Annotated in this window: 43 protein-coding genes and 3 pseudogenes (1 of these 46 running past the window's edge); 24 read left to right on the top strand and 22 right to left on the bottom strand. The window is 67.9% G+C overall.

The features are described 5' to 3' along the window. Positions 1–520 precede the first annotated feature (520 nt). The gene (locus tag AB0L60_RS17745; RefSeq protein WP_364614554.1) at positions 521–1,681 is read right to left on the bottom strand and encodes a DoxX family protein; all 1,161 of its coding nucleotides are present in this window, start codon (positions 1,679–1,681) and stop codon (positions 521–523) included. Positions 1,682–1,999: 318 nt separating this feature from the next. Here AB0L60_RS17745 and AB0L60_RS17740 point away from each other — a divergent pair, with 318 nt between their 5' ends. From AB0L60_RS17740 to AB0L60_RS17730, 3 genes are all read left to right on the top strand, one after another. After that, positions 2,000–2,695 carry a response regulator transcription factor gene (locus AB0L60_RS17740; RefSeq protein WP_364614551.1) on the top strand — a complete coding sequence of 232 codons (696 nt, stop codon included), beginning with the start codon at positions 2,000–2,002 and terminating at the stop codon, positions 2,693–2,695. A gap of 10 nt (positions 2,696–2,705) precedes the next feature. Continuing rightward, entirely contained in the window at positions 2,706–3,770 is a 1,065-nt protein-coding gene (locus tag AB0L60_RS17735) for a HAMP domain-containing sensor histidine kinase (protein WP_364614548.1), read from the top strand. A 252-nt stretch (positions 3,771–4,022) separates the two neighbouring features. After that, complete coding sequence (locus tag AB0L60_RS17730; protein WP_364614545.1) at positions 4,023–4,874, top strand: LLM class flavin-dependent oxidoreductase; 852 nt, start codon at positions 4,023–4,025, stop codon at positions 4,872–4,874. Positions 4,875–4,969: 95 nt separating this feature from the next. On the opposite strand, the gene AB0L60_RS17725 is transcribed toward AB0L60_RS17730, so the two are convergent. Further along, positions 4,970–5,191, bottom strand: coding sequence for a hypothetical protein (locus AB0L60_RS17725; RefSeq protein ID WP_364614542.1), 222 nt, complete (start codon positions 5,189–5,191; stop codon positions 4,970–4,972). A gap of 334 nt (positions 5,192–5,525) precedes the next feature. Between AB0L60_RS17725 and AB0L60_RS17720 the strand changes: the two genes are divergently transcribed. From AB0L60_RS17720 to AB0L60_RS17710, 3 genes are read left to right on the top strand one after another with little or no spacing between them, the layout of a single operon-like run. Next, on the top strand, positions 5,526–5,855 hold the full coding sequence (locus AB0L60_RS17720; protein WP_354836178.1) for a PadR family transcriptional regulator: 330 nt from the start codon (positions 5,526–5,528) through the stop codon (positions 5,853–5,855). Positions 5,856–5,857: 2 nt separating this feature from the next. Next, positions 5,858–6,220 (top strand): DUF1048 domain-containing protein, encoded by a 363-nt coding sequence (locus AB0L60_RS17715; protein WP_364614538.1) that lies wholly within the window; start codon positions 5,858–5,860, stop codon positions 6,218–6,220. A 29-nt stretch (positions 6,221–6,249) separates the two neighbouring features. Further along, positions 6,250–6,825: a dihydrofolate reductase family protein gene (locus tag AB0L60_RS17710; protein ID WP_364614535.1), complete on the top strand. Its 576-nt coding sequence runs from the start codon at positions 6,250–6,252 to the stop codon at positions 6,823–6,825. 18 nt (positions 6,826–6,843) lie between these two features. Here the strand turns inward: AB0L60_RS17710 and AB0L60_RS17705 are convergent, their stop codons facing one another. After that, on the bottom strand, positions 6,844–7,074 hold the full coding sequence (locus AB0L60_RS17705) for a hypothetical protein (protein WP_364614532.1): 231 nt from the start codon (positions 7,072–7,074) through the stop codon (positions 6,844–6,846). Between the two features lie 241 nt (positions 7,075–7,315). On the opposite strand from AB0L60_RS17705, the gene AB0L60_RS17700 reads away from it, so the two are divergent. After that, positions 7,316–7,522: a hypothetical protein gene (locus tag AB0L60_RS17700; RefSeq protein WP_364614599.1), complete on the top strand. Its 207-nt coding sequence runs from the start codon at positions 7,316–7,318 to the stop codon at positions 7,520–7,522. Next, positions 7,432–7,890 (top strand): annotated as a pseudogene (locus AB0L60_RS17695) (DUF2254 family protein); the annotation flags it as partial. The gene AB0L60_RS17700 and the pseudogene AB0L60_RS17695, both read left to right, overlap by 91 nt. Positions 7,891–8,006: 116 nt before the next feature. On the opposite strand, the gene AB0L60_RS17690 reads toward AB0L60_RS17695, so the two are convergent. The 3 genes from AB0L60_RS17690 to AB0L60_RS17680 all read right to left on the bottom strand — a co-directional run bounded on the left by AB0L60_RS17690 (position 8,007) and on the right by AB0L60_RS17680 (position 11,678). Beyond that, entirely contained in the window at positions 8,007–9,911 is a 1,905-nt protein-coding gene (locus AB0L60_RS17690) for a potassium transporter Kup (protein ID WP_364614596.1), read from the bottom strand. A gap of 661 nt (positions 9,912–10,572) precedes the next feature. Continuing rightward, positions 10,573–11,391 (bottom strand): SDR family NAD(P)-dependent oxidoreductase, encoded by an 819-nt coding sequence (locus tag AB0L60_RS17685; protein ID WP_364614529.1) that lies wholly within the window; start codon positions 11,389–11,391, stop codon positions 10,573–10,575. A 152-nt stretch (positions 11,392–11,543) separates the two neighbouring features. Continuing rightward, positions 11,544–11,678: a hypothetical protein gene (locus AB0L60_RS17680; protein ID WP_364614526.1), complete on the bottom strand. Its 135-nt coding sequence runs from the start codon at positions 11,676–11,678 to the stop codon at positions 11,544–11,546. Between the two features lie 338 nt (positions 11,679–12,016). On the opposite strand from AB0L60_RS17680, the gene AB0L60_RS17675 reads away from it, so the two are divergent. Beyond that, the gene (locus AB0L60_RS17675) at positions 12,017–12,139 is read left to right on the top strand and encodes a hypothetical protein (protein ID WP_364614593.1); all 123 of its coding nucleotides are present in this window, start codon (positions 12,017–12,019) and stop codon (positions 12,137–12,139) included. 78 nt (positions 12,140–12,217) lie between these two features. Here the strand turns inward: AB0L60_RS17675 and AB0L60_RS17670 are convergent, their stop codons facing one another. The 4 genes from AB0L60_RS17670 to AB0L60_RS17655 form a co-directional block, all read right to left on the bottom strand. Beyond that, the gene (locus AB0L60_RS17670; protein ID WP_364614523.1) at positions 12,218–13,411 is read right to left on the bottom strand and encodes an MFS transporter; all 1,194 of its coding nucleotides are present in this window, start codon (positions 13,409–13,411) and stop codon (positions 12,218–12,220) included. 162 nt (positions 13,412–13,573) lie between these two features. Continuing rightward, positions 13,574–14,992 (bottom strand): NAD(P)/FAD-dependent oxidoreductase, encoded by a 1,419-nt coding sequence (locus tag AB0L60_RS17665; RefSeq protein WP_364614520.1) that lies wholly within the window; start codon positions 14,990–14,992, stop codon positions 13,574–13,576. Continuing rightward, positions 14,989–16,809, bottom strand: a complete 1,821-nt coding sequence (locus AB0L60_RS17660; RefSeq protein WP_364614517.1) for a DUF3556 domain-containing protein — start codon at positions 16,807–16,809, stop codon at positions 14,989–14,991. The genes AB0L60_RS17665 and AB0L60_RS17660 overlap by 4 nt, the downstream gene beginning before the upstream one ends. Before the next feature lie 30 nt (positions 16,810–16,839). Next, on the bottom strand, positions 16,840–18,297 hold the full coding sequence (locus AB0L60_RS17655; RefSeq protein ID WP_364614514.1) for an AMP-binding protein: 1,458 nt from the start codon (positions 18,295–18,297) through the stop codon (positions 16,840–16,842). A gap of 28 nt (positions 18,298–18,325) precedes the next feature. Here AB0L60_RS17655 and AB0L60_RS17650 point away from each other — a divergent pair, with 28 nt between their 5' ends. From AB0L60_RS17650 to AB0L60_RS17640, 3 genes are all read left to right on the top strand, one after another. After that, positions 18,326–19,738 (top strand): helix-turn-helix domain-containing protein, encoded by a 1,413-nt coding sequence (locus tag AB0L60_RS17650; RefSeq protein WP_364614511.1) that lies wholly within the window; start codon positions 18,326–18,328, stop codon positions 19,736–19,738. A 131-nt stretch (positions 19,739–19,869) separates the two neighbouring features. Continuing rightward, on the top strand, positions 19,870–21,579 hold the full coding sequence (locus tag AB0L60_RS17645) for an alpha/beta fold hydrolase (protein ID WP_364614508.1): 1,710 nt from the start codon (positions 19,870–19,872) through the stop codon (positions 21,577–21,579). A 10-nt stretch (positions 21,580–21,589) separates the two neighbouring features. Beyond that, on the top strand, positions 21,590–22,042 hold the full coding sequence (locus AB0L60_RS17640) for a MaoC family dehydratase (protein ID WP_364614505.1): 453 nt from the start codon (positions 21,590–21,592) through the stop codon (positions 22,040–22,042). 193 nt (positions 22,043–22,235) lie between these two features. Here AB0L60_RS17640 and AB0L60_RS17635 read toward each other — a convergent pair whose 3' ends face one another. Together AB0L60_RS17635 and AB0L60_RS17630 are read right to left on the bottom strand one after the other, a co-directional pair. Continuing rightward, positions 22,236–22,775, bottom strand: coding sequence for a DUF4822 domain-containing protein (locus tag AB0L60_RS17635; protein WP_364614502.1), 540 nt, complete (start codon positions 22,773–22,775; stop codon positions 22,236–22,238). A gap of 202 nt (positions 22,776–22,977) precedes the next feature. Then, positions 22,978–23,796: an SDR family oxidoreductase gene (locus AB0L60_RS17630; RefSeq protein WP_364614499.1), complete on the bottom strand. Its 819-nt coding sequence runs from the start codon at positions 23,794–23,796 to the stop codon at positions 22,978–22,980. A gap of 182 nt (positions 23,797–23,978) precedes the next feature. On the opposite strand from AB0L60_RS17630, the gene AB0L60_RS17625 reads away from it, so the two are divergent. The 3 genes from AB0L60_RS17625 to AB0L60_RS17615 all read left to right on the top strand — a co-directional run bounded on the left by AB0L60_RS17625 (position 23,979) and on the right by AB0L60_RS17615 (position 28,493). Further along, entirely contained in the window at positions 23,979–25,382 is a 1,404-nt protein-coding gene (locus tag AB0L60_RS17625; protein WP_364614496.1) for a lipase family protein, read from the top strand. Between the two features lie 115 nt (positions 25,383–25,497). Continuing rightward, entirely contained in the window at positions 25,498–26,592 is a 1,095-nt protein-coding gene (locus tag AB0L60_RS17620) for a hypothetical protein (protein ID WP_364614493.1), read from the top strand. A 248-nt stretch (positions 26,593–26,840) separates the two neighbouring features. Beyond that, positions 26,841–28,493, top strand: a complete 1,653-nt coding sequence (locus tag AB0L60_RS17615) for a cutinase family protein (RefSeq protein WP_364614490.1) — start codon at positions 26,841–26,843, stop codon at positions 28,491–28,493. A 237-nt stretch (positions 28,494–28,730) separates the two neighbouring features. Here the strand turns inward: AB0L60_RS17615 and AB0L60_RS17610 are convergent, their stop codons facing one another. Beyond that, entirely contained in the window at positions 28,731–29,684 is a 954-nt protein-coding gene (locus AB0L60_RS17610; protein WP_364614590.1) for an undecaprenyl-diphosphate phosphatase, read from the bottom strand. A 188-nt stretch (positions 29,685–29,872) separates the two neighbouring features. Between AB0L60_RS17610 and AB0L60_RS17605 the strand changes: the two genes are divergently transcribed. Together AB0L60_RS17605 and AB0L60_RS17600 are read left to right on the top strand one after the other, a co-directional pair. Beyond that, on the top strand, positions 29,873–30,748 hold the full coding sequence (locus AB0L60_RS17605; RefSeq protein ID WP_364614487.1) for an alpha/beta hydrolase: 876 nt from the start codon (positions 29,873–29,875) through the stop codon (positions 30,746–30,748). 53 nt (positions 30,749–30,801) lie between these two features. Beyond that, positions 30,802–31,065, top strand: coding sequence for a hypothetical protein (locus AB0L60_RS17600; RefSeq protein ID WP_364614484.1), 264 nt, complete (start codon positions 30,802–30,804; stop codon positions 31,063–31,065). A gap of 55 nt (positions 31,066–31,120) precedes the next feature. Here the strand turns inward: AB0L60_RS17600 and AB0L60_RS17595 are convergent, their stop codons facing one another. The 3 genes and pseudogenes from AB0L60_RS17595 to AB0L60_RS17585 all read right to left on the bottom strand — a co-directional run bounded on the left by AB0L60_RS17595 (position 31,121) and on the right by AB0L60_RS17585 (position 33,146). Beyond that, entirely contained in the window at positions 31,121–31,669 is a 549-nt protein-coding gene (locus AB0L60_RS17595; RefSeq protein ID WP_364614587.1) for a helix-turn-helix domain-containing protein, read from the bottom strand. After that, a pseudogene (locus AB0L60_RS17590) lies at positions 31,661–31,831 on the bottom strand (helix-turn-helix domain-containing protein); the annotation flags it as partial. The pseudogene AB0L60_RS17590 and the gene AB0L60_RS17595, both read right to left, overlap by 9 nt. A gap of 232 nt (positions 31,832–32,063) precedes the next feature. Next, complete coding sequence (locus tag AB0L60_RS17585; protein ID WP_364614481.1) at positions 32,064–33,146, bottom strand: substrate-binding domain-containing protein; 1,083 nt, start codon at positions 33,144–33,146, stop codon at positions 32,064–32,066. A gap of 132 nt (positions 33,147–33,278) precedes the next feature. Between AB0L60_RS17585 and AB0L60_RS17580 the strand changes: the two genes are divergently transcribed. After that, entirely contained in the window at positions 33,279–33,932 is a 654-nt protein-coding gene (locus tag AB0L60_RS17580) for a TetR family transcriptional regulator (protein ID WP_364614478.1), read from the top strand. On the opposite strand, the gene AB0L60_RS17575 is transcribed toward AB0L60_RS17580, so the two are convergent. Next, on the bottom strand, positions 33,881–34,828 hold the full coding sequence (locus tag AB0L60_RS17575; RefSeq protein WP_364614475.1) for a hypothetical protein: 948 nt from the start codon (positions 34,826–34,828) through the stop codon (positions 33,881–33,883). The genes AB0L60_RS17580 and AB0L60_RS17575 overlap by 52 nt on opposite strands. A 14-nt stretch (positions 34,829–34,842) precedes the next feature. Between AB0L60_RS17575 and AB0L60_RS17570 the strand changes: the two genes are divergently transcribed. Together AB0L60_RS17570 and AB0L60_RS17565 are read left to right on the top strand one after the other, a co-directional pair. Then, positions 34,843–35,664: a family 20 glycosylhydrolase gene (locus tag AB0L60_RS17570; protein ID WP_364614472.1), complete on the top strand. Its 822-nt coding sequence runs from the start codon at positions 34,843–34,845 to the stop codon at positions 35,662–35,664. Then, the gene (locus AB0L60_RS17565; RefSeq protein WP_364614469.1) at positions 35,642–35,806 is read left to right on the top strand and encodes a hypothetical protein; all 165 of its coding nucleotides are present in this window, start codon (positions 35,642–35,644) and stop codon (positions 35,804–35,806) included. The genes AB0L60_RS17570 and AB0L60_RS17565 overlap by 23 nt, the downstream gene beginning before the upstream one ends. Here AB0L60_RS17565 and AB0L60_RS17560 read toward each other — a convergent pair whose 3' ends face one another. Beyond that, on the bottom strand, positions 35,807–36,718 hold the full coding sequence (locus tag AB0L60_RS17560) for an NlpC/P60 family protein (protein WP_364614466.1): 912 nt from the start codon (positions 36,716–36,718) through the stop codon (positions 35,807–35,809). A 299-nt stretch (positions 36,719–37,017) separates the two neighbouring features. Between AB0L60_RS17560 and AB0L60_RS17555 the strand changes: the two genes are divergently transcribed. Further along, positions 37,018–37,764: a ParA family protein gene (locus AB0L60_RS17555; protein ID WP_364614463.1), complete on the top strand. Its 747-nt coding sequence runs from the start codon at positions 37,018–37,020 to the stop codon at positions 37,762–37,764. Then, entirely contained in the window at positions 37,764–38,816 is a 1,053-nt protein-coding gene (locus AB0L60_RS17550; protein ID WP_364614460.1) for a hypothetical protein, read from the top strand. Before AB0L60_RS17555 ends, AB0L60_RS17550 begins: the two co-directional genes overlap by 1 nt. Positions 38,817–39,041: 225 nt before the next feature. Here AB0L60_RS17550 and glpR read toward each other — a convergent pair whose 3' ends face one another. From glpR to AB0L60_RS17530, 4 genes are all read right to left on the bottom strand, one after another. Next, positions 39,042–40,139, bottom strand: coding sequence for a gephyrin-like molybdotransferase receptor GlpR (gene glpR, locus AB0L60_RS17545; RefSeq protein ID WP_364614457.1), 1,098 nt, complete (start codon positions 40,137–40,139; stop codon positions 39,042–39,044). Between the two features lie 273 nt (positions 40,140–40,412). Continuing rightward, positions 40,413–41,063 carry a GNAT family protein gene (locus AB0L60_RS17540; RefSeq protein WP_364614452.1) on the bottom strand — a complete coding sequence of 217 codons (651 nt, stop codon included), beginning with the start codon at positions 41,061–41,063 and terminating at the stop codon, positions 40,413–40,415. A 9-nt stretch (positions 41,064–41,072) separates the two neighbouring features. Beyond that, positions 41,073–42,332, bottom strand: coding sequence for a gephyrin-like molybdotransferase Glp (glp, locus tag AB0L60_RS17535; RefSeq protein WP_364614449.1), 1,260 nt, complete (start codon positions 42,330–42,332; stop codon positions 41,073–41,075). A 97-nt stretch (positions 42,333–42,429) separates the two neighbouring features. Further along, the gene (locus AB0L60_RS17530) at positions 42,430–43,392 is read right to left on the bottom strand and encodes a UTP--glucose-1-phosphate uridylyltransferase (protein WP_364614446.1); all 963 of its coding nucleotides are present in this window, start codon (positions 43,390–43,392) and stop codon (positions 42,430–42,432) included. 289 nt (positions 43,393–43,681) lie between these two features. On the opposite strand from AB0L60_RS17530, the pseudogene AB0L60_RS17525 reads away from it, so the two are divergent. Further along, a pseudogene (locus tag AB0L60_RS17525) lies at positions 43,682–45,235 on the top strand (metallophosphoesterase family protein). Positions 45,236–45,258: 23 nt separating this feature from the next. Then, a protein-coding gene (locus tag AB0L60_RS17520; protein ID WP_364614443.1) for a 5-formyltetrahydrofolate cyclo-ligase crosses the window boundary here: on the top strand, positions 45,259–45,279 show its 5' end (the start). Its footprint extends 564 nt past the window's final position; the window shows 21 of its 585 coding nt (coding positions 1–21); its start codon is at positions 45,259–45,261; the stop codon falls past the right edge of the window.

The raw sequence follows: 45,279 nt of genomic DNA, 5'->3' as shown, positions 1-45,279 counted from the left end.
TCCCGACGACGAGTGAAACCCCGTGGGACACGTCCTGCGATAGCCGCTGGGCACGCGCCTGAACAATACGGACGCGCCGCAGCTCGGGACATCCGATAATGCCGCATACCGCGCTGACCGAACCGGCCAGCGCGGGGCGACGCCGGCCCCGCAACCGTGGCCCGTCCGGTTCTTCTGGCGCCGAAGAAGGATGCACCACAGGGCAATTGAAATGAAGGATCGAGAGAGTTCGTCCGCAGGACGTCCGCAGTAGCTTCGCTGACCGCCAATCCGACCCGATGCCACCAACGTCCGAATGCCTGGCCAGAGCTATGGTGCCAGCACAGCCAACACCACCCAAACCGGGCAAAACAGACAAGATCATCGTTCGCATCGAGAAGGTCAGGGGTTCGATTCCCTTTAGCTCCACTCAATAAGAAAGCCGTAGGCCACTGGCCTGTGGCTTTGTTATTGAGCAGACCGGATGACGAATTCGGCGATTCGGGTGAGTCGGGAGCAGTGAGTCGGCGGCGTCGGCGGGTTAGAGATTCGGAGTGTTCTGTATCCAGTGAAACGGTGTGTTTCGCTGTGGGAACCGGTTCGGGTCTACGCGGTCGAGTGTGAGTGTTACTTGGTGGCCGTCCAGTTCGCCAGTCAGCACTGCGTTGTCGGGGTTGGGCTGCTGGAAGGTGAGGGTGGCCTGCGTATTTCGAGGGTGGAAGGGGTGGGTCGTTGATCCGGGTTGTGGCCTGTCGCCGATCAAACGGATTCGATGGTCGGCGGCGTCTACGTCTGCGGGGACGGTTACCAGGGTGTCGTCCATTCGCTGGTAGGTGATCATGTTCGGATAGTCGAAGACCACCGTTTTCCAGCGGGTTTCGTCGGTGGTCAACGGCGGCACCGGTTGGCCGTCGCGGATGTATTGCGATACCGACCAGATGCCGTACAGCGGAGGCTTGGGCCGATCGGGCCCAACTGTGCGCCAGGCGTGCAAGCCGCCATGCACCTGCGCCGCCGCGATCCAAATGCCGAACGCGACCTGCGTCAGCGCCGCGACACGGCGCCATCTCATGGTGCGGAACGGATACGGCACGGCGGAAGGACCTGTGCCGCGGTTTAGCAGCAATACTCGTATCAACCGCCGCGCCTCGGGCGCCAGCAGCAGCAACGACATCAGCAGCAGATGTGCGGACAAGATCTTCTCCGGCACATCGAAGGTCATGTTCAGCACGAGGATCTGCAGCGTGTCGATCATGGCCAGCAACGCGCCGAGCAGCGCGGTCCGCGGAATGAACAGCAGAATCGCGGCCGTGATTTCCGCAGCGCCGAGCGCCATTTCGTACGGTCTCGACACACCTACCTGCGACCACAGCACGGCCATCGGAGTGAAGTCGCCGTACTTGGTCAATAGCGCAGTCAGCGATGGCTGCGGCATCTGCACCGCCACCGCCTTGGCGCAGCCGTAGCTCAGCATCTGGCCGGCCAGCGACAGGCGGATGACGAGGAGATACCAGCCCGCGAGCGTGCGATAGTGCGCGCGTCGCCGGTCCAGCAGCGACCATACCGCTGTCCCGGCCACCGCCACGACCAGCACGCAGAACAACAGCACCCAGAAGATTGTCTGGTCACCGACACCGCTCGGATACAGCTGCGCGGGGACACCGAACAGGCGCCGGCCCACCCAATTCAGGGCGGGCTGCACTGTCCGGACAGGCCAATACGCCGCACCGTGACCCAGCCAGAAGCCGAACCATCCGGTCAGCACGAAGACGATCGGCGGAATGAATAAGCAGACCGCGCCGAAATACAGCAGGCAGAACCGGAATGCGATGCGGGTGAGCGGTTTCCACCTCGCAGGCTCGGGTCGATCCGGCTCCGTCCCCACGTCGTCAGCGCTGTCGGACCTCGTTCGTGTTGCCGTTGTCTGGCTCATGACGCCAGCCTGGACAAGGTGGTGTTGCCGGGCCGTATGAGGTTTTCGATACGCCGGCGATATGCGCCGGATCGTAGCCTTGGGCGCATGCGTGTGTTGGTTGTCGAGGACGAGCCCTATCTGGCAGAGGCCATCCGCGATGGGCTGCGCCTGGAGGCGATCGCGGCGGACCTCGCCGGTGACGGCGACACCGCCATGGAACTGTTGCGCGTCAACGAGTACGACATCGCCGTCCTCGACCGCGACATTCCCGGGCCCTCGGGTGACGAGATCGCCGAAGGGATCGTCGCTTCGGGCAGCGGCATGCCGATCCTGATGCTCACCGCGGCCGACCGACTCGACGACAAGGCCTCCGGGTTCGAGCTCGGCGCCGACGACTACCTCACCAAGCCGTTCGAACTGCGAGAGCTCGTACTCAGGCTCAGAGCGCTCGACCGCAGGCGCGCGCACACCAGACCACCCGTAACAGAGATCGCCGGCCTGCGTCTGGACCCGTTCCGCCGTGAGGTCTACCGCGACGGCCGCTACGTCGCGCTCACCCGGAAACAGTTCGCTGTGCTCGATGTTCTTGTCGCTGCCGGAGGCGGCGTCGTCAGCGCCGAACAGCTCTTGCAGCGCGCGTGGGATGAGAACGCGGACCCCTTCACCAATGCCGTGCGCATCACCGTGTCGGCCCTGCGCAAACGGCTCGGTGAGCCATGGCTGATCGCCACGGTTGCAGGCGCCGGTTACCGCATCGATGTGGGACCGGACGTCGGCGCGGCGGGCGGCACTGGTGGATAGGGCACCCGGTGTGAGCGTTCGCCTCAAACTCACTCTCAGCTACACCGGCTTCCTCATGCTGGCCGGAGCCGTGCTGCTGGCTGCCGTGTGGCTGTACCTGCTGGACGAGGTGCCGGACGTGACCGCCTTCCCCGGGGGTGTGCTGACCCGCTTGGGGCTCGCACGGCACTTCGCGCAGGCCGCGGGCGCGGTGCTGGTCTTTCTGTTGCTGTTCGGTCTTCTGGGAGGATGGCTTCTCGCCGGCCGCATCCTCGCACCGCTGACCAGCATCACCGCCGCCACCCGCATGGCTGCGAGGGGGTCGCTCTCCCACCGGATCGAATTGCCGGGCCCGCGAGACGAGTTCCGCGAACTCGCCGACAGTTTCGACGCCATGCTCGCCCAGCTCGAAAGGCACGTCGCCGAGCAACAGCGGTTCGCCGCCAACGCCTCCCACGAACTGCGTACCCCACTGGCGATCACACAGACCCTCCTCGACGTCGCCCGCGCCGATCCGAACCGGGACACCGGTGAGCTCGATGAGCGCCTGCGCACCGTCAATTCGCGAGCGATCGCCCTGACCGAAGCACTGCTCCTGCTCAGCCGTGCCGACCAGCGATCTTTCACCCGAGAACACGTCGACTTGTCCCTCCTGGCCGAGGAAGCCGCCGAAACGCTGCTCCCACTGGCAGAAAAGAACGACGTCACCATCCAGACATCCGGGGAGATCACCCCCACCATCGGCTCGCCCGCGCTCCTGCTGCAGATGACCACGAACCTCGTGCACAACGCAATCGTCCACAACCTCCCCGAGCACGGCGCCGTGCAGGTCGACACCGCCGTCCACCCCGACTGCGTCGTACTCACCGTCGAGAACACCGGCGACATACTCGCGCCACAGGCGATCTCGACACTCACCGAACCGTTCCAGCGCGGCACCGAACGCATATCCACCGACCACGTCGGCGTCGGCTTGGGTCTCGCGCTCGTCAAGAGCATCACCCGCGCGCACAACGGAACCCTCGTCATCGTCCCGCGCCCAGGCGGCGGACTCCACGTCACAGTGCGGCTGCCCTTGGGACGCTGGTGTAACTGATTGTCGGCGTTTCGAATCCGATCCGTGTCCGGGGTCGCGACTGGCACAGCGGGTTGGCGGTGCACATGCTGGTCCGTCAGGTCCACATCGAGGAGGCCGCTTCCAACGAGAGCGGCCTCCTTTGCACTCAGCGCCGCTCATCCGCGACCAGATCGAACGACACGTCCACGCACTACGAGGGTCACCGTGCACTGACACGGCTGGCATGATCGCGGGGTGGACCTACGATTCGGTATTCAGTTGGCGCCGACGGTGACCGAGCTGCCTCAGCTGCGCGCGATGGCCAGGGTGGCGGACCGGGAAGGACTGGATCTGCTCGGCATTCAGGACCACCCGTACTCCGGCGGGCTGGCCGACACCTTCGCGGTAATCGCCACCGTGTTGGCGGAAACCGAACGGCTGCGGGTGTTTCCGGATGTGGCGAGCCTGCCGCTGCGCGGGCCCGCCATGCTCGGGAAGCAGGCTGCGACCTTGGATCTCCTCAGCGGCGGCCGATTCGAACTCGCCTTGGGCGCGGGCGCCTTCTGGCCGGCGATCGGCGCCATGGGCGGCCCGATGCGGTCGAATCCCGAAGCGCTGCAGGCGCTCGAGGAGGCCACCGCGATCATTCGGGCCATGTGGCAACCGGGAACGAAGGCGAAAGTCGAAGGCACGCACTACGCCGTGAAGGGCGTGCAGTCCGGACCCGCGCCCGCGCATCCGGTCGGGATCTGGTTCGGCAGCGTCGGCCCCAAGGCCAACGCGCTCACCGGGCGCATCGCCGACGGCTGGGCGGCGCCCATCCCGCACTACCTCCCGTACGAGAAATGGCAAGCGACACAGGACATCATCTCTGCCGCCGCCATCGACGCGGGACGTAAACCGGGCGACATCACCCGGATGGCACAGCTCGTCGGAACGATCACCGACACGCCGGGGCCGGTCACGCTCCGCGGCGAGGAACCGATTCGCACCGACGCTGCGGGCTGGGCCCGCGTTCTGGCCGATCTCGCCACGGAAACCGGCTTCGACACCTTCGTGTACTGGCCGGAGTCCGCCGACGATACCCAGCTCCACCGCTGGATCGGTGACGTCGTTCCTTCCACCCGCGCCCTGTGCGCCTGACCATCCAGGGTGCGCCGATTCGAGTAGGTTCGCATCAGCTCCACTCCCGAACGACCGCTCGTGACCGAGGCAGAGGCCGCGGGCGGTCGTCGTTTTCAATCTTTCAGAATCGCTGACTCCGCGAGCAGTAATGTGCCCGTGCACGCGGCCGCGAGCAGACGACCCTGCTCGGCCCAGTCACGCAGTCGCGCATGCCAATTCGCGATATCGGGGCGCATGAGCGCATCGATCACCCGGGCGCGGCTGTCGGCTCCGAGCGCAGGAACCACCAAGATGTCCAGCGCCTCCATCCGCGAGTCGTCGAAGGTGAAGTCCATCGGGACGCCACCACCGTCGGTGGGCGCTCGCACCCACCGACACGATGAACTCGGCAGAACGATGCAGAGGAAATCTCATCGCCCACGCCACCGCCATCACCACCAAGAATCCCCAGGTCGATGACCTGGGGATTCTTGCGTTTCATACCCCTTGCCCAGGGCCGGTCGTCGAGTACTGAACGGCCGGCGGCGGGTCGGCGACCGACTGGCCGGAATGGAATTTGCAGTAGTCCATGGGCTTACAGGCATTCGGTGAGGACTGCTTGCGGTTTCACTACTCAGTGTTACTATCTACTAGTACTCATCGACACAGAGTAGTACGAGGAGGTGATCCGTGGGCAAGCAGATGACAGAGCTGCTCAAGGGCACGTTGGAAGGCATTGTGCTGGCGATCCTGTCCGTGCGGTCGGCGTACGGGTACGAGATCACGGCGTGGCTGCGGGAGCAGGGGTTCTCCGATATCGCCGAGGGCACCATCTACGCCCTGCTGATCAGGATCGAGAAGAAGGGCCTGGTCGACGTCGAGAAGGTCGCCTCGGAGAAGGGGCCACCGCGCAAGGTGTTCACCCTCAATGCGCAGGGGCGGGACTATCTCGACGAGTTCCGCAGGAGCTGGAACTTCCTTTCCGAACGGCTCGAACAACTTCACGAAGGCGGCAAATAGTCATGGATATCTCGAAACTCACCGCAAAGGTGATCGGCGACCTCGGCGACAAGCGACGGTGGCGGCAGTACAAGGAGCGCGCACGACGACTGCCGGCGAACTACCGCACTGCGATCGACGCGTTCGAGCGGTACCTGATGGTGTACGGGCCGGGCGGCAGTGTCGCCATGTTCGAGGACCTCGCCGATCTTTTCGAGCAGAGTGCGGCGGATCGCACGCCGATTCGGGAGGTCGTCGGCGACGACCCGGTGGAATTCATCGAGACGTTCGCCCGGAACTACCAGGAGGACGCCTGGGTCAACCGCGAACGGAAGCGGCTGGTCGACGCCATCGAGCGTGCCATGGGCGACGACACCGGCAGCTGACCATCGCAGCCTGAAGGGAGAGCACCCCGATGGGGAAGATCGTTCATGTCGTCCACCAGTCCCTGGACGGCTACATCGAAGGGCCGAATGGTGAATTCTACTGGCCCACCATGGATTCCGACGTCGACACGTATTGGCGCGAACTCGCCGACACGGCGGGGACCTTCCTCTACGGGCGGGTCACCTGGGACTTCATGTCCGAGTACTGGCCCCGCGCCGAGCAATGTGCCTTCCATCCCGGCGACGCCGACTTCGCGCCAGTCTGGCTGGCCAAGCCGAAAGCCGTCGTGTCACGCACGCTCGACAGTGCGCGATGGAATACTCGTGTGTTCTCCGACTTCGGGTCCCTGGCCGATGCGGCGGCGCGTGAGCAGGGGAACTTCCTCCTGTGTGGTGGATCCGAACTCGCGTCATCGTTGACTCGCGACGGATTGATCGACGAGTACCACATTTTCGTGCACCCGGTCCTGTTCGGCGGCGGCAAGCCCGCTTTCACCGATGTGAATGTCGGTGCGGCCCTGCGATTGAGCGAATCGCGGGTGCTGGACAAACAAGTCGTTCTGCTGCGCCACGAACGGCTCGAGACATCGAATTCACCGGGATGACCAGCGCGACCTGACTGATCAACGCCACGCGGAACGCAGCGTGGTCGAATGGTCGACCGGACGGGCCCCACCGCCGACGCGGTCCACGAGTGCGGGGTCATGGCGAACGAACGAGTTGTAGTAACCCAGTCCGGTCAGACCCAGCCACGCCACCACCGCAGTACCCAAACCTGGGGCGAAGATCGCATATGCGAGGAAAACCACCGCCACGACAGCGATCAGAACGAAATCGAGCATCTTCCCGTTCACCGAGAACTCCTGGTTGGACGACGAAACGCGTACTTGCCGACCAGGCTTCCCGGCACACCCAGCAATGACGGTACGCCTGCAAGCGGTCGACGGTACCGGGATTCGTACCGAATGCTCTGCCGCCGCTAAGAAATCGACAATTTTGTGCGCGGGTCGGGGATGGAAGCGTCAAGAACTCCGGGGAGTCTTCCGGGTGGATATGCAATGGGAGCTCAGGCCATGTCGAAGCTGGAGGCAGGTTATGGGCATCATCGGCAGGGAAGTCTGCCTGTCGTCGTTCCATGTGCAGTGGTCGCCGGCGGAGGAGGTGTACATCGCGCGCTCCGACCAGCACCCCGGTCTCGCCGCTCGCGATGAGTGGTCCTCCCTCGCCGCCATCGACACCCTGATCGATGTGATCGAACGCCGAGGGCGGCACGAGGATTGGTCGGGGCGGCCCGCCGCGTGAGATACGCCGGCCCCGGCTCCTATCTCGAGTTCGATCGTCGGCGGGAGCTGTTGCGGACGAACCTGTGGTTCGTGCCAACGCTCGAAGTGCTGGCGGCGGTGGGGCTTTTCGTCCTCACCTATGCCCTCGATCGAGCGGTGTATCGGGGCGCGCTGGCGGTGCCGTCGTGGATCATCGGCGGTACGCCCGATGCCGCCCGGCAGGTGCTGACCGCGATCGCGGCCGCGATCATCACCGTCGTCGGCATGGTCTTCTCGATCACGATCGTGGCACTGACGCTGGCCTCGACCCAGTTCGGTCCGCGCATGCTGCGGAACTTCATGCGCGATCGCGGCACCCAGTTCACGCTGGGGACCTTCGTGGCGAGCTTCGTCTATGCGATCGCCGCACTGGTGCCGGTCGGCGCGGATTTCGTTCCGCACATCTCGACGAAACTCCGGACATCCTGGGGTCCAGGCAGGCCCCAGCGGACGTCGGACCCGGCCTACACCTCGATCTGCGAGCCCATGATGACCGTGCGGTCCCGGGGAAGGCCGAAGTATTCGGCGGCGTCGGCGGTGATGTGGCTGGTGGCGATGAACAGGCGTTTGCGCCAACGGGCCATGGTGGGTTCCGGGCCGGGGCGGAGTTCGATGGTGGACAGGAAATACGAAGCCTGGGCCAAGTCCAGCGGGCCTTCGGTTTCGGCGGGGTCGAGCAATGCGAGTGCGGATGGGACGTCGGGGGTTTCCATGTAGCCGTAGCGGGCGGTCACGTGGATGATGCCGTCTTCGCGGTAGTCCAGGTGGTCGATGGCGATGCGTTGATCGACCGGAACCCGCGGGACCGGTTCGGTTTTGATCGACAGGAATACGACCTGCTGGTGCCGTACATGGTTGTGCTCGACATTGGCGCGCATGGCCAATGGGGCGGTTTCCTTGCCGCGGTTGAGGAATACCGCGGTGCCGGGGACGGTGACAGTTGCCGGCACGCCGTCCTGCAACTGGTCGATGAACACTCGCAGCGCCCCTTCGCGCTGTTCACGGTCGGCGGTGACGATTTCGCGGCCGCGCTGCCAGGTGGTCATGATGGTGAACGCGGTGATGCCGATCAGCAGCGGCAGCCAGGCTCCGTGCACGAGCTTGGTGAGGTTCGCCGCGACGAACAGCAGGTCGACGATCAACAGCGGGATCGCACCGAGGGCGATGAGCCACATCGGTGTATGCCAACGTGCCCGTGCGACATAGAAGAACAGCAGGGTGGTGATGGTGATGGTGCCGGTCACCGCCATACCGAAGGCGAAGGCCAATGCGGCCGAGCTGCGGAAGGCGAACACCAGCGTCAGGACCGACACCATCAGCAGCCAGTTGATCCACGGCACGTAGATCTGCCCGATGGTCGATTCGGAGGTGTGCGCGATCCGCAGCCGTGGTAGGTAGCCGAGCTGGGCGGCCTGGGCGGCAACGGAATACGCGCCGGTGATCACCGCCTGCGAGGCGATGACAGTGGCCGCGGTGGCCAGGATGACCATCGGCAGTCGTCCCCAGCCGGGGACGAGCAGGAAGAACGGGGCGCTGGCGTTGGCGGGGTCGTCGAGGATCAGCGCCCCCTGCCCCAGGTAGCTGAGCGCGCAGGCCGGGAAGACGAGGAACAGCCAGCCGCGGGTGATGGCGCGCCGGCCGAAATGGCCCATGTCGGCGTAGAGCGCCTCGGCGCCGGTGACCGCGAGCACGACCGCGGCGAGTGCGAAGAACGCGATTCCGAAGTGGCCGAACAGGAATCCGAGCGCATAGGTGGGTGAGAGCGCCTTCAGGATTTCCGGATGCGCGGCGATGCCGGTGACGCCCAGTGCGCCGATGGTCACGAACCACACGATCATCACGGGCCCGAACATGCGGCCCACCGCCGCGGTGCCACGCCGCTGTACGAGGAACAGGCCGATGATGATCACCGCCGTGATCGGCACGACCAGCTCCGCGAGCGAGGGCTGTACCACCTTCAGACCCTCGACGGCCGACAACACCGAGATCGCCGGGGTGATCATGCTGTCGCCGAAGAACAGTGACGCACCGAAGATTCCGAGCGCCGACAGCGCGAGCGCGGTGCGCCGCCCGCCCGGCGCGACCCAGCGCCGCAGCAGCGTGATGAGCGCCATGATGCCGCCCTCGCCCTCGTTGTCGGCGCGCATCGCCAGCAGGACGTAGGTGACGGTGACGATGATCATGACCGACCAGAACACCAGCGACGCGACACCGAACACGTTGTCGCGGCTCACCGGAACCGGATGCGGGTCACCGGGATCGAACACCGTTTGCAGGGTGTAGATCGGGCTGGTGCCGATATCGCCGAACACCACACCGAGCGCACCGACGATGACCGCCAGCCGGGCCGTGTCGTGCGCGGCGGATATGCCCGGTGTCGACTGTAGGGCGGGGGTGTCACCCGTTGCCCCCGTAGGTCGCTGCTCGGTCACAGTGGTACCTCCTCCGAGCGGGCGGCCGTGCGGATGCCCGCGAATCGTGCCGGACGTTACCGGCTCGCAGGCACGACGTCCGACACGCCCTCATTCCAGCGCGGCGGTCACCACTGCAACGGCCGAAACGGGTCTCGGCCAACGCGATGTCAGGCTCGAGACGTCGCGGCAAGCCCTCCCGCCCTGCGGTGGCGCAAGCTCAGCACTACGCCGTGGGTTGCCAGCTCGTCCAGCAGCACCGAGTCATCGTGATCACCGGCCATTCGAACCCTCTCCTTGCTGCCCGGAAGAAAACTCCGGACAGGAGATGGAAGATAGGCGCGGCCGAGCCGCGGCAACAGCGCCCTTGACGGACCCTGAGCGCTGCCGACCAGCTTCTTTGCAGGATCTATACGACCTGATGACGAAGCCGCCGCGACCCTTTCGGGTGCGCGGCGGCTCCTGTCCTCGGCGCGACCAGACATGCCGGTGACGGCTGCGCCGGAGGTCGGTCAGCCCTGGCCGGGCTTGTGGCCGTGGTTCGCCTTCTTCTTGCCGCGGGCGCGCTTCTTACTGGCTCGTTTGGACATGTATTCCTCCCGGAGGATCCCCGGCTGGGTCAGGCAGTGTGGGCGAGTTGGCTACTCCACGTGGCGAGCCGGGTGCGGGCACGCGAATTGCGCACCAGCGCAGCAGCTTTCATAGGCGCCGTGCCCTCGTAGTAGCCGCCGTTCATGACCGGCGTGCTGGGTGTGGCCAGCTGGACCAGTACGGCTGCGGCGCTGTCGAGCGACGCGGTGCGGTGGCTGCGCAGGCGCGGCAGATCGATCTCGAAGTCGGCCGGATGCACGCTGACCGAGGTCAGTCCGTCCGGCCCGGTTTCGGCCAGGGAGCGGCTGAACATCGTCAGCGCCAGCTTGGACTGCGCGTAGATCGCGAATGGGGTGTAGATGCCGCGATTGCGGTCCAGATCCGAGTAGTCGATGTTGCCGGCGGCGTGCAGCCTCGACGTGACAGCGACGACCCGGCCCCGGGCCGCTTCGACCGCGGGAATCAGCGCCATGGTCAGGCGGTGCGGCGCGAGATAGTTGACCTGGAACGTCATTTCGTGCCCGTCCTCGGTGTGCGTGCGCGCATCGGGAGCCGCGATGGACGCGACATTGATCAGCGCGTCCAGGCGAGTGAACTCCGCAGCCAGGGTGCGGGCGAGCTCGTCGACCTCGGCCAGGCGGGTGAAATCGGCCTGCACCATGCGCACCTGGCCAGGCTCGGCCGTGGCCTGCAGGCGCTGCATCGTCTCGTCGGCGTGGTTCTTGTCCAGAATGTGCGCGATGACGGTATCGCCGTCGGCGATCACCCGCTGCGCCGTCGCGAAACCGAGGCGCGTATCGGCCCCGGTCACGAGGACGGTGCGGGCACTGGACAGGAATGCGGACATAGCTCTCCGATCAATGAGGGGTGGCCCGCGCCGAGGCGCGAAAGCACACGAGAGGTTCGCGATGACACTCGCGGGAAGGTGTGGAACGTCGCACTGACACTGGCGAATCCGCGACGCAGATACGCTGCGCGGCAACGGATATGACGAACCGGCTAGGCCGGACTCGGCGGCTCGTCCTCACTCTGGAAGCCGAAGAGCTCCAGAGCGGACGGCATGTGCTCGACTCGATACCGGGCAACGTCGACAGCGACGCGCAGGGCGCGACGAGGGCCGACGATTGCAGTCACACCTGGGATATCACCCCATCGAGCAACCCCGGGCAATACGTCCCCGCCCGGTTTGACGAATCTTTGACATGCCCCGACGCTGAAGGCCGGTAGCCCGGCATGGCAGATCAGGCCTGCCCGCTCGCGCCCACCCACGAGCCGTGCGGTGCCGCTGGGTCATGCGTTGATTGGTCGGGCAATCACTGGTCGATTCGTCGCTATCTGCGCGGTTGATCCGTCGCGACGGATCCGAGGAATTGGTCGCTACCTTCCACCGACCTCATACCCCGGAACCACCGCGACGGGGCGGATCGGGTGGGTGGTTGGTGAATCCCGCCGAGGATGCGGCGCAGGAGGCGATGATCGTGCTGTATCGCAAGATCGGAACTCTGCGGGCCACGGGTGCGCTGGCCTCCTGGATGTTTCGGATCGTGCGCAACGAATCCTGCGCGGCTGTCCCATGTGCTGGGCGATCGGCCTGATCCAGACGATCTCACGAGGGCGTCTGCGACGCTCCTGCACCGACGACGCCTGCCACCTGACCCGCGCCGAAGGGAGCGTCAGGCGCGGGCCGCGCGCACCGACACGGTGATCGCGGCCGCGACCATGATCGCGACTGCGGCGATGAGAGCCGTTGCCGCCCAGCCGAACCAGCTCACCGCGGCCGCGCCGAATGCGGTACCCGCACTGCCACCGACGAAGTACACCAGCATGTACGCGCTGTTGAAACGAGCTGTCGCGGCCGAATCGATGGCGAGCACGGTGCTCTGATTGGCGACCTGCGCGGCGAACAATCCGGCATCGAACAGGCCCAGACACGCCAACGTGACAACGGTATTCGACAGGCTCGTCGCGAGAATCACGGTCGCGGCGGCCGCGAGCCCGAGCCCGGCCAGGATCACCCGGCGCGCCCCGACCCGATCGGTCCAGGCCCCGGCGACCCGTGTCGCCACGATGCCGAGCAGTCCGGCGCAGGCGTAAAGCCCGATGCGCTCGGCGGAATACGAGAACGGCGGTTCCGACAGGGCCACCGCCAGTCCGGCCCACACCGCGCAGAATGCGAAGAACCACAACGCACCTCGCACGGCCGCCAGCCGCAAGACCGGGAACCGCGCGTACAGTCCCGGCAGTCCGCGCAGCAGCCCCAGGTAGCTGGTGCCTGCCTTCCCGGTTTCGGCGGGCAGCACCGCGCGCGCCGCGACCGCCACCACTGCGCAGGCCGCCGCCAGCAGAAGCAGCATGCCGCGCCACCCGATGGCATCGGCCAGCCACCCGCCCACGATGCGCCCCAACAGAATTCCCGCCGAGATCCCCGCCGTGACCACGCCCAGCACGGTCGCCCGCCGCGCCGGTTCCGCGAGTCGGCCCGCCACCGAACTCAATTGGGCCCCGACCGAGGAGCCGGCCCCGATCACGCCGATGGCGAGGCCGAGCAGCCACGGCGACCCGACCGCCGCCGCCCCGGCCAGCGCCACCCCCAGCGCCCAGAACTGCACCGCCACCACCGTCCGCGGCGCCAACCGATCCGCCAGCGGCACCAGTAGCGCGAGCCCCGCCATGTACCCCACCGGCCCGCACGCCAGCGCTCCCCCGACCTCGGCGAGCGATGCCCCGAGCGACCCGGCCACCGCCGCGATGGCCGGCTGCAGTGGATAGATACTGGCAGTCCCCAGCGCGGCCGCGACGGCCATGAACCACACCACCGGCGTTCGCAGGCCCGTAACCCGTTCAACGGCAATCAGTTCCGTTTCCATGTTCTCGACGCTACGAACACCTCACCCATGCGGCTGGCGAGAATCAGACATCACCGTCAGGCCGGCAGCGGCGTGCGGGCGGTCGAGCTGGCGCTCGACGCGGTCATCGCCCGCATCGACGGTTCGACGCGGAACTCCCGGTAGTCGGCGCAGTCGCCGCCCTCACACGGATCCGAGATGAGCCAGGGCGGCCTCCGCGGCATTGGCGCCGCACATGCCGTGGGCACCCGGGCCGGGCGGGGTCGCGGCGGAGCAGATGTACATGCCGGGAATCCCGATCGCATACGGGGACAAGGTGATTCGTGGGCCGAAGACGAGCTGACGGATGTCCTTGGAGCCGGTCATGATGTCGCCGCCCGTGAAATTCGGGTTGTGGGCGGCGAATTCGGCGGTCGGGCTGACGGTGTAGCCGATGACGCGGTCACGGAAGCCGGGAGCGAACTGCTCGATGCGCCCGATGATCGCCTCGGTGGCATCGCCGGTATAGCCGTGCGGGACATGGGCGTAGGCCCACACCGGGTGGACATCACCCACCGAGCGTTGCGGGTCGGCCAGATATTGCTGGCTGACCAGGACGTACGGCCGCTCGGGCAGCCGACCGGCATGGATGTCGCGCTCCGCGGCGGCGACCTCGGCGAACGGACCGCCCAGATGGACAGTCCCGGCGCGGCGGGCATCCGGGTTGGTCCAGGGCACACCCTCCGCGACCGCGAAGTCGACCTTGAACGCACCCGGTCCGCGCCGGAATCGCCGGTACGCGTGGGAGATTCGCGACGGCAGCCGGTCGCCGAGGATCTCGGCCACCGATTCCGGGGCCAGATCGAACATGGTGAGGTCGGCCTGCGGCAGTTGCGCGGCCGTGTCGATCCGGACGCCGGTCTCGATCTTGCCGCCGAGGTCGGCGAGCAGAGCCGCCAGCGCGTCGGCGATGGCCTGCGAGCCACCGGCCGCCACGGGCCACCCGTAGCGATGTCCGGCGGTGAGGATGCCCAGGCCGATGGCCGAGGTCATCGGCAGGTGCAACGGCCGGAAGGCATGCGCCGCAACACCTCCGAACAGCGCCCGCGCCTCCTCGGTCCGGAAGATCCGGGCCAGCGTCGAGGCGGGCAGCGGGGTCGGTGCGCCGAAGCGGGCCAGGGTCAGCGGGTGCCGGGGCACCCGCAGCAGGGGTTGCAGGATGTCCTCGGCCAGGGCGTCGTAGCGGGCGGAGGGCGCGCCGAACAACGACGTCCAGCGCTGCCCGTCGCGGCCGAGGCCGGCGGCGGTGCGCTCGACCGACCGGTGCAGGACGCCGGCCCGGCCGTCGGCGAGCGGGTGCACGCAGTCGATCTCCGATGTGCGCCAGGACAATCCGTATCGATCGAGTCCGAGGTCACGCAGGAACGGCGAGCCCGCGGCCATCGGGTGGACCGCCGAGCAGTGGTCGTGCAGCAGTCCGGGAACGATGGCCTCGACGGTGCGGGTGCCGCCCCCGATCTCCGGGTCGGCCTCCAGGACGGTGACCCGCACGCCCGCCCGGGCGAGGGCCACGGCGGCGGCGAGTCCATTGGGCCCGCCGCCGACGACGGTCGCGGTGGTCATGCCAGCGCTCCGTGACCGTGCTGCTGCTGGTCGCGAATCTCCGCCGGGCCGAGCACTTCTCGCTGCGGCCGGGTCCAGGTGACCGCCAGCGGGATCGGGCCGTTGGGCAGCCACGGCTGCTCCGCCACGGCGTCGGCGACCTTCCAGGTGCCCCGCTCGATCACCCCGAGTGCGGCGTCGATGACCTGGTAGTGCTGCACCTTGCTGCCCCACGCCTGCGATTCCACCCAGACGACAACCGCCTCGCCCGGTTCGAAGCGGGCTTCGCGCTGTACGGCGGCGATGAAGTCCGCATTGTGCAGGTGCCCGTCGCCGAAGTTGAAGCCGATCACCGAGTTGCAGAGGAATTCGCCCTCGCGCACGGTGCGGGCATCGATGTCGGGCAGGTTCGTCAGCAGCACCGAGAACAGGCCGCGGCCCTGGCTGTGCATGGTGCGCCAGGCGACGACCTGATGCATGGTCACCTCGGCCCACGCCGGCTCGTAGCCGAATTCGACGAACTGGTCGACTTGGTTCTTGGCGGAACGCGTCACCCTATCCAGTTTGCCCTCCGCGCCGGGGGCGAAGGCCCACACCGCCGAGGCCCAGTTGCCGGCGTACTGCCGCATGGACGGCAGGAACGACACCTTGTCGGGCCGGAAATTGCCGAGGATCGGGAAGACCAGCAGTCCGGCGATCAACCCGAGTACGAGCCACGGCGAGGAGAGGTCGAAGACGCCGTAGCCGTGCCAGTTCGGGAAGCCCAGGAAGAGGAACACCGTCGCGTAGGCGAAGAGCACGTTCCATTCCAGCGGCACCGCCAGCGGGAAGGTCGACACGATAAACAGGTGGAAGATCACCATCACCGCGACGGCCGCCAGGGTGAGCCAGCGGTTGGTGGAGAACAGCAGCACCAGCGGCGTGATCATCTCGACCGTGGTGCCGCCGACGTGCGCCATCACATCGGCGATGCGGGACGGGCGCAGATCGCGCGGGAAGTCCCGGTAGTGCGCGCGTTTGAACCAGGTGAACGGTACCGATGGGCTGTTGCTCACCATGGGCGGCACTACCTGCGAGAAGTGCTTGCCGAACTTGGAGACACCCGCGCCCACCCACACGACGACGATGAGCAGTTTCAGCGCGATGATCATGTCGACGAAGGGCAGCACCGCGAAGAAGAACAGGGCGGGCAGATACTGTTCGCCACGGGCGGCCAGGAAAATGGTCTTGTCCCGCAACCCGTTCAGGATGAGCAGCACGATCGGCGCGATGAGCAGCGCCGGATTCACCAGGCCGGAGGTGTTGCCCGGTACCGCCGCCGACAGCGAATCACTGTGCACGCCAGGCGAGCACAGCGCGACCGCCACGCTCACCAGCAGCGCGATGTACAGCGTGATGTCGAACCAGCCGCGCCGGTCGCCCGCGGTGAACGGCACCCAGGTCCACGGCCGCAGCCGGATGGTGCGCGGCCGCGCCCAGAACCGGATGCCGCCGGTCATGGGTTTCACCTTGCCCGCCAACGGACCCCACGAGCCGGCGATGCCGATGCTCTCCAGCAGGACGGTCCACAGGATGACCTTCTGGTAGACGATCGGCTGGTTCCACCACTCGCCCACGTGCCAGAACGCGGGCAGATGCGAGGTGGTGGTGGCGACGACAATGCCGCCGAGGGCGTACAGCACGATCAGTTTCAGGATGTAGATCGTGTGCACCATGCGCGGTGAGCCGAAGCCGTGTTCGGCCCAGTTGACGGCCAGGATCCGCATGCGCTCCATGAGCGGCAGCCGCAGGAAGTGTTCGGGCTCCACGGCGGGCAGATCGGGTTCGATGAATCCCATGACGATGCTCCTTGCTGAAAGTGACGGGAATCAGAGCGTTTGCGCGTCGAGGCGGCGCAGCGCGGGTTTGTCGATCTTGCCGACCGCGTTCTTGGGCAGCTGGTCGAGAATCGAGATGGAGACCGGCAGTTTGTATTTCGCCAATCCCCGGCGGGCGTGCTCTCGAATGCCGTCGGCGTCCAGGGCGGCGCCGGTGGTGAGGGCGGCGAACAGGATCGGCTGTTCGCCGTAGACCGGGTCGGGCCGGCCCACGACAGCCGCCTCGGCGATCTCGGGCAGCTGATAGACGACGGTCTCGATCTCCTTGGGGTAGATGTTCTCGCCGCCGCGGATGATCATGTCCTTGGCCCGGTCCACCAGGACCAGATAGCCATCCTCGTCCAGCCGCCCGATATCGCCGGTGTGCAGCCAGCCGTCGACGACGGTAACGGCGGTGACCTCGGGCCGATTCAGGTAGCCGCGCATGACATTCGGGCCGGAGATCAGGACCTCGCCGACCTCCCCTGCCGGCGCGTCGTCACCGTCCGGATCGAGGATGCGAATGCGCTGGCCCGGCAGCGGCAGACCGACCGTGCCCGGCTTACGCAGTCCGGCAATCGGATTGATCGTGCTGGCACACGTGCCCTCGGACAGGCCGTAGCCCTCCACGACCGGGATGCCGTAGCGGGCCTCGAATTTCGCCAGCACCCCGATGCTCGCCGGGGCGGCCCCGCAGATGGCGAATCGCACCGACGAGGTATCCGGGTGTACATCCGCGGGCCGGTCGGCCAGCATGGCGTAGATGGTCGGTACGGCGGAAAAGTATGTGGGCCACGCCTTTTCGATCCGGTCGAGGAAGCTGCCCGCGTCGAACCGGCCCGCGACGGTGGTGCGCCCGCCCGCCAGTAGCGGGGACAGCACGCTCACCACGATCCCGTTGACGTGGAACAGCGGCAGGACCAGCAGGCTGTGGTCGCTCTCGTTGAGATCCAGCGCGTCGATGACCATGCCGCACATGGCGAGCAGGTTGGCGTGGTCGAGCATGACCCCTTTGGGCCGCCCGGTGGTGCCGCTGGTGTAGATGAGCAGGGCCAGCGCGCCGGGGTCCGCGTCGATCGGCTCGATGTCGATACCGGGGCCCGCGAGCAGCTCGCCCAGCGGGACGACCTCGCACCCGGGGCCATCGAACGGCGCATCGGTGACCATCGCCTTCGCGCCGGCGTCGGCCACCTGGAAGGCGATCTCGTCGTCGACCAGCGCCGGATTCACCGGTGTGACCGCCGCGCCCAGCCGCCACGCGGCGAACAGCGTCACCACCAGGTCCGCGGTATTGGGCAGCCGCACCGCGACCACGTCGCCGGCGCCGACACCGTGGCCGCGCAGGGTCGCGGCGGCCCGCTGCACCGCCGCGAGGAACCGGGTGTTGTCGAGATCGGCCCAGTCGTCGGCGAGAGCGGGGGCGGTCGGACGGGCAGCGGCCCTGCGATCGGGTAGCGCCGGGAGGTTCATGAGTTATGTCCTTGGGGGAGGAAAAGTGATGGCGACCACGGTAGAAGTCGCCGGCCCCCGCGCCACCGTCGTGTGTGAACGAAGTTCCGGACCGTATTCGTCGCCCGGAGACAACCCGCTCGGCGAATCCGCCGCCACCGCGCGGTCCCGGATCTACGGTGGAGGGGTGACGGTTGCGCGGCACGACGGCGACGTCGCGGTGGGCCGCTATCTGGAAGCGATCGCCGCCCGGTTGAACGCCAGGGTGACGCAGGTGAGCGCCGCCATTCGCGACGCACTGGAGGACGACATCGTCGTGCTGCGCGGCGATACCCGCACGGTGGAGTTGCTCGGCGCGAGCGTCGAAGCGAATGTGGACACCCTGCTGCACGGCGTGCGCCACGACATTCCGGTGGACTGCATCCAGCCTCCCGGCGCGGCCGTCGAGTACGCCAGACGTCTCGCGCAGCAAGGTATTCCGGTCAATGCGCTGGTGCGTGCCTATCGGCTCGGGCAGCGCCGGATGACCGAGATCGTGTTCGCCGAGTTGCGCGCCATGGACATTCCGGCGGTCGAGCGGGTCACCGCCATCGAGCGCATCACGGCGATCATGTTCGAATACATCGACCGCATCACCGAGCAGGTCGTGCTGATCTACGACGACGAGCGCGAGCGATGGCTGGAGAGCCGGAACAGTCTGCGCGCGCTACGCGTCCGCGAATTACTGACCAGTCGCAAGACCGTCGACGTGGACGCCGTGTCCACCGCCCTCCGGTATCCGCTGCGCTGGCATCACGTGGCGCTGGTGCTCTGGTATTCGGACTCCGAGGACGACGAGATCCGCCGCCTGCAACAGTTCGTCCGGGAGCTCGGGCAGGAGCTGGCGGTGGAGGCGAATCCCCTGTTCGTGGCCACTGATCCGGCCAGCGCGTGGGCCTGGCTGCCCTATCGCGCGGATCCCGGCGATCCGGTCGCGCGCATTCGGGCCCGGGTCGCCGCCGAGTCCGGCCCGCCCGGTATCGCCATCGGCCCGGCCCAGCCGGGCCTGGACGGCTTCCGGGCGTCTCATCGGCAGGCCGAGCAAGCCCACGGCGTAGCGCTCGCCCGCGGACTGCCGAATCCGGTGCTGGCCGCATCGGAACCGGGTCTCGCGGCAGCGGCGCTGCTGGGCGGCGATCTCGGCGAAACCCGCGAGTGGGTGGGCGAGGTACTGGGAGATCTCGCCTGCGACACCGACAATGACGAACGCCTGCGCGAAACCCTGCGCGTATTCCTGCGCAGCGGTTCGAGTTTCAAGGCCGCGGCCGGCGAACTGGATCTGCATTTCAATTCCGTGAAATACCGCGTCGGCCGAGCCATCGAGCGCCGCGGCCGGCCGATCACCGGCGATCGGCTCGATGTCGAACTCGCCCTGCTGGCCTGCCACTGGTACGGCCCGGCGGTGCTGCGCCCGCAGGGCTGAGATCGCAAGCGGCCGCCGAACGCGGAGGACAGGACCGGGTCTCATCTTCGTCTCCGCGACACAATGGCAGCGGCGCGCCGGCGGCCTACCTTTCTCGCCATGAATTCCCCCAATTCCACGAGGAGTGACTCATGGTGACCAATTCCGACTACGCCGCCGAACCCGCACCGGCCGACGAACTGGCCGCACCGCTGGATCTACTGCTGACCGGCTCGGCCGTCGGCATCGGCCGTCGGATGCTGCCCAACAATTCCTGGAGCCGGCTGGCCGTGCACCTGGCCCGGCGGCCCCGTGTGGTGGGCGGGCGGGTGTTGGCGCTGCGGCACGAGCTGACGGATATCGCGCGTGGCCGGTCCGAACGGGCTCCGGCCAAGGCCGACAAGCGCTTCGCCGATCCGGCGTGGCAGAGCAATCCGATCCTGAAGCGCAGCATGCAGGCGTATCTGGCCGCCAGCGACACCGCCGAGGAACTGCTCACCGATGCGCATCTGGATTGGAAGGACGAGCAGTGGATACGCTTCGTGATCGACAATGTCCTCGAAGGGGTGTCGCCGAGCAACAATCCGCTGCTCAATCCGCTGGGCTGGAAGGCGCTGGTCGACACCGGCGGGGCGAGCGCGGTGCGCGGGCTGCGGCGCTTCGTCGGCGATATGGCCCGGGCGCCCCGGGTTCCCGCCATGGTGGAGCCGAATGCCTTCACGGTGGGCGAGAACGTCGCGGTCACGCCGGGTTCGGTGGTGCTGCGCACCGAGGTCTTCGAGCTGATCCAGTACACGCCGCAGACCCCGCGGGTGCACACGGTCCCCTTGCTCGTGGTGCCGCCGGTGATCAACAAGTACTACATCATGGATATCGCGCCGCACCGCAGCATGATCGAGTACTTCCTGTCGCAGGGCCAGCAGGTGTTCGCCATATCGTGGCGTAATCCCTCGGCCGCGCAACGGGATTGGGGTTTCGACACCTACGGCCAGGCCATCATCGACGCGCTCGGCGCCGTCGAGACGATCACCGGTTCCGAACGCACCCACCTGCAGGCGTCGTGCTCCGGCGGCATTCTGGCGGCCATGACAGCGGCCCACCTCACCGAGATCGGGCAGGATCACCGGCTGGCGGGGCTGACCCTGATGGTGACCGTCCTCGACCAGGCCCGCGCCGGATTCGCCGCGGCCGCCATCGACGAGGACACCGCCAAGACGGCCATCGCGGTCTCCCAGCGCCGGGGCTACCTGGACGGCCGCGCGCTGGCGGAGGTGTTCGCCTGGCTGCGGCCTACCGATCTGGTCTGGCGGTACTGGGTCAACAACTATCTGCAGGGCCGCGCGCCCGCGCCCTTCGACGTGCTGTTCTGGAATGCCGACACCACCCGCATGACCGCCGCCCTGCACCGCGACATGGTGCTGATGGGCGTGCACAACTCGCTCACCGTCCCCGGCGGGGTGCACATGCTCGGCACACCCGTGGACCTGTCGCGGGTAACCGTGGACACCTATGTGGTGGCCGGGCTCGCCGACCACATCTCGCCGTGGCAGGCCTGCTATCGCAGCGCCCGGCTGCTGGGCAGCAAGGATTGCCGATTCGTGTTGTCCACCAGCGGCCATATCGCCGCGCTGGTGAATCCGCCCGGAAATCCGAAGGCCGCCTACCGCGTCGGCGCGCCCGACGACGCCGATCCGGCCGCATGGGTGGACAACGCTGCGCAGCAGTCCGATTCGTGGTGGCCCGACTACGCACAATGGCTCGCCGAACGCAGCGGACCGGAGAGGGACGCACCGGCGACGCTCGGCGCCCCCGATCTGCCGGCCCAGGACCCGGCCCCTGGAACCTATGTGCACACTCACTGAAAGGCACACCGTGACAACACGACTCGACTCACCCGCCGACCTGATCGGCCTGACCGGACAGCCGCTCGGTACCACCGAATGGATCGAGGTCACCCAGCCGCAGGTGCAGCTGTTCGCCGACGCCACCGGCGATCACCAATGGATCCACACCGATCCGCGGCGGGCCGCCGACGGGCCCTTCCACGGCACCATCGCGCACGGCTATCTCACGCTCTCGCTGGCGCCGGTGATGATCGCCGACGTCCTCGAGATCCGCGACCTCACCGCGGCGCTGAACTACGGCCTGAACAAGGTCCGCTTCCCCGCGCCGGTCCCGGTGGGGTCCAAGATTCGGGCGGTGGTGACGCTGAATGCCGCGCAGCGGAAGACCTCCGGCGTGGAGGCGGTGTTCGGCCTCACCTATGAGATCGACGGCAGCAACCGCCCCGCCTGCGTCGCCGACGTCGTGGTGCTCTACCCGTGAGCACGCCGATGCCCGCCGACGACGTCGAGCAACGGCTCATTCCCGTACTGGGACAGCAGATTCGAGTCCGGGTGCACTGGGGCGAGGGCGTTCCGCTGGTGCCGCGCCCTCATCCTGGTCTCCACCGGCACCGGCGTGCTCATGGTCCCCATCCGGCCGCAGCATCAAGAGACGACGCGGGCGGCTGCGCGGATTACCTGGTGGGTTCGGGGTGGGATGTCGGGGTGTGGATGATGTCGAAGTAGACGGTCTTGTCGTCGGCCGTGGGATAGACGCGGTAGGTGAAGTCCTTGTCGTTCAAGGTGACGATGTCGACCACGCGGGTGAATTGTTCTTGGCCCGCATCATTTTTCGCGACGATGGTGCGAGTTCTGCCGTCCGGGGAGACGGACCAGTCACCGTGCATTTTCGGGGTGTCGTCGAGGTTGAACATCGTGAAGGTGCCGTCGGGCTTGAAGTAGGCGAAGCCGACGTAGTTCTTGACATTGTCGTCGGTGAGAGGGACCGCTGCGCCGTGGGCGTCGGTCGCGGAGGTGGTCTCCCAGGGTGTGGCGGCCAGCATGGCGGCGGGCGAGCCCGGCGTGACCGCCGCGGATGCCGAGGTGGGCGCCGCACCGGAGGTGGTGGTCGGGATCGGCTCGCTGCTGTTGCTACTGCAAGCGCCGAGCAGGCCGGCCGCCGCGAGGGCCATGGCAAGAGTCGCGATCTTTTTCGTCATCTCTTTACCTGTCATCGGACTCACTGTAGTTATCCGGTGACGAGACTCCGCTCGACGAAACGCTGGCAAGCCTGCACCGCCGCGGCCAGGCCGAAGGCGTCGGGCGGCCGGCGCGGAGCAGCGCTTCGACGCCGCGGCGGAATCGCTCGTCATCGGTCACGAAGACCGGGCGCAGCGTGGCCTCGGAAGGGATTGCGGCCGAGTCGGGTTCGTCGACTCAGTTGCCCTGGGCGGCAACCGAAATCGGCTGCCACTTACGCCAGGTCTCCAGGCGCGATTCGTAGTCCGCGGTGGCGATGGCCAGCGGAATCTCGCCGAGGAAGATGCGCAGCGGGGGCTCGTCGGCGTCGACCACGGCGAGAATGGCCTGACTGGTGGCGCCGGGGTCACCGCGGCGAACCCACGAACGCTGAGCGGCGCGGGCCGCGCGGGAACCGTCATAGGCAGGATTCGGGGTGGCGTGCCGCGAGGATGGACCGGCCCAGTCGGTGTCGAAGCCGCCCGGCTCGATGAGGGTCACATGAACGCCGAAGGGCGCGACCTCCTGCGCCAGCGACTGGGACAGACCCTCGAGCGCCCACTTCGAGGCGTGGTAGGCGCCCAGATTCTGGAAGGCGGAGATACCGCCGATGCTGGAGACCTGCAGGATGTGGCCGCTGCCCTGCGCACGAAGGATGGGCAGCGCGGCCTGGGTCACCCACACCGCGCCGAACACATTGGTCTCCAGCTGATCCCGGAGCTCCTGTTCGGTGAGCTCCTCGACCATGCCGAACTGGCCGTAGCCGGCATTGTTCACGACGATGTCGAGGCGTCCGAAATGGTCGGCCGCCTGCCGCACGGCGGCGAAGTCGGCCGCGCGGTCGGTCACATCGAGCCGCAGCGCCAGGAAGGTCTCCGGATACTTGGCGACCAGCTCGTCGAGGGTGCTCAGATCGCGTGCGGTACCCGCGACCCGGTCCCCCCGCTCCAGTGCGGCGAGCGCCCACTCCCGCCCGAAACCCCTTGATACACCGGTGATGAACCACACTTTGCTCATGTTCTCCGACCCTAAACAGCTGGAGTGCACTCCAAGCAAGGGCCGACACGGTCACGCCCGGATATATGCCAATTCCGCCACGCGCGCATATTGCGAGCCGGGTCACAGCTGTGGCACAGTGAGCTCGGCAATATTGAGACTAAACAGTTTCACAATGGGGATCAGGGTGAGGAAGTGGGTCGATGAAGACCAGGCGACTGACCGGGCGGTTACTGCGGCTCGGGACGGTATCCATCAGTGCACTGGTGGTGATGGGACTTTCCGTGAGACCGGCGCCGGCCGATCCCGCCGCGCCCGTCCCGCCCTCGATTCAGCCGGCGCAAATCCTGCCGCTGCCACCGGAACTCGATCCGGGCTTCTATCAGCCGCCCGCCGACGCGGTCGCGGCCGCCGCGCCCGGTGAGATCATCGCCGCCCGGCAGGTCAACCTCGCCAACTTCGGCCTGATCCCGCTCAATGTGGATGCCTGGCAGGTCTCCTACCGCTCCAACAACGGTCGCGACGAGGCGATCCCGGCGGTAGCCACCCTCATCAAGCCGCGCGGGGTCGCGCCGGCGCCGCGCAAACTGCTCTCGGTGCAGATCGCCGAGGACTCGACCCAGGGATACTGCAGTCCCTCCTATGCGCTGCAACATCTTTCGGCCGCGCCGTTCGTCGGGCAGATCGTCGCGCCCGCCGAGTTCCTGTTCGCGCAGGCCGCGCTGCAGAAGGGCTTCGCGGTGGTGATCCCCGATCACGAGGGACCGAATTCCGCCTATGCGGCGGGCCCGCTGGGCGGCCGCATCACCCTCGACGGCATTCGCGCCGCCACCTCCTTCGCGCCACTCGAGGTCGGTGCGGGCACGCCGGTGGCCCTCTACGGCTACTCGGGCGGATCCATGCCCACCATGCACGCCGCCGAACTGCGCAAAACCTATGCGCCGGAACTGAATATCGTCGGCGCGGCCTCCGGCGGCACCGGCGCGGATCTGGGCGCGACCCTGCTCATGGCCGACAACCAGGCGACGGCGGGCCTGGTGCTCGGAGCGGTACTGGGCCTGTCGCGCGAGTATCCGGACTTCAACGCCCTGCTCGATCAGAAGCTCAATCCGCTCGGGCAGTTGCTGAGGACGGTGAAGGCCCCGTTCTGCGTGCAGTACCAGACGGCGTTGCTGCCGTTCCTGAACATCACCGGCATGATCAATTCGCCCGACCCGCTCCAGGAACCGGCGGTGCGGGCCATGCTCGAGGACACCCGCCTGGGCAAGAGCCTGCCGGATATGCCGCTGTTCATCTGGCACTCGCACTGGGACGAGATCCTGCCGCTGCCCTCGACCAACCAGCTGGTCGACACCTACTGCCAGCAGCCGGACGCGCAGGTGACCTACACCCGGGACTGGGCCAGCGAGCACATCCTGGCCGAGGTCACCGGCGGCCCCGCCGCGCTGATGTGGCTCTTCGATCGACTGAACGGCGTTGCGGCGCAACCGGGTTGCTCCACCACCGATATGCCGTCCATGCTCGGCACCCCGGGCGAGCTGCAGACCCTCGGCGACACCCTGGGCGAGACCTTCGCCGCCTTCTTCGGCAAGCCCATCGGGGCCTGACCGACCCGGCCCGTCGGGGCTCGGTCGACGTCGGCGATGCGGGCCCAGTCCAGGTGTAGCAACGTGTCAGCTACCTTGGACTGGGCAGAAGAAATCGACTCCGTGGAGGGTGAGCATGCTGCATACAGATATCCCCACGCGCGGCGAGATTCTGGCGCTGGCGTCGACCACCGGACCGTGGTGCGTATCCGTCTACACCCCGACCGAGGCGGACACCCCGACCCCGGACAAGAATCGGGTGGCCTTCGAGAACCAGGTGAAAGAGGTGCTCGACCGGGTCACCGACAAGCAGGCCGGGATCGCGCTGACCGACGCCTTCGCCGACCTCGTCGATGACGAGGACTACTGGCGCTTCCAGTCCCGCACCCTGGCCGTGCACGCCACGCCCACGGGCATGCGCACCTACCGCCTGCCCAACCGGCTCGAACCCAGCGCCACCCTCGGCGACCGCTTCCACATCAAACCGCTGCTGCGGGCGGTGACCTTCCCGCAAACCGCCTTCGTGCTGGCCCTGTCCGAGAACGCGGTCCGGCTGGTGGAGGTCGCGGCCGAGGGCCCGGCCGCGGAGGTGGCGGTCGCCGGACTCCCGACCGATCTGAACAAGTACCTGGATCTGCCGCCGCTGGGCCGCGGCCCGCACGGCCGCCTGCAGGGCAGCGAGGGCCGCAAGGTGCGGGTGCGGCAGTTCTGCCGCGCCGTGGACCAGGCGCTGCGGCCGGTGCTGGCCGGTCACGACATCCCGCTCATCCTGGCTGCCGCCGAACCGACGGATTCGCTGTACCGCTCGGTCGACAGCTACCCGCTGCTGCTGGCCGAGGGCATTCCCGGCAATCCCGAGCACCTCTCCGACGGCGACCTCGCGGCTCGCGCCCGGCAGCTGCTCGATCAGCACTATGCCGCCGAATTGGCCAATGTCCGAAGCGAATTCGAGAAGCGCCGCAGCGACGGCCGCGGCGTCATCGATCTCTCCGACATCGCCCGCGCCGCCACCTACGGCATCGTGCACACCCTCTTCGTCGATATCGACGCGTCGGTTCCCGGCGCCGTGACACCGGACGGCGCACTCGCCGCCGCGACCGGCGAGGCCCCGGGCGTCCTCGACGAAATCTCCAGGCGCGTGCTCCTTTCCAATGGCCGCGTGCTGGCCGTCCGCGGCGACGACATTCCCGACGGCGCACACGCGGCGGCCATCCTCCGCTACGCGCCCTAGTCCCACCCGGTAACGCCGGGATCACACCCGTCACCCGTACCCGACCGGTCCGCCGGAACTGGGTGCGGGTGACCACGTTTTCGCTGCTCCAGCCCCTGCGCCGGGCCCCGGCCCAGGTCCTGGTGCGGTAACGACTCATTCGATCAAGTAACGTTCGAATCTCCTGTGACGACGTCTCCGGTGGTAGACGGCCCGGACGCGCGCAGGGCCTGACAGTTCACTTGTCGGGGTGAGATGGGGATTCGGGCATGGATATTCGTGGCTTCATGAAACGACATAAGATCGCGTCGGCGGTGGCGGCGCCGGCGACGCTGGGCGTGGCCGTAGCGGTCGCGGCCACGTTCGCGATCACGTCGTCACCGGACTCGAAGCAGGCCGATCCGGCGCTGAAGGCCTCGGTCACGGAATGTCACGACATGGTGACCATCTCGGTGGCCGGGCGCAACGACTCGCCGCAGCAGGGCACCACGAAGATGCTGGTCGACGCCAATGGCAACGAGCTGCCCGCGGCCCTGTCGGACGACTACCAGAGCCACTGGGTGGATCCGGTGGTGAACGCGCCGGGCGGATCGGTCGACTCCAACTCGTACTGGGCCGTGTACGTCTCCTATCCGGCGAACCTGAACAGCTACGAGGACGCCGTGAACACCGGCGTCGCCAATACCGAGCAGGTGATGCGCGACATCTCCGCGGCCTGCCCCAACACCAAGTACGCCATCGTGGGCTACAGCGAGGGCGCCGATGTCGCGCGCCGGGTCGCCATGGATGTCGGGCACCAGAGCGCCGGGGCGGACGGCAAGTACGGGATCGTCGATCCGGGCAATGTGGCCGGTGTCGTCATTCTCGCCGACTCGGGCCGGACAGCGGGTGAGGGTCCGTTCCCGGGCGCGAAGGACCCCAGTCATCCCGACAACTTCAACCAGAGCTATCAAACCGGCAAGGACGTCGCCGGCGGCCAGGGCGCACTGCCGGACCACTCCGGTGACTTCGGCGCGCTGAACGGCCGGATCGCCTCCTTCTGCTCCGACGGCGACCTCACCTGCGCCGCGCCGAAGAACATCTCGCTGCTCCAGCTGGCCATCAATGTCGGCCGCCAGATCAATGCCGACCAGATGCAGAGCGACGGCCTCACCCCCACCACGGGCATGGATGTGGCGGTGGTGCTGGGAAAGATCGCCGGTGACGCCTTCGCCGACATCGCGCACAATCCGAGCTGGTGGACGAGCAAGGAGACCTTCCTCGACGTCCTGCTCAAGGTCTCGCAGCCGGGCTACAAGCCGAATCAGGACAACCCGACCCCGGTGGCCGCGGACTCGATTCAGGCCGAGACCATGTCGCCGCTGGCGTACCTGCCGCAGAAGGTCTTCAACGAGGTCATCGGTCTGATCACCACCAACCAGAACACCATCCCGGTGCTCCTGAACGATCCGTACAACCTGACCCTCGGCCCCAACGGCACCGGTCACCACTTCGACTACTGGCGGGATTCCAACCCGGACAACGGCAAGCCCCTGACCTCAGCGGAGTACGCCGCGGCGTGGCTCACCGAGCTCGCCAAGGAGGCCCAGGCCGGCCAGCTGAACCCGAAGACGCTGACCCCGACCGCCACCACCGCCCCCAACGTGCTGGCCGCGGCCCCGAAGAGCGCCACGTCCGGAACCACCACTCCCGCAACCGGTTCCACGACACCGGCCGCCGGAACCACCACCCCGGCCACGACGACGCCCGCCACCACGACGACGCCGCCGACCACCACGGTCACCCCGGACGCGGCCACCCCGGCGACGACCACGCCACCGGTCACGACCACCCCGCCGGTGACCACCACGACGGTTCCGGTCACCACCACCACTCCCCCGGTGACCACCACGACACCGCCGACCACCACTCCCACGCACTGACCCACCGGCGAAAACGAGCATGCGCTGGGCCGCACCCGGAAGGGTGACGCCCCAGCGCATGCTCGTTTCCGGAGGAGCGCGCCCCCGCATCCTTCGTATGCCGGGGCGCGTAATGATTTCGCAACGGTCGGGGTAACTCGCCGGGGACGTCCACAATCGGTTCGGCACCCGACCGCCGGCACGGATGCACGGCCGGCAACGGCTCCCAGCTGGCCGCTGGAGGTTCGGGGAGGCGGGTCAGATGGTGAACCAGACCAGGCTGCCCAGGCCCGCGACCAGGCAGTAGATGGCGAACGGGGTCAGGGTCTTGGTCTCGAAGTAGGCCGTGAGGAACTTGACCGAGAGATAGGAGAGGACGCCCGCGACCACACTGCCCGCGAAGGCCGGGCCGAGGATGGCGTGGTTCTCGTGCTTGAAGAGCTCCGGCATCTTCAGCACGCCCGCCGCCAGGATCACCGGCGTGGCCAGGAGGAAGGCGAAGCGGGCGGCATCCTCGTGACGCATGTCCTTGAACAGGCCCGCGACGATGGTGCTGCCGGAGCGGCTGATACCGGGGAAGAGGGCGGCGATCTGCGCGGCGCCGATCAGGGTGGCGTCGCGCATGCCCAGGCGGGACAGCCGGACATCGGAGGCGCGGGCCGGGTCGGTCATGGGGAGCACGACGGTGTCCTCCATGGAGAGGTCGCCGGTGCGGCCGGTGGGGCTGGCGAGCTGGAACTCGGGTTCGTGTTCACGCTTGCGCATGAGCTCGGCCGACAGCAGCACGAAGCCGTTGATCGCCAGGAAGATCGATGTCGGAACGGGCGTGCCGAGATAGTTGCGGACCGCCTTCTCCAGCAGCAGGCCGGCCAGGCCGACCGGAATCGTGGCGATCACCAGCAATACGCCCAATCTCGCTTCAGGCGTTCGTATCTGGCGGGTCAGCACCACATCCCACAGCCCCTGAACAATGCGTACCCAGTCCCGCCAGAAGAAGATCACCAGGGCGAGCGCGGTGGCGACGTGCATGGCCACCAGCAGCGCCAGATACGGGGAGTCCTTGGCGGACATGCTCAGATCGTCGGCCCATTTACCGCCGACCCAGGCGGGCAGCAGGATGCTGTGGCCCAGGCTGGATACCGGGAAGAGCTCACTCACCCCCTGGAGCGCGCCGACGATGATCGATTCCAGGTAACTGATGGCCATTCGAATTCCTGTCGGGGGCGGTGCGGGGATCCGAACACCCCGGGCCGATACACGGGGCATTGTGTGATCGCGCCGGGGCAGCTCGCTTGGCGAGGCTACTCGATGCCGTGTCGGCGTGCGCACACGTGGTGGATCGGCGGAGGATGCGGCAGGATGAGAACGATCGGTATACCGGCGATGGGCGGGAGACGGAAATGCGAGCGGAACTCACCGAGTGGATGTCACGGGGGAGCTACTTCGACTTCGACGGGCATCGGATCTTCTACATCCGGGAGGGGAAGGGACCGACGCTGCTATTGATCCACGGCTATCCCTTCAACTCCTACGACTGGCATCGCATCTGGCCGGACCTGACCGCCCACTACGACGTCATCGCGCCGGACATGCTCGGGATGGGCTTCTCCGACAAGCCCATTCGCCACCACTACAGCGTGCTCGAGCACGCCGATATGCACGAGGCCCTGCTGCGGCGGCTCGGCATCGGCGAAACCCTGCTGCTGGCACACGATCTCGGCGTGAGCGTGGCGCAGGAGCTGCTGGCCCGCCGCCTCGACGGCACCGCGGCGGCCGACATCCGGGCCGTGGTGTTCCTCAACGGCGGGCTGTTCGTGGAGGCGTATCGCCCGCGCCTGGTGCAGAAACTGCTGGGCACACCCCTCGGTCATCTGGTGGGCCCGCTCATGACCGGCGGGGTCATCGCGCCCGCGGTGCGCGAGGTGTTCGGCCCGGACACCAAGCCCACCGACGACGAGATGCGGACACTGCAGGAGGTGCTGTTCTACGGCAACGGCCGCTTCGTCAATCATCTGGTCGGTCGCTTCGTGGCCGAGCGCACCACCTACCGCGACCGCTGGGTCGAACCGCTGCTGCGCAAGGAGATTCCGATGCGGCTGATCAACGGCCCGCTCGACCCGAACTCCGGTGCGCACATGGTGGCCCGCTACCGCGAACTGGTCGCCGACCCGGATGTGGTGAGCCTGGACCGGATCGGGCACTGGCCGCAGCTCGAAGACCCCGCCGGGGTGTTCAATGCGGCGCACGCATTCCTGCGCGCCGCGAATTCGGCCTAGACGCAATCCATTTGCGCGACGCGGAGCCCGGCTGCGTGGAATACTTCCGCGATATGCAGTACAGGGGATTCGACAATCCCGACGCCGGCGAGGATCCCGAGTTAGCTCAGGCCCGCATCTTCCTGGACGAATTGGAAAGGCATGTAGTCAAACTGACCCGGCGATTGCAGACCGCACCCACCCTCGAAGCCCGGCAGTCGATCAGTGCCGAACTCTCCATGGTGCGCCGGTATGTGGATCGCATTCACCACAGATTCCCGGGAATTGCCGTCGCGAATCCATTTCGCGGCTCACCCCCCGGAGCGCCCGCGCTCTAGGCCGGCTACCGGGCCGGATTCGATTGCGGCTCAACCGGCAGGCCTCGATTGCCGCTCACCGGGCCAGGTGTGCGCGCCAGCGTTCGGCGGAGCGGACCATATCCAGGCCCACCCGCTCGAGATACTCGCTCATGCCCAGCAGCCGCACCCCGGCGGGCGTGGCCGAACCCAGTGCGTCGGCGCCGTCGCGCGCCGTGGCGGCCAGCCGCTCATTGGTGCGCGCACCCGCGAGAGTGGCTCGGTACCAGGCGGATTCGTCGATCACATAGCGGTCGCGACGACTGCCCGGATCCCGGTCCCGCCGGATCAGCGCCTGCTCCTGCAGGTAGCCCACGGCCGCGGACACCGTCGCGGGACTCACCCGCAGCCGGGCCACCAGCTCGGCGGCGGTGAGGCTGCCCGAGTCCGCGGCGTACAGGCGGGCCAGCACCGCCGACGCCATGCGCGGCATGCCGGACTGCGCGAACAGCGCCGCGAACTGGGCGCTGAAATCGGCCAGCAACACCGGGTTGCGGCCGTATTCATCGACGGCAGCGGGCTTTTCGACGGGTCTGGGCCGGGATGCGCGACGGCGTGAGCGCACCACGGCGGCGGCCTGCGCCAGATCGGCGCGATAGCGGCCGGGCCCGCCATTGCGGGTCACCTCGCGGCTCACGGTGGATGTCGGCCGCTCGAGGCGGCGGGCGATCTCGGCATAGCCGAGCCCATGGGCCAGCCCCGCGGCGATGAGACGGCGATCCTCCTGGCTGAGTCTTCCTCCGGGCATCGGAGCGGCTCCTTCGTCAGATGCCGCCGAGGCGGCGCGGCTCACCCTATTGCAACACACCGCGTGCGGAATCGGCCTGGGGTATGGTCGCGGCCGGAGATGAATTCCCTTGTGACACAGTCATTATCCTGTGCATGACGGCTTCTCCTCATTGCCATCGTTGTGAACGCAATGTAGCGTTCGCCCTCATTCGAACGAGCCGCCAGGCGGACGGCGGACGAGGACAGCCGATTCAACGCCCGGTCAGATCGGCGATCACGCTGAAGTCCATGACATCCGCCCCCGCCAGGTACACCGGCTGGGTCGTGTGCGCCCCGCGCACCCGCACCTCGCCGCGCGGACCCCCGTAACTCACCCGCGCCGCGTCGCGCTCGATGACCCGCACATCCAGGCTGCGCGCCGCCTCCGCCAGCGAGGCGAACAGCAGCAGGCCCTCGTAGCAGGATTCGCCGATATTGTTCAGCGCCGGGGCCAGCTGCCCGAAACGGGCCGTGTAACGGCCGCCGAACGCCATGCCCTCGCGCGACACCAGACTCTCGAAATAGCCACAGGCCGTGAACAATCCACGCGCGCTGTCCGGGCCGCCCGCGTACAGCACATCCTCCCCGATCATCATGCTCAGCCGCAGCCGCCCGTCGTCCAGCCCGGCCGCCGCGAACGCCTGATTGAAGGCCGCGCAGTCCGCGCCGACCATGAACACCAGCACCCCCTGCGCGGGCGAGCGCCGGATCAGGTTCAGGGCGGCGGTGAAATCGCGGCCGCCCAGCGGGACGAACACCTCGCCGACCACGTCGACATCGGTGCTTCGCACGAATTCCCATGTGGCCCTGGATGTTTCACGCGGCCACACGTAGTCGTTGCCGACGACGCACCAGCGCCGCACTCCCAGTTCGGAGCGGAACCAGCGCAGCGCGGGGAACAATTGCTGGTCGGGCGTTTCCCCCACCATGTAAACGCCGTCGGAATCCTCGCCGCCCTCGTAGAAGGTGGTGTAGATGTAGGGCACCCGGCCCGCGGTGTGCGGCGTGATCACCTTGCGGGCATTGGACAGGTGCCAGCCGACCACCCCGTCGATCATGCCCAGGCTCACCATCCGGTCGATCTGCGCGGCCAGCACCGGCAGCGGCGCACCGGCGTCCACCGGGTGCAGCCGGACCGGCCGGCCCAGAATGCCGCCGACGGCATTGATGTCCGCCACGGCGAGCGTCGCACAGGCCTCACAGGACGGCCCGAAAATGCCCGCGGGACCGCTCAGCGGCACCACCAGCGCGAGGTCCACCGTGGCCCGGCGCGACCGGAAATCCCGTCGGGTCATCGAATATCACCACCGTCATCGCTGCCCGCGTCCGCCCGGTACGGGGCGGTACATGCCGAAGGGGCACGATAGTACCGTTTCGCCGCGAACCGGGAAATCGCTACAGCCCGGCCCCGCCCTATAGTGACCCCGGTGAACAGTCCTGACGCGCGCGAGCTGATCCTGCTCGCCGGTGAGCGCACCATCGCCGAACGCGGACCGGACGCCGCCCTGCGCGATATCGCGGTGGCGGCGGGACAGCGCAACAACTCCGCGGTGCATTACCACTTCGGTTCCCGGGACGGGCTCATCGCGGCCATCATCGAACGGCATCAACCGGCGCTGGAAGCCCGGCGCACCGAACTGCTGGCCGAGCACGAGGCCGCGGGCGCGCCGGACAGCGTGGCCGCGCTGGTCGCCATTCTGGTGCGGCCCATGTTCGACGTGCCCTACGCCGAGGGGTCGACGCACTACGCGCGATTCCTCGAGCAGGCGCGCGCGCATCCCGCCGTGACCGGACCGAACCTGCACGAGAAGCGCTGGGCCGCAACACGAGTCCTGGTGGCGCGGCTCTACCGCGCGATGCCCGACAGCACCCCGGCGCAGCGCCGATACCGGCTGCAGGCCATGACCACCGTCATGTTCGCCCTGCTCGCCGACTACGAACGCCAGGACCTGCCCACCGCGGCCGAGCGCGCCGACGCCCGGGACAGCATCATCGCCATGATCGTCGGGCTGCTGACCGAACCGGTCGGTCAGGACACCGCGGTCCGGGCATCCGGGTCGAAGCCGCCGGGGATCTCGTAGACCATCCCGCTGAAGGTGATGCCGAACAGCCGCCCGGCCGAGAAGCCCTGGCCACCACGGCCGTACTGCACCTCACTGGTCAGCTGCGGTCCGGAGCCGAGCACGCAGTACCGCCCCGGTGCGTCGATACGGACCACCTGGCCGGACGAATTGAACGGCAGCACCGGGCGTTCCAGCGAATCCAGCGTCAGCCCGTCGGGCGCGGCGAGCAAGTCACCGCCGGACAGGTCCAGTAGCGACTGCGGGGCCCACGGGGCATTGGTGGGGATCCGGCTCACGCCCGGGTTCACGAAGGTGCGCGACACGTAGAGGTACGAGTCGTCCTGGTCGAGCACCGCGCCGTTGGCGCTGGGGAAGCTCGCCCAGTTCGGCTGCACCCCGTTCGAGTCCACCCGGCCCACCAGGGAACCGAAATCATTGGTGGCATAGACGGTTCCGTCGTGCGCCACGTCCATGCCGTCCGCCGCCGAGAGGCCCGTGGCGAAGGGAGCCACGGCCCCGGTGTCCGGGTCGACGGTGACGATTCCGGCCTGCCGCAACGCGTCACCCACGAACACCCGGGGATCCGCGCCGTAGCCGACCAGCAGCCGGCCGTCCGGCAGCCAGGCCAGCGCGCCCGCGCCGCCACTGGGCACCTTGGCGATCGGCACCGCGGGCGCACCCGGCGCGTCGATGCGGAAGACGTGCCCGCTGACCAGATCGGTGACGAACGCCCGCCCGGCGCGGTCCATGGTCAGCCCCTCGAGCGCGGCGCCCGGCAGCGAGGCCACCACCGCGGTCGGCTGTCCCGCGCCGGGACAGACCGGCGCGGCCGAAGCCGGCGCCGCGGCGAAAGACGACAGCGCCGCGCAGGCGAGCATCGCGCAGGCGAGCGCGGCGGATTCCCTGATCCCCATCTCGCACCTCGTCCATGTCGGCCAGTAAATCCCTGCATCGTATGACGCATCAGGGGCCCGAAGGATTCAATTGTGGCCGTGCCCGGGATTTCGATTCGCCCCAGTCGCCATTTCCGTCGCCTCGCCGCCGGTCTCACGCTGGCAACCTCCTGGACTTTCGTCCATATGTCCGTGAGACTCACTCAGATTCCGTTGCAGCACAACAACTTCCAGCGACAGTCCCCAATATTCAGCATTGGACACCGGCCGGAGGTGTCGGCGGCACGATCGATCTCACCAATCCCGGTGCCCGCCAGTTGATCAGCAGCATTCTGCACGAATTCGTACCTCTGTTTTCCGGGCGCTACTGGCACCTGGGCTGTGACGAGTACATTTCCGACTACACGCGCTATCCCCAGCTGGGTGACTACGCCACACGGACTTTCGGCCCGGGAGCCGCACCCGGCGATATCATCATCGACTTCGCCAACTCGGCCGCGGATCTCGTCGAATCGCTTGGCAAGACGCCGCGGGTCTGGAACGACGGCTTCGACCATCCGGGTGTCCTGACACCGAAACCCGGACTGGTGGTGCAGTACTGGTTCGGCCGGCGCCGGTGGGCTGCCGTGGCTGCCCGGCGGTCGCACACCCGCCGACTTCACCCGGGACGGGCATCCCGTCCTCAATGCGGCCTTCACGCCCACGTACTTCACGACCGGCGGGCCGGCCGCGGCGCTCAACGCTCCGCCGGAACTGCTGTGGGCCTGGGACCCGGGGCTTTTCGTCAACGGGCAGCGGCTGCCCGATTCCGATCGCCCGCTGTTGCGTGGCTCCATGCTCTTCCTCTGGTGCGATGATCCTGCCGCCCTGACTCCGGAGCAGATCGTCGCTCCGCTGCGGGCCCGGCTGCCGGTCATGGCCCAGCAGTTGTGGGCGGGCACCGGCGGGATCGGGTATACGGACTTCCTCGGCCGCGCGTCCGCGGTCGGGTGGCCCTGATCAGAAGCGTCTGGCGCCGGCCATCGGCATGGTGGTCAGCGGTGAGACCTTCACGCCGGAACCGTAATCGCTGGCGTGGATGACCTTTCCGTCACCGAGATACAGCGCGGAATGGCCGCCGCCGTAATAGGAGACCAGATCACCCGGTTGCAGATCGTCCACCGACACCGGGGTTCCGGCGGCCAGCTGCGAATAGCTGGTACGCGGCACTTCGACTCCGGCCTCGCGATACGACCACTGCACCAAACCCGAGCAGTCGAAGGTGTCCGGGCCATCACCCCCCATGGCGTAGGTCGCGCCGAGCTTGGTGCGGGCGGCCTCCACGGCGCGTTCGCCGACGGTCTTCTTCGGCATGGCCGCGGGTACCGGCGCGCGGGGCGCCGCGGGATCGGTCACGCCGGGGATTCCGACCAGCGGCGGCAGGCTGCTGGGCACCGCGAAGGTGCCGAGACCGGCCACCACCACCGAGCGGGATTCCGGAGCGGGGATCACGGGGTACAGCGGCACGGGCGAAAGCGCCTGGACCGGAATCTGATCCGGTACAGGGTCGGCCGGGGCGATTGTGATATGTCCCGGAATCCCGACCATGCACGAGGCATCTGCCCAGCCGACGGCGGAGGTCTCGCCGACCGCGGGCTGCGGCGCGATATCCGCACTCGGCGGCGCGATATCCACAGTCGGCAGCGTGATATCCACGCTCGGCACGGAAGCGAGGCCGAACTGGGTCGCGATCTCGGTGGGAATCTCGATCTCCCCGATACCGGGGACCGAGACCGGCGCTGCGTGCGCCTGGCCCGCTGTGAACAGCAGGGCCGCTCCGACGGCTGCCGCGCCGAGGACTCCTGTCGCCAGGGTCCGCAGGCTCAGCCGCGGTAGCACTCGAACCTTCTGTCTATCACCGTTGGTTTCCATGAGCGGTCGTCCTCCGATCAAGCCGTGAAAGCTATTCGGTTTCCGTCCATCACACTCGAACTCTTCGGTCCTGCAGCAGATCCGAGAGTGCATATTTCGCCCGAATTGCACGGGGTGCAACAAGTGACATGCGTGTTATCGATAACGAAACAGTAACCATTGACGGCTGTGTCCAATTGGACACAGCCAATTTTCATCGAATTCGACGACATCACGCGAGCCTTCACGGGCCCGCACGCGCGACCGTGTGAGACTGATCGATGGAAAAACAGCCCTCCCCATCATCAGGAGGATGATCGATGACCAAATCCGGTGCGCTACCGAATCTTCCCGAGCCCCTGGTTGTCACGCTGGGGAATCTCAAAGGCGGCGTGGGCAAAACGACCTCCGCCTTCTTCCTCGCCTCGTATTTCGCCACGGTGCACGAACTTCGGGTGCTCGTGATCGACGCCGACCCGCTCAGTCAGACCGGTTACTCCTGGTATCGGCGGCTGCAGCGGGCCGAGGTCGGCATTCCCTTCGAATTGCTCGCCTTCCCGTCCCGGCACGTGAACGACTGCATCACCGACAATTCCGCGAACTACGACGTGATCATCGTCGACGCCGGCGGTGAATCGGCCGACATCTTCAAGGCCGCCGTCCCGGTGAGCGATGAGCTCGTTCTCGTCACCAGCGTCAGCCCGTCGGAGGTCAAACGCGTGCCCAGTACCTATCGCGCCGCGGAAGAGGCGGCCGCCGAACACGAAAAGGCCATCCGGGTGCGGGTGCTGATGACCAAGGTGCCGGTCACCATGAAGAACGGCGTCAATGTCTCCACCGAATACCGCACGCAGCGCGCCAATCTGGAGGACGCCGAATACGACGTATTCGAATCCTATGTGAGTGCGTGGAAGTGGTACCGCGAAGCCGCCGACGGTGAAGTCGGCGACGGTGCCGAGAATCCGATCGAGGATCTCGGCGAATACCGTGCCGTCGGTGACGAATTGATACGGCCCTATCTGGAGGCCGCGCAGTCCGCCCGCATGCCGGCGGAGGTGTCGGCCTGATGCCGCCCCAGCGCCGCAAGAGTTCCATCGGCGGGGGCCTGGGCCGCAACCCGCTCTCCGACGAGGCCGAGCACACGCCCCCGGTCTCGCCGCTGCGCGACGCCAAATGGCCGCGGACCCCGAAGCTTTCCCAGGCCGCGACCACGGTGCTCATGGCGCCTGCCAAACCCGCACAGCCGGAGACGGACTCGGCGACATCCGCACCGGAACCAGCGCAGTCGACACCGGCCCCGGAGCCGGCCGCACCCGCCCCGGCACCGCCCGAGCCCGTGGCGACCGCACCCGAACCGGTTGCCGCCCCGGCCGCTTCGGCACCGTCCGGACCCGCGCCGGTCCGAGCGGCCGCCCCGCCGGAGGTCGAGCCCGCGCCGAGCGTGCTCGATCTGCCGCTGCCCAGTGCGGGTGGCGAGGGACCGCTCAGCCGGACCGAAGCCGATCAGCTCGAGCTCTGCGAGTCCTCCATCGACGCGCTGCGGGTGGCCTTCTGGACCGCCGGGCGCGCCCTGCAGATCGTGCGCGACGGGCGGCTCTACCGCGCCGATCACGCCACCTTCGACGAGTACGTCGAGAAGCGGTGGGACATGCAGCGGTCCTACGCGCACAAGCTGATCCGGGCCTGGCCGCTGGCCTCCCGCCTGCACCCGCTCGCGCCCGCCATCAACGAGGGACAGATCCGCGAGCTGCTGCCGGTGGCCGCGGCCCACGGCGAGGACGCGGCGGTCACCGTCTACACCACGCTGGCCGCCGACGTGAAGGTCACCGCGGGCAAACTGCGCGAAGCGGTCGCGGTGCTGCCCGACGACTACGACGAGGCCGCGGTGGTGCAGCGGCTGCGGGCGTGGCTGCGCGGCGACCTCATCGAGGAGCAGACGCAGACACCCGATCTGTTCAGCTCGGTGGAGTCGCGCCTCACCGCACTCACCCAGAAGGTGGTCAAGGGCTCCACCGACCATCCGGTCGCGGCCCGCGAATTCGCGGCCAAACTGCGGACGCTGGCCGAACTCATCGAGCGCCAGATTCCGCTTGCCGGGCGAATGCCCGACACCGAATAGGGTTACTCCGCATCGTCACAGCGCTACTCCGCATCATCGAAAGGGCCCGGCCGAGTGCCGGGCCTTTTCGATGTCCGCGCCCGCCACCGCGAATTCGATAGGAACAGAATCTTTCTGAAATAGTAAAAACCTATTAAGCGGACTTTGCCCGCACGGCAAGACTTTGCCCGCACAGCGAAAAGGCTCCCCGATCGCTCGGGGAGCCCTCGCACTGTGTCCGGTGGGTTACTCGCCTACCGCGCGGCGTTCGCGGGCGCCGGCGGCGCGCTGGCGGGTGGCGCGGGCGGCCGCGGCGTCGAAGAGCTCCAGGTGCTCGAACAGCGGGTCCTCGTCATCGGATTCGACCAGGACCGCCCGGCGCAGCTGGGTACGGGTCTGCTCGCGATCCGGGCGCGGGCGTTCCCGGCGGCGCGACTCCTCCTCGTCGTCCTCGGCGCGCTTGTGGGCCAGGCGGGCGGCGCGGCGGCGGCGGATGTCCTCCTCGATGCGGACCTGCCTGCGTAGGTAACCCAGGTACGCCACCAGGACCGTGCCGGACAGGGCGCACAGCCACCACAGCACCGCCGAGACGGCGAGACCGGCGGCGGCCAGGATCAAGGTGAACAGCACCAGGCCCAGCACGGCGCGCTGACGGAAGGTGTACCGGGCCGCCCGGGCGGCGGCGTCGGCCTCGGGATCGAAACCGCCGCGGCCACGGCGGGACGGCACGAAATCCGCGTCCTCGTCCTCGGATTCGGGCTCCGGTGCCGGTGCCGGATCGGGCTCGCGCAGCGCGGGGGTGCGGGCGCGCTGGGGCGCCTCCTGCCGTTCTGCGCGCTCGGCCTCGCGGTCGGCGTCGTCTGCCACCGCCCCATCGTTCTCGGATTCGCCCTCGGCCGTGGCGGTTTCGGGGAGCGTCTCGGACTCGGCCGGCTCGGACTCGGATTCGGCCGCGATCTCCGCCGCCTCGGCACCGTCGGCCGAATCCCCCTCGGGCCCGGGCACTTCGGCGGGCGGCGTCTGCGCTTCGGCGATGGGCGCAGCCTCGGTGTCGACTTCCTTCTCGTCCGATGCAGCCGCGTCGTCCGATCTGGTCATCCGATCCTCCGGATCCTCGCTCGGGTGCTGAAGCTTTCTGCGAACCGGCACGTAGTCCGGGTCGGTGTCATGTCCGGTCGCCGGACCTTTCCTGGTGCGCTGTGCGGCACCACCGCGATGCAGGATCCGCGTGGAGAGCGCGGCGTCGGTGTGCTGCCGGATACGGGGATGACGGTTGGCCAGCATCGGAAACAGGACGAAGACCCAGAGCACCACCAAACCGATCCACAAGATCGAATTCGGCATTGCCGTCACACCTCCGTCCCGCCCAGCTCATAGTCCCTTCGACGTGCACCGCAGCGCCTACCGGTGGGTACACAGACGCACCACCGGCGTCCGTAGGTTAATTCCACACCGGGGTAATTCCCCACAGGCGCGCCGACCACACAAGTAACACTAGTAACAGCCAACCCCTCGGTCGTTCTCCGGGTCGGGCCCCGGAAACCCGATTTGGCGGGGAAATTCTGGTGAGCCGCAGGCAGAGGCGGTAATCGGGCCGCCGAAATACACAGCGAGTTATCAGGCTCTGGTGGCGCGTCCGGCGCGAATCAGCCTGTCCACCACCGTTCCTGAGACCTCTTCGACCGTCATGCCGACCAGCAGGTGATCGCGCCAGGCCCCGTCGACATCCAGGTAGCGCTCCAGCAGGCCCTCCTCGCGGAAGCCGACATTGCGCAGAACCGCCTGGCTGGCAAGGTTTTCCGGCCGCACCGTGGCCTCCACCCGATGCAGGCCCACCTCACCGAAGCAGTGGTCCAGCCCCAGCGCCAGCGCCGCGGTGGCCACCCCCTGCCCGCTCAGCTCGCTCGACACCCAGTAGCCGATCCACGCCGAACGCAATGCGCCGCGCACGATATTGCCCACCGTGAGCTGCCCGCTGAACACGCCGTCGACCTCGATGACCAACGGGATCATGGCGCCGCGCCGGGCCTCGGCCTTCAGCGCCGACCATAGCGCGGGCCAGTTGCTCGAGTGGTTGCGCGCCTCCCACGGGCCGCGGCCGGTCGGCTCCCACTTCTCCAGATAATCCCGGTCGCGGATGCGAATCCGGCTCCAGACGGAGGCATCACGCAAACGGATAGGGCGCAGCGTGACGATGCCCGCCGCGACGCGCACCGGCCCCAGATGCGCCGGCCAGCCCGGATGCTGGGCGGTCCGGAAGACATTCATCTCCACGCCTCACCCTCGCTGCGCAAGGAACGCGACCTGCACCTCGTCACCGGTGCGCACCTCGGTGACCTCGGGATCGATCACGATGAGGCTGTTGGCCTCCGCCATGGTCGCCAGCAGATGCGAGGACGCCCCGTTCGGGCCGCCCAGCGGCTGCACCAGGTAGTCGCCGGTCTGCTCGTCGCGCATGAGCTGCGCGCGCAGATACCCGCGCCGGCCCGGAATCGAGGCGATCGGCAGGATGGTGCGCGCCCGCACCATGCGCCGCATGGGATGGCGGCGGCCCAGCGCGATCCGGATCAACGGACGCACCATGACCTCGAAAACCACCAGCGCGCCAACCGGATTCGACGGCAGCAGGAAGGTCGGCACCTCGTCGCGGCCCAGCAGGCCGAAGCCCTGCACCGAGCCCGGATGCATGCCCACCCGGGTGATCTCCAGCTCGCCCAGGCCCTCGAGGGCCTCGCGCACCTGCTCCGACGCCCAGCCGCCGACCGCGCCCGCGATCACGACCACCTCGGAGCGAACCAGCTGGCCCTCCACCACATCTCGCAGCCGCTTGGGATCGGAGCTGACGATGCCGACCCGGTTCACGTCCGCGCCCGCGTCGCGCGCGGCGGCGGCCAGCGCGTAGGAGTTCACGTCGTAGACCTGGCCCGGTCCGGGGGTGCGGTCGATGTCGACCAGCTCGCCGCCGACCGACAGCACCGACAGCCGCGGCCGCGGATGCACCAGCACCTTGTCCTTGCCCACCGCGGCCAGCAGACCCACCTGGGCCGGGCCGATGATGGTGCCCGCGCGCACGGCCAGATCGCCGGGCTGCACATCGTCGCCGATGCGGCGCACGTAGTCACCGGAGCGCACCGACTCGTAGACCTTCACCCGGGCCCGGCCGCCGTCGGTGTTCTCCAGCGGCAGCACGGCATCGGCGAGGGTGGGCAGCGGCGCGCCGGTGTCCACGCGCACGGTCTGGCGCGGCTGCAGCCGGATCGGCTGCCGCGAGCCGGCGGCCACCTCACCCACCACCGGCAGGCTCAGGTGCACCGAATTACCGTCCTCGTCACGGATATTCGCGCCCGCGCCGGCCACATCCACACTGCGCACGGCGTATCCGTCGATGGCGGCCTGATCGAAGCCCGGCAGTGGACGCTCGGTCACCACGTCCTCGGCACACAGCAGTCCCTGGGCCTCGCTGATCGCGACCCGGACCGGCCGCGGGGCCACGGCCGCAGCGGTCACCTTGATCTGCTGATCCTCAACCGAGCGCATGCCGCCCTTCCGTTGTCTCGCCCGCCGCCGTCGACGTGTCGCCCGCGGGGCCGCCCACGCGACCCCGGCGCCTGTCCTTCACTTCTGCCCGTTGCGGCTATTCGTACGAGGTCAGCTGGGGATTCCAGCCGGACCCGAGCCGCTGCTCGAGCCACTCCCGCAGGGCGGGACCGTATTCCTCGCGTTCCAGAGCGAAATCGACCGCTGCTCGAAGATAACCGCCCGGGTTCCCCAGATCGTGTCGCGACCCACGATGCACCACGACGTGTACCGGGTGACCCTCGGCGATCAGCAGCGCGATGGCGTCGGTCAGTTGCAGCTCACCGCCCGCGCCGGGGGTGATGCGGCGCAGCGCGTCGAAGATGGCGCGGTCCAACAGGTATCGCCCGGCCGCGGTGAAGGTGGACGGGGCGTCGGCGATGGCGGGCTTCTCCACCATGCCGTTGACCTTGAGCACGTCCTGCGGGCCGCCGGGCAGCTCCTCGACGTCGAAAACGCCGTAGGCACTGACCTCTTCCTTCGGCACGTCGATGGCACACAGCACCGAGCCGCCGTAGGTGCTGCGCACCTTGGCCATCAGCTCGAGCACGCCGCCGGGCAGCACCAGGTCGTCGGGCAGCAGCACCGCGATGGCGGACTCGTCCGCGTCGAGCACCGATTCCGCCTGTGCCACCGCGTGACCCAGGCCCAGCGGCTCCTCCTGCACCACCGAGGTCACGTCCAGCAGCGCGGGCGCCTTGCGCACCTTCTCCAGCAGATGGAACTTGCCGCGCTCGGCCAGGGTGCTCTCCAGCACCAGGTCCTCGACGAAATGTGCGACCACACCGTCTTTTCCGGGCGAGGTCACGATCACCAGCCGATTGGCGCCGGACTCCGCGGCCTCGGCGGCGACCAATTCGATGCCCGGGGTGTCGACCACCGGCAGCAGCTCCTTGGGCACCGTCTTGGTCGCGGGCAGGAACCTCGTGCCGAGCCCCGCCGCGGGAACCACCGCGGTACGGAAGCACGACTCGGCTGCGCCGCCGTTCGACGACTCGGCTCCGCCGCCATTAGCTGTCATGAATTCACCCTATCCATCCGTCACACGCCCGAGACCGGCTCGGGGCCGCCTCGATATCCCCGAGAGCCTAAGGGGCGGGAGCGCCGGGAGCCCACCGAACGCCGGACCGGAGCGGAACTGGCAGACCGACCTGTTCATTTCATTTCAAGTTCGCCGCGCTGTGACCTCTCACGTACCCAACGGTTGTTAGCTGAGACCTATGACCGATCGTGAGGATTCCCACAGCCCCGATTCCACCTCGGACAACCCGGCCGCATCCGCCGCGAACTCGCCCGACGCCGCGCGCGGGCTGAGCCGCCGCCGGCTGTTCGGCGCGTCCGCGGTGGCCGGGCTGGCCGGGCTCGCGGTCGGCGCCGGCGGAGCGGTCGCGCTGCGCGGCGGCGCATCGAACTCCGAGGCATGGCCGCGCTCGGCCGAACTGGTCACCACCCCCGACCGCGCCCCGGGTCGCGGGCCTGCACCTGCAATTCGGATCCGACACCACCCGCGAGGTGGTGGTTGGCACACCACCGGATCGGTCACCAAGCCCACCGTGCGCTACGGCACCGCCGACGCCGGCTTCGGCAAGAGCGTGCAGGCCGAGACCCGGACCTACCGGGATGCCAAGTCCGGCATCGAGATTCAGGCCCACCACGCCCGGATCAGCGGCCTGTCCCCCGACACCGACTACGTGTACGCCGCCGGGCACGACGGCGCGCCGCCCGAACTCGGCACCATCCGCACCGCGCCCGCGGGCCGGGCCAAGTTCCGATTCACCAGCTTCGGCGACCAGGGCACGCCCACCGTCGGCAAGATCGTCGACGGCAAGGCCCTCAACGACAACCTCGGCTCCCAGTACGCCGGCGACGTCACCTCGGCGGTGGAATCGCTGGCCCCGCTGTTCAACCTGGTCAACGGCGACCTCTGCTACGCCAATATCGCCACCGACCGCATCCGCACCTGGAACGACTGGTGGGCCAACAACTCTCGCTCCGCCCGCTACCGGCCCTGGATGCCCGCGCCCGGCAACCACGAGAACGAGTTCGGCAACGGGCCCATCGGATACCAGGCGTTCCAGACCTACTTCACCGTCCCGGACTCCGGTAGCGAGGACCACGCCAAGGGCCTCTGGTACTCGTTCACCGTCGGCGGCGTGCGGGTGATCGCGGTCGCCAATGACGACATCTGCCTGCAGGACGGCGGCAACTCCTACGTCAGGGGCTACTCGGGCGGCGCCCAGAAGCGCTGGCTGGAGGGCGAACTGGCCCGGGCGCGCGCCGACCGGGGCATCGACTGGGTGGTGGTGTTCATGCACCAGGTCGCCATCTCCTCGGCCGACAAGTTCAACGGCGCGGACCTGGGCATCCGGCAGGACTGGCTGCCGCTGTTCGACGAATATCAGGTCGATCTGGTGCTGTGCGGGCACGAACACCATTACGAGCGTTCGCATCCGGTGCGCGGGGTGACCGGGTCCGAGACGCTGACCCCCAGGCCCGCCGACACCCGCAAGGACGTCGTCGACACCGGCAAGGGCACCGTGCACCTGGTGATCGGCGGCGGCGGCACCTCCTCGCCGTCGAATCAGCTGTTCTTTCCCGGCGACAAGTGCCGGGTCATCACCGCGGTCGGCGAGGTGGATCCGGCCACCGGCAAGAAGGCGCCGGTGTACGTCCTCGAGGACGCGCCCTGGTCCGCCTTCAAGGACGCCGAACACCCTTACGGTTTCTGCGCTTTCGACGTGGACCCGGGTCAGCCGGGCGGCAACACCACCATCACCGGCACCTACTACGCCCTCACCGGGCCGACCAGCGACCTGAAGGCCGTCGACACCTTCACCCTCATCCGGCCGCGCTCGGACCGCTGACCCGCCCGTCCTAGGGTGGAAGTGTGACCGACGAGCGGGACAAG

Origin of the sequence: Nocardia sp. NPDC051981 (genome assembly GCF_040680715.1) — a bacterium.
Lineage (GTDB): Bacteria > Actinomycetota > Actinomycetes > Mycobacteriales > Mycobacteriaceae > Nocardia.
This window is presented reverse-complemented; position numbering and strand designations above follow the sequence as displayed.

Excerpts from the sequence above, each read along its gene's own strand:
- AB0L60_RS17605 (WP_364614487.1), top strand. The coding sequence starts at position 29,873 with ATGCGAGCGGAACTCACCGAGTGGATGTCACGGGGGAGCTACTTCGAC.
- AB0L60_RS17725 (WP_364614542.1), bottom strand. The coding sequence starts at position 5,191 with ATGGACTTCACCTTCGACGACTCGCGGATGGAGGCGCTGGACATCTTG.
- AB0L60_RS17710 (WP_364614535.1), top strand. The coding sequence starts at position 6,250 with ATGGGGAAGATCGTTCATGTCGTCCACCAGTCCCTGGACGGCTACATC.
- AB0L60_RS17660 (WP_364614517.1), bottom strand. The coding sequence starts at position 16,809 with ATGGGATTCATCGAACCCGATCTGCCCGCCGTGGAGCCCGAACACTTC.
- AB0L60_RS17550 (WP_364614460.1), top strand. The coding sequence starts at position 37,764 with ATGCCGCCCCAGCGCCGCAAGAGTTCCATCGGCGGGGGCCTGGGCCGC.
- AB0L60_RS17655 (WP_364614514.1), bottom strand. The coding sequence starts at position 18,297 with ATGAACCTCCCGGCGCTACCCGATCGCAGGGCCGCTGCCCGTCCGACC.
- AB0L60_RS17675 (WP_364614593.1), top strand. The coding sequence starts at position 12,017 with ATGATCGTGCTGTATCGCAAGATCGGAACTCTGCGGGCCACGGGTGCG.
- AB0L60_RS17685 (WP_364614529.1), bottom strand. The coding sequence starts at position 11,391 with ATGTCCGCATTCCTGTCCAGTGCCCGCACCGTCCTCGTGACCGGGGCC.
- AB0L60_RS17645 (WP_364614508.1), top strand. The coding sequence starts at position 19,870 with ATGGTGACCAATTCCGACTACGCCGCCGAACCCGCACCGGCCGACGAA.
- AB0L60_RS17620 (WP_364614493.1), top strand. The coding sequence starts at position 25,498 with ATGCTGCATACAGATATCCCCACGCGCGGCGAGATTCTGGCGCTGGCG.
- AB0L60_RS17530 (WP_364614446.1), bottom strand. The coding sequence starts at position 43,392 with ATGACAGCTAATGGCGGCGGAGCCGAGTCGTCGAACGGCGGCGCAGCC.
- AB0L60_RS17600 (WP_364614484.1), top strand. The coding sequence starts at position 30,802 with ATGCAGTACAGGGGATTCGACAATCCCGACGCCGGCGAGGATCCCGAG.
- AB0L60_RS17555 (WP_364614463.1), top strand. The coding sequence starts at position 37,018 with ATGACCAAATCCGGTGCGCTACCGAATCTTCCCGAGCCCCTGGTTGTC.
- AB0L60_RS17630 (WP_364614499.1), bottom strand. The coding sequence starts at position 23,796 with ATGAGCAAAGTGTGGTTCATCACCGGTGTATCAAGGGGTTTCGGGCGG.
- AB0L60_RS17625 (WP_364614496.1), top strand. The coding sequence starts at position 23,979 with ATGAAGACCAGGCGACTGACCGGGCGGTTACTGCGGCTCGGGACGGTA.
- AB0L60_RS17570 (WP_364614472.1), top strand. The coding sequence starts at position 34,843 with ATGTCGGCCAGTAAATCCCTGCATCGTATGACGCATCAGGGGCCCGAA.
- AB0L60_RS17615 (WP_364614490.1), top strand. The coding sequence starts at position 26,841 with ATGGATATTCGTGGCTTCATGAAACGACATAAGATCGCGTCGGCGGTG.
- AB0L60_RS17635 (WP_364614502.1), bottom strand. The coding sequence starts at position 22,775 with ATGACAGGTAAAGAGATGACGAAAAAGATCGCGACTCTTGCCATGGCC.
- AB0L60_RS17565 (WP_364614469.1), top strand. The coding sequence starts at position 35,642 with ATGCTCTTCCTCTGGTGCGATGATCCTGCCGCCCTGACTCCGGAGCAG.
- glp (WP_364614449.1), bottom strand. The coding sequence starts at position 42,332 with ATGCGCTCGGTTGAGGATCAGCAGATCAAGGTGACCGCTGCGGCCGTG.
- AB0L60_RS17560 (WP_364614466.1), bottom strand. The coding sequence starts at position 36,718 with ATGGAAACCAACGGTGATAGACAGAAGGTTCGAGTGCTACCGCGGCTG.
- AB0L60_RS17575 (WP_364614475.1), bottom strand. The coding sequence starts at position 34,828 with ATGGGGATCAGGGAATCCGCCGCGCTCGCCTGCGCGATGCTCGCCTGC.
- AB0L60_RS17670 (WP_364614523.1), bottom strand. The coding sequence starts at position 13,411 with ATGGAAACGGAACTGATTGCCGTTGAACGGGTTACGGGCCTGCGAACG.
- AB0L60_RS17700 (WP_364614599.1), top strand. The coding sequence starts at position 7,316 with ATGGGCATCATCGGCAGGGAAGTCTGCCTGTCGTCGTTCCATGTGCAG.
- AB0L60_RS17740 (WP_364614551.1), top strand. The coding sequence starts at position 2,000 with ATGCGTGTGTTGGTTGTCGAGGACGAGCCCTATCTGGCAGAGGCCATC.
- AB0L60_RS17540 (WP_364614452.1), bottom strand. The coding sequence starts at position 41,063 with ATGAATGTCTTCCGGACCGCCCAGCATCCGGGCTGGCCGGCGCATCTG.
- AB0L60_RS17665 (WP_364614520.1), bottom strand. The coding sequence starts at position 14,992 with ATGACCACCGCGACCGTCGTCGGCGGCGGGCCCAATGGACTCGCCGCC.
- AB0L60_RS17650 (WP_364614511.1), top strand. The coding sequence starts at position 18,326 with ATGGCGACCACGGTAGAAGTCGCCGGCCCCCGCGCCACCGTCGTGTGT.
- glpR (WP_364614457.1), bottom strand. The coding sequence starts at position 40,139 with ATGCCGAATTCGATCTTGTGGATCGGTTTGGTGGTGCTCTGGGTCTTC.
- AB0L60_RS17715 (WP_364614538.1), top strand. The coding sequence starts at position 5,858 with ATGGATATCTCGAAACTCACCGCAAAGGTGATCGGCGACCTCGGCGAC.
- AB0L60_RS17585 (WP_364614481.1), bottom strand. The coding sequence starts at position 33,146 with ATGACCCGACGGGATTTCCGGTCGCGCCGGGCCACGGTGGACCTCGCG.